Origin of the sequence: Variovorax sp. JS1663 (genome assembly GCF_002157355.1) — a bacterium.
Classification (GTDB): domain Bacteria; phylum Pseudomonadota; class Gammaproteobacteria; order Burkholderiales; family Burkholderiaceae_C; genus Variovorax.
The window spans coordinates 1-55,018 of the sequence record NZ_LYMK01000022.1 but is presented as its reverse complement, the minus strand read 5'-3'; the positions used below and the strand labels follow the sequence as shown (position 1 = coordinate 55,018).

Genomic DNA, 55,018 nt, shown 5'->3' with positions numbered 1-55,018 from the left:
GCCAGATGCTTAGCGTGAGCCCGCTTCCGGGGCGCGCGCCCGCCACGCGGTCCTGGATCTCCGCGTGCGCCATCGGCGTGCTGCCATCGATGCCCACGATGACGTCCCCACTGCGCAGGCCCGCCGCAGCGGCCGGACTGCCGGGGTCGACCCGCACGATCAGGGCCCCCGATGCGGAGTCGAGTCCGAATGCGGGTGCCAGGTCCAGTGTCATGGCCTGCGTGCGTGCGCCAATCTGCCCCCTCGTCACATGCCCTGCCGATCGAAGCTCAGCCACGACGCGCATGGCGGTGTCGATCGGCAGGGCGAAGGAAAGGCCTCGGTATCCTCCATCTGGTGAATAGGCCATCGAATTCACCCCGACGACTTCGCCGCGCTCGTTGAACAGAGGGCTCCCGGAACTGCCGGGATTGAGCGCGACGTCGGTCTGAATAAGCGGTACGCCGCTGCCGCCCGGCAAGAACCGGGGATTGGCGCTGACCACGCCGGCGGTCAGACTCTGGTCGAAGCCGAACGGCGACCCCAGCGCTGCCACCCACTCGCCGGCACAGAGGCGCGCGCTGCTGCCGATCGCGGCGACGGGCAGATTTGCCGCGCCGATCTTCAAGACCGCGATGTCTGTGCGCCGATCCAGTCCGACCAGATCGGCCGGCAGGCGCCGCTGCCCGCCGAGTTCCACCGAGAGCGTCTGCGCTCCGGACACCACGTGCGCGCTGGTGAGAACCTGCCCCTCCGTGTCGATGATGAAGCCGGTGGCCGATGCGCGCCCCGAGTTCCAGGGAGACAAGGCCCATCTGTCGGCCGCATTGGCGTCCGAGCCTTCCGCCAGCACGGTCACCACCGCCGGCGCCTGGCGCACCACAGCCGTCACGAAGTCCGCGGCCTGCTTCGATACACCGGCCGGGTCGGCGCATGGGCGGTCGCGCGCCCATGAAGCACAGGCGCCGGCGAGCGCGAGCGCGAGCGCGCCCAGCAGGCTTGCCAGGGCGTTGTGCGCAATGCGCCCCGCAGCCATTCAACGCACCAGCAGGACGGGCACCTCGCATCGAGCCAGCACCTTGGTGGCCACCGATCCGAGCACGAGGTTCCTGAGCGCGCCGACGCCATGCGACCCCATGACGATCAGGTCGAACCGGCCGCCTTCGGCACGGGAGGCAATCTCGTCCGCAGGATGACCCACCTCGTGGACGTAGGTGGCCTCGATGGCCTGCTCGCTCAGGATCTTCCGGATCGGTTCCAGCACGACGCGCGCATCGTCATCGTAGTAGCTGCGCACCAGATCCGGCCCGGCAAAGGCTGCGGCGCGATGCGTGACGGGCAGGACGACGTAGAGCACCGTGTAGGAATGATTGGCGCCAAGGAGGTCCTTGTGCGTCGTGAGGTAGGAGAGCATGCGGCGCGTGTAGTCGCTGCCGTCGACGGCCAGGAGGACCTTCATGGCGTTGCCTTTCGAAGAGATCGGGATGTCCCATCTTCGTCTTCCCTCCAGGGCGAGACCTTGCGCCAGATCAAGCCCCACGGCATCACGTTGCCGATACTGGTCGCATCTCAACCGACGACAGGAGCATGCGATGTATCAACGAATTCTGGTCCCCATCGACGGCAGCACCACGTCCAAGCGAGGTCTGGAGGAAGCCATTGCGCTGGCCAAACTCACGCAGGGCCGGCTGCGTCTTTTCCACGTGATCGACGAGCTCTCGTTCGCCCTGTCGATGGACGCCTATGCGGGCCACGCCGGCGACTGGCTCAACATGCTGCGCGAGAACGGCAGGCGCCTTCTTGCCGACGGACGGGACGCGGCGCAGGCGGCTGGCGTCGAGGTCGAAGCTCAGCTCTGCGACACCTTCTCCAGCTCTGTCCACCAACTGGTGGTCGACGAGGCCACCAGGTGGCCCGCGGAATTGATCGTCCTCGGCACGCACGGGCGCCGCGGCGTCGGCCGCGTCATCATGGGCAGCAGCGCCGAACAGATCCTCAGGTACTCACCCGTGCCGGTGTTGCTGGTGCGCGCGCCCGAGGCGGAAAAGAAGACGGCACCGGACGAAGCGAAGCGGGTCAGCCTGCCGGTCGGTGCGCTCGCCTACGAGTGAGCGTGGACGATGCGCGGGCGCCCGGCGCATCGGCTCAGCGCTGCCGTCCCAGCCAGCGGGTGGCAAGCAAGCTCACGTCCACCGGCTGATCCGTGGCCACTTCGAGCGTGAAGGCGCGCTCGTCCTGTGCCAGGGGCTCGTGGGTCGCGAGTTGACGCTCCAGCACGGCCACGGTCGCCTCCGAGGCATCGTTGCCGTGCAGGGCACGCGCCGCCACCCGGCGCCGCAGCTGCGCTTCCGTGGCACGGCAGGACAGGATCGCGAAAGAAACGCGCAGTTCGGCCGCCAGTGCATGGAACGCCATCCGCTCCTCGCGCCGCAGGAACGCGGCATCGACGATCACCGGGTAGCCTGCGTACAGGGCCAGGCGGGCGCACTGCGCCACGCGCGCGAAGGTGCGTTGCGTCGCGTCCTCTGAGTAGACCTCGGCATTCCGATCGCCCGAACGCTCGAGTGCCGACAGTCCGAAGAGCCGCTTGCGCTCGACGTCAGAGCGGATGCGAATCGATCCCGTCGCCGCCACGAGCGAAGCAGCCACCGTCGATTTGCCGGAACCCGAAAGCCCGTGCGTGATCAGGAGGCGCGGGGCACCGTCCGTGTCTTGCGCCAGGCGGCTCGCGAGCGTCAGGTGATCGGGCTCGCCCGGCGGCGACGCCTCCACCGGGGCCGCTGCCGCGCGCAGGCGGGAAACCAGCGCGCGCACCAAGGCCCTGTACACCTCGTAGAAGCGCAGAACCGGCAGCCCCGCGTAGTCGCCCCCCTGCTGCAGGTATGCGTCCAGGAAGCGCCAGGCGAGGTCTGGCCGGCCGTGCGCCTTCAGGTCCATCGTGAGGAAGGCGACATCGCTCATCACGTCGATCCAGCGCAGGGCGGGATCGAACTCGATGCAGTCGAAAGCGGTCAGGCTTCCGTCGAGCAGCACGAGGTTCGACAGATGAAGATCACCGTGACACTCGCGCACGCGGCCGTCGCGCTTGCGAGCCGCCCACGCCGTGCGCAACGCCCGCTCCTGCTCGAACACCCACGCCTGCAATGTCGCCGGCACCCGTGCGCCACCCGACATTCGAAGGCGCGCCAACGCGTCGATGGCCGGATGTCCCGCCAGGCGAGGGTCGCCGAATGCGCTCTCCTGGGCGGCCACAGCCGCGTGCTCATGGAACATCGCCAATCCGTGGCCGAACTGTTCGATCAGGCGTTCGCCCGGCCGGTCTGCCGCCAGCAGACGACTCAGCAGCGCTTCTTCGGGAAAGCGGCGCATGCAGACGGCGAAATCGACCGGCACGCCGCCGCCCCCCAGGCGCGGCGCCTCGTTCGTGCCGCGAACGGGCAGCACACCCTCGTAGAGCATCGGCGCAAGCCGCCGGTTCAGCCGCACCTCCTCCTCGCAGAATCGTCTGCGCGCATCCAGGGCTCTGAAGTCGACGAAGCCCAGCGAGACCGGCTTCTTCAGCTTGTACGCCGTCCGCTGCGTCAACAGCACCCAGGAGATATGGGTTTCGATCAGCGTGACCGGCTCGCCGGTGTCGCAGCGCAAACGCTCTCGCAGCGCCTCGACGCGGCGGCGGCCCAGCTCGACTTCCGGCGATGGCTGCAGGTTCATGTCGACAGGGTCTCAACCGGTCATCGGGGACCGGGTCGATCGTGGTTCTCGTTGGTCGTCTCGGCGCGGCAGTTCGCCGCCCACGGTCCGGAGGCCGTCGAGGAGTTCCTCGACCACGGCACGGTCCGCGTCCGGCAGCAAGCTGGCGCGCAAGCGCTGCTCGCGATCGCACTGGTGCATGCGCCACTCCAGTTCGTCGATCAGGACCATGATGTCCGCACGGAGCCGCGGGTCGCCGCTCGCGGCGAACTCGGCCAGCAGGCGCTCGGGGTCGTGCGCATCCAGGCCGGTGCTGGAGAACGAGGACTGGATGCGCTGCATGCGCCGCACCCCCGCTTCGAGCACCTTGTGCAGCCCCGGCGCGGCGAGCGCCATCTTCGCTTCGAGCCAGGCGCGTTGCTCCTGGAACCGCTGCAACGTGCCTGCCAGCCGCTCGATGCGCGGCAACGCATGCACCAACGGCACCGCCGTGGCGGGTGCCGGAAGCGCGTCCGCTGCGGCACACGCCGCGGCCGACACCGCGGCGAGCACAGGCGCACTGAATTCGCCGGGAACGAGCTGACTGGCCATCCGCGCACGCGCCAACGGCGACGAATCGGTCTCCACCAGCGCCATCAACCACTCCGCGACCGCGAGGATCTGGCCGTCCAGGGTGAACGCCGCTCCGGCAATGCCGCGCGGGTATCCGAAGCCATCCAGCCGCTCGTGATGAAGCAGCACGGCGTCCGCGACAGCCTCGCCCGCACCTGCCATGTCGCGCAGGACCCGATGCCCCACCAGCGGATGCGTCACGATGTGGCGCCATGCCTGCGCGTCAAGGCGCTTGTCCCGGCGCAGGTACGCGGGGTCGATATACAGCTCGCCCACATCGTGCAACAGCCCTGCCACCGCGAGCTGGCGGTGCCGCTCGCCTTCGTCGGGCCGCAGCCGGCGCGCCAGTGACATGGCGAGCATCGCGACACCCACCGCGTGGTCGAGCCTGTCGTTCTGGATCTGCACGAAGATCGTCAACAAGGATCGGACCTGCACCGACAGCGCGAGGGCCGCGAGCGCTTCCGGTGCCGGCCGCGCGGAACCCGATGCGCAAAGCGCCCGCAGCAAGGGGTACCTCTCGAGCAAGGCCTCGCCGATCGCGCCGAGCCGCTTCGGATCGACCCCGTCGGCAATCTGCAGGCAGCCTTCGAGCGGTCTGCGCAGCTTGTGCTGAAGCAGCCGCTCACGCACGGCGGCATCGACGCGGGAGCCCTTGACCAGCAGCATGGTGCCGCCGCTGGAGATGATGTCATCCGCCGTTTCGACTTCATGCCCGCGGGCCGCTGCCACCACCACGTGTTCGAGGTAGTGAGGATTGACGCTGGCGGGCGAGTTGGCGTTCATGATTCCTTGGGGGGTGTCATCGTTCGAGACCGGGAGACGCCATCGTATGGGCCTTGCCCTGGCCTGCTCGCAGCGCAGCGAGCGGCCGAGCCGGAATCGCACGATTCCTTGATGCAGATCAAATCGCTGTTGCCTCGAAACGACTACGCAGCCCTGGATGGAAGCGGCGCCAGCATTTTTCCACCTCGACCGCCGCGAAGACCAGGGCAGCGCACGCCATGCAGATGCCGAGCTCACCGATGGCCAACGCCTCGGTATGAAACACCGCCTGCAGCGCCGGAACATAGATCACCGACAGCTGCAGCCCGAGAGTCGAGAGCACGGCACCCGCCATGGGCAGGTTGCTTCGCCATCCCAGCCTGAACAGCGATTCGGTGTCCGACCGGATGGCCAGGACGTAGGCCATCTGCGAGAGTGTGAGGACCGTGAACACCATGGTCTGCCAGTGCATCCCGGCCGCCGTGGCCCAGGCCTGCACGGCGAGGCAGAGCGCGGCGATCAGCAGCCCGACCCACAGCACGTGCTGCCACACGCCACCGGCGAACAAGCTCTCGCCCGGTGGCCTCGGCGGCCGCTGCATCACGCCTGCCTCCGCCGGCTCCGCCGCCAGGGCCAGTCCGGGCAAACCGTCGGTGACCAGGTTCACCCAGAGGATGTGCAAGGGAAGAAGGGGGATCGGCATGCCCACGAGCGGCGCGAGCACAAGGGTCAGGATCTCCGCGGAATTGCCGGTGACCGCGTAGCGGACGAATTTGCGGATGTTGTCGAAGATGCGGCGGCCTTCACGTACCGCCCCGACGATGCTGGCGAAGTTGTCGTCGAGCAGCACCAGGCTCGCCGCCTCGCGGGCGACGTCGGTGCCGCTCCGCCCCATGGCCACACCGATGTCGGCCTGCTTCAGCGCGGGCGCATCGTTGACGCCGTCTCCGGTCATGGCAACGAAGCGGCCTTCGGCCTGCAAGGCCCGCACGATACGGATCTTCTGCGCCGGGTCGACCCGTGCATAGACGTGCACGTCGTCCGCCTGGCGCCGAAGCGACATGTCGTCCAGCGCGGCCAGTTGCGGACCCGTCAAGACGGCCGCCCCTTCCCCCGCGATGCCGAGCTCCCGGGCGATGGCGAGGGCTGTCGCCGGGTGGTCGCCGGTGATCATCACCGGACGGATTCCCGCCGCCAGGCATTCGGCCACAGCCGCCTTGGCCTCGGGCCGGGGCGGATCGGCCAGGCCGACGAGGCCGAGCAGGACCAGGTCGTTCTCGATCTCCTCCGCCGACTGGGCGCGTGGGTCCGCCGTGCACGAGCGCCGCGCCACCGCCAGCACGCGCAGTCCCTGCGCGGCCATGCCCGCCGCCCTCGCGAGCGCGGCCGCCCGGTCCCACGCAGCCGATGGCGCGCAGCGCGGCAACAGCGTCTCCGGCGCACCCTTGACCATCACGGCCCAGTCCTGGCCTTCGCGATGCAGCGTGCCCATCCGCTTGCGGCCCGAATCGAAGGGCCACTCGTGCAAGCGGGGCTGCGCGGCGCGCAGGGCGAGCACGTCCAACCCCTCGCGGGCGGCCGCTTCGATCAACGCGGTCTCCGTCGGGTCACCCACCCACGCGCCCGCGGTGTCGGGGCTGGCGTCGTTGCACAGCACGGCGGCCGCCCACAGCGCCTGCGGCGAGCCTCCCAGGCCGTCGACGGCCCGCACCTGCATGCGGTTCTGCGTCAGCGTTCCGGTCTTGTCCGAGCAGATCACGCTGACCGATCCCAGCGTTTCGACCGAAGCCAATCGCCGCACGAGCACGTTCGACTTCACCATGCGTCGGGCGCCGAGGGCCAGCAACACGGTCACCACGGCGGGCAGCGCCTCGGGAATGGCCGCCACGGCCAGACTGATGGCCGTGAGGGCCATCAGGATCACCGGCTCGCCGCGCAGCACGCCGGCGGCGAACAGCAGTCCGCAGATGCACAGCGCGAGCAGCGACAGCCGCTTGCCGAAATCGGCCAGCCGCAGCTGCAAGGGCGTGCTCCGGGTGCCGGTGTCGCGCAACAGCTCCGCGATGCGGCCGAGCTCGGTGCCCACGCCCGTCGCCACCACCAGGCCCTCCGCACGGCCGTGGGTGACCAGGGTCCCCTTGAAGGCCATGTTGTGCCGGTCGCCCAGCGCGTGCTCGCCCGGCGGCAGGCGGTCGGCGTGCTTCTGCGCCGTGACCGACTCGCCGGTGAGCGTCGATTCGTCGATCTGCAACTGCACGGCCTGATGCAGCCGCAGGTCGGCCGGCACGAGGTTGCCCGCCTCCAGCAGCACCACGTCGCCCGGGACCAGCTGCGCCGCGTCGATGGCCGCCGCGCCGCCATCGCGCCGCACCGTGGCGTATGGACTGGCCAGGCGCTTCAACGCGTCGAGCGCACGCTCCGCCCGCCATTCCTGCATCAGCCCGATGCCCGCGTTGAGCAGCACGATGACCACGATCGCAACGGTGTCGGCCAGGTCGCCGATGAAGCCCGACAGCAGCGCGGCCGCGATCAGCACCAGCACCATGAAATCGCGCAGCTGATCGACGATCCGTCGCAGCCAGCCGCGCGGCGCCGGCTCCGCCAGACGGTTCTCGCCGTGGAGGGCCCTGCGCCGATGCGCCTGGTCCGCCGTCAAGCCGATCTGCGGGTCGACCCCGAGCCGCGCGGCCAGCGTGTGCGCCGGGTGCAGGTGCGCGTCACGCCGCCATGCGTCCTGGGTCTCGGCGTCCGCAGAAGAGACCTGGCTCACGCGTCTGCTGCGACGGACATCGCGGCCGCCGCGCCGGCTTCTTTCTTCCCTTCGGATGCCGCCCTGACCAGCAGCACGGGCACCGGCGCCATGCGCAGCACCTGCTCGGCATCGCTGCCCAGGAGCGCACGCGTGACACCATGGCGGCCGTGCGTGCCGATCACGATCAGGTCGGCATGCCAGGACTTCGCCTGCTCGACCACCAGCTCCGAGACACGGCCGGCGACGGAGGTGAACAGCACGCTTTCGGCCTGGATGCCGGCATGCCGGGCGCGCTCCCGGCCCTGCTCCAGCACCTTCGACCCCGCTTCGGTCATCAGCGGAACGATGTCTGCGCTGTAGGCCGCGAAGGTTTCGAAGCCGGTCACGTATTTCAGCTCGTCGACGACGTGGATCAGGCGGATCGTTGCACCGGTGAGCCTGGCGAGGCGCATGGCCTCGTCCAGTCCGCGCATCGAGGGCGTGCTGCCGTCGATGGGAACAAGGATGCGTTGGTACATGGCGGGAGCTCCTTCGAAGGATGCCAGATGGGGTCCGGCCAGTGTCTGCGCCTCCAGCTGCACGGGACTTGATCCTGATCAAGCCCAATGGCCACGGTACGGGCTCGCGTTGATCCAGCGCAAGGAAGCTTGCCCCTCGATGGAGGAGCATGTGATGGACCCGATGCAAGGAGATCGAAATGAGCAAAGTCCTGGTGGTCGTCTATTCGTACACGAGCACCGCCCGCCGGGCGGCGCAGCTGCTGAGCCAGCAGCAGGGCTGGGAGCTGGCCGAGATCGAGGAAGCGCGGCCGCGAAGCGGCGTGCTGGGCATTCTTCGCTGCATCCTCGATTCCATCTTCCGGCGCTGCCCGGAGATCCGGTACGACGGCCCTCTGCCCCGGAAATTCGACGCCGTCGTGCTGGTGTCGCCGATCTGGGCCGGGCGGCTCGCCGGGCCGATGCGCACCTTCGTGACCCACCGGCGCGATCACCTGCCCGAAGTGGCCGTGGTGTCGGTCATGGGTGGGCGTGGCGCGCCGAACGCAGTGGCAGAGATCGGCCGCATCATCGGGCGCGCGCCTTTCCTGAGCGCCGCGTTCACGGCGCGCGAGGTGGACGACGGCAGCTTTGCCGGCAGGCTGCGGGCGTTCGGGTCAGCCGTCGCGGGTGTGAAAGATTCAAGTGCCGTCGTCCGGCCGGTCGCCCTCTCGCCGCAGGTTGCCTGAGGCCCAGGCCGCATGCGCGGCGCACCAGGTCCTTCCTTTTGCGCTGGCGCAAGGCCCGCGCGGGCGGGGCGGCGCATGCTGACGATCCTTTCGACTTTGCAAGGAAAGCGCCATGAAGCCCGTCACCCTCCTTCTCATGCTGGCCATGATCTTCAGCAGCCCGGGCTTCGCGGCGGAGTACACGCAGCCCGGCCAGCTCAGCCCTCCGCCGGGACCCGCGAAGAAGCTCGGTGACGCCTCGCGCAAGGCCGCGCAGGAGGCGGAAGCCGCTGCACGCCAGGCCGCTGCCGATGCGAAGAAAGCGCTGGAGCGCAGCGAAGAGACCGCGGGCAGGGTGTCCAAGGCGATCGCCGAAGGGATCCGCCGCGCGGCACGCAAGGCAGCCGAGTCCGCCACGCGCTTCGAAGCAAAAGCCGACGCTTCGGCGGCCAAGGCAATCGATGCCAGCCGCGATGCGGCCCGCGCCGCCGCGGACGGAAGCAAGCGAGCCGCAGCAGCCGCACGCGAGGCGCTGGCGAAGGCGGAAGAGGCCTCCCGGCGCGCCGTCTCGTCGAGCATGGAAGAGGCCGGCAAGGCGGCGGAGGCGACGCGCTCCGCACTCAGGCAGGCGGAAGAGGCGACGCGTTCCGCCGCGGAGGCCGCCCGGGAAGCCGCTCGGCGCACCCGCGACGCGCTGCGGCCAGCAGCCCCGCCAAGCCCCGGCAAGTGAGGCGAGGATGGCTGGCCAAAGCCTCGCGGTTCCCGGCGCACCGGCGATGCACGCCATGGTGCTGTCAGGCGCCGGGCAGCCGCTGCGGATGGAGCGGCGCCCGCTCCCCGAGCCCGCCGCCGGCGAAGTGCGGCTGCGCGTTCTGGCCTGCGCCGTTTGCCGCACCGACCTGCACATCGTGGATGGCGACCTCCCGCTGCCCGTGCTTCCCATCGTGCCGGGCCACGAGATCGTCGGCGAGGTGGAGGCACTCGGTCCGGACGTGCTCGGGCATCGCCTTGGCGATCGCGTCGGCGTGCCCTGGCTGGGCCACAGCTGCGGCCACTGCGCCTACTGCGCACAGGACGCCGAGAACCTGTGCGACGCGCCGCGCTTCACCGGCTACCACCGCGACGGCGGCTTCGCCAGCCACGTCGTCGCCGAGGCCGACTATTGCCTGCCGCTCGGCCTGGCCAAGCCGCCTGCGGAAGTCGCGCCGCTGATGTGCGCGGGCCTGATCGGCTGGCGCTGCCTCAAGGCCGCCGGCGGGCGCGCGATGCGCCTGGGTCTGTATGGATTCGGCGCGGCCGCGCACCTGATCGCACAGGTCGCGAACGCCCAGGGGCGGCAGGTGCACGCCTTCACGCGGCCGGGCGACAAGGCCGGTCAGGACTTCGCGCGAAGCCTGGGCGCCGCCTGGGCCGGTGGCGCCGACGAACTGCCGCCCGCGCCGCTCGATGCCGCGATCATCTTCGCGCCTTCCGGCGAGCTGGTGCCGGCCGCGCTGAAAGCGGTCCGGAAGGGCGGACGGGTGGTGTGCGGCGGCATCCACATGAGCGACATTCCCGCATTCGCCTACCGCCTGCTGTGGGAAGAGCGCCAGCTCGTCTCCGTGGCCAACCTGACGCGCCGCGACGCGCGCGAATTCCTGGAGGTCGCGCAGGTGCACCCGCCGCAGGTCCACGTGACCGCGTATCCGCTCGCTCGCGCCAACGAGGCGCTGGCGGATCTGCGCGGGGGGCGGCTCAACGGCGCGGCCGTGCTGCTGCCCTGAGCGCCGGCCGAGATCGGGAGGACGCTACCCCTGCGCTTGCCATGCGACATCGATGCCGGCATGTCGATCCCGGTTTCGCCGCACCACATCCTCGAGCTGGCGCCTCATCCCGTCGAAGGCGTCGCGAAGCGCGACGTGAATGTCTTCGTTGTCCACCCGGCTGATGGTCAGCTCCTGGCCCGGCACGGTGACCTGGATCCTCACGGCAAACCTGCGGCCCTGGTGCTGGTGCTTGTGCGCCAGTTCGATGCCGATCCTGCAGGCGATGATGTCGCCGCAGAAGCGTTCCAGCTTCATGGCCTTTTCGCGAGCGGCCGCCTCGACGGCGGGCGAAGCCTCGGTGCCGAGGAACCTGATCTCGACGGCTTGTCTCATGGATGATCTCCTTCCTATCTGCGCGGAGACCGCACGCGCGGCCCGGAGCAAAGATTCGCGCATGCGCGCCGCCGCGTCCTTGATCCAGCGCAAGGTCCGATGGGCCCATCGTCTCAACAATCGCCAGCAACGACCCTGCGCGAGGAACCGCCATGAACATCATTGCACCCATTCTTCTTGCGGCCGGCCTCGCGGCGCTGCAGCCTGCCGCATCGGGAGCCCCCTTCGTCGATGCACCCGTCCTGGCGCCCGGCACGCACGCCAGCGGCGGCATCAGCGAGGAGGACCGCGAAGAGATGCGGCAGAAGCAAGGGCTCTACACCCTGCACCTGGCCTTTGCCGAAGCACGCAGCGGCGCCTACCTGGCCGGCATCACCCTCCTGATCGAGCCGCTGGACCGCGGGGCGCCCCTGGGCCCCTACGCCGATTGCGGTCCGCTCTTCAACGTGGCCCTGCGGCCGGGCGCCTACCGCGTCACGGCCATCTACCAGGGCGCCACGCGCACGAAGACCGTCCGCGTCGGAAAGGCGGCGACACAGGCCACGCTCTATTGGCCGGAGCCCGGTGATTCCTGACCGCCGGTTTCGGACGATCCCACCCACCACGCCGATTTGATTGGAGAACAGCATATGAACGACCTTCGCGCCCCGCGGGGCGTGCCGAACGGCAAGCCGGACGAACAGGCATCCACTCGGCACCCGGCCGCGCCGTCACAGCCGCTGCAGTTCTTGTCGCCGCTTCGCAACGGCTACGTGAAGACGGCACTGGAGTTCCAGCGCGCCCTCATCGAGTCGCAAATGCAGATGCAGCGCAACCAGTTTCAGATCTACACCCAATGGCTGCGCTCCGTCGGCGCGATGAACCAGGATGCGTGGGATCAGTGGGCATGCCGCTTCGGCGGCGGTGTGCCGCTGGACGGTTGAGCTACCGTGCCGTCGCGGATTCCGCTGCGGACACCCGGCCTGGCCGCCAGCAGATCGCCGGGACGGCCGCCCGTTCAGCGAAGATCGGCGGCCACATATCGGCGCGGAGACCGGCGCGGGGGGAGGCGGGATCCGGAAAGCGGTAGAACTCTTCGTTGAGGTAGCGCGCGACGTCCACGACGTCATCGTCGCCCCACCCGAGCGCTGCATCCGACTGCCAGCGCCAGACTTGTGCCTTGAGGCTCGGCCAGTCCGTGGCGAGCCGCCTCTGCCGCCAGTGCACCTGGTCCGTGTGGCAGGCGATGCAGTGCGTCTCATAGAGCAGCGCACCGCGCGATTGAGCTTGGACGGCTGTTGATTGCACCATCGTGGCGAGCGCCATCGTTGCAGTCCAGGAAATCAAGACTCGACCCATGGAAATCTCCTGCATTCGGCGCGCGACGAGTGCGCTGAGGGGAATCGTAGGCAACGCTTCCAGGGATACGGTTGATCTGCGTCAAGGTCGGCCGAGACGAAGGTTGATCCGGCGCAAACGTGCGCAGCGCGACCCGCTCCAACATGCAGACCTCTTTTGCTGAAGGAGCGCATCATGATCCGCAACCTTGGAACTCTCGACAGGACCCTCCGTATCGTTGCCGGAGGCGCGCTGGCCACGCTGGCATGGGCCGACACGATCGGCCCCTGGGGCTATCTCGGCGTGGTCCCATTGCTGACCGGCGTCGTCGGCATGTGTCCGGTGTACACGCTGTTCGGCTTGAACACCTGCAGCGCGAAGGTGTGAGTGCCGCCATGCCGAAGCTCGCGGTCATCCTGGCTTCGCTGGCGCTGGCGGGCGCCGCCCTCCTGTGGCTTGGTTTCAAGGTATTGATCTTCCTGGTCACGCGCGACTAGTTCGCTCGAAGCCGCCCAATGCATCGGACTTGCGCAAGATCAAGCAACCGCCGGGCATTGCTGCCTACATTGACACAGCGCGGCCCTTCTTTCGCGCTTTCATCCACCCATCCATCGAGGAACCACCATGAGCAACCTGAGACTGTTGGACCCCATGTTCGGCCACGACTTCGACACCGCGCTGCGCCGCTTCTTCTCTCCCTCGGTGTTCGAGGGCGAGGCCGCGCCACCGAAGATGCGCATCGACGTTACCGAAAACGACAAGACCTTCACCGTCAAGGCCGACATCCCCGGCGTGAAGAAGGAGGACATCAACATCAGCGTCGACGGCAATGTCGTCAGCATCAACGCCGAGACCCGGAGCGAGAAGGAAACCAAGGACAGCGGCGACAAGGTCCTGAGGAGCGAGCGCTACTACGGCTCCGTCTCGCGCACCTTCAGCCTCGGCCAGGACGTCGACGACACGAAGGTGGACGCCAAGTATGCCGACGGCGTGTTGACGCTGGACCTTCCCAAGAAGGCGCCCACGCCGGCTTCGAAGATCGTCGTCCAGTAAGGTGCCGTGCCGTTCGCCGAAGCCAGCGCACCCGTCCTCAGCGGCCGGTCGCTGTGCAAGACCTACGGCAGCGGCGAGGCGGCAGTCCACGCCTTGCGCGACGTCGACATCGACGTCGCCCGGGGCGAATTCATCGTGCTGCTGGGAGCTTCCGGCAGCGGCAAATCCACGCTGCTCAACATCCTGGGCGGCCTGGACCTTCCGACTTCCGGCGAGGTCACTTTCCAGGGCCAGCGCCTCACGCATGCGAGCGAAGACGAGCTGACGCGCTACCGGCGCGAGCACGTCGGCTTCGTGTTCCAGTTCTACAACCTGATCCCGAGCCTCACGGTCGCCGAGAACGTGGCGCTGGTGACCGACATCGTGCCGCACCCGATGCCCGTGGACGAAGCGGTGGCCCTGGTCGGACTGTCGCCGCGCCACGACCACTTTCCTTCGCAGCTCTCCGGCGGCGAGCAGCAGCGCGTGGCCATCGCCCGCGCCATCGCCAAGCGCCCGTCCCTGCTGCTGTGCGACGAACCCACCGGGGCGCTGGACTACCCCACCGGCAAGCTGGTGCTCGACGTCATCGCGCGCATCAACCGCGAGTTCGGCACCACGGCGGTGGTCATCACCCACAACGCCGCGATCGCGGGCATGGCCGATCGCGTCATCCGGCTCTCGGACGGCCGGGTGGCGAGCATCGAGCGGCCTGCCCGCAGGCTCACTCCCGCGGAACTGTCGTGGTGATGCCATGAAGGCGCTGAAAGCGATCGACCGCAAGGCCGTGCGCGATCTTCGCGTGCTGTGGAGCCAGGCTCTGACCATCGCCCTGGTCGTCGCATCGGGCGTCGGCGCCTTTCTGGCCACGCTCTCGGCCGTCGACTCGCTGGCCTCGGCGCGGGACCGCTTCTACGTGACAGGGCGCTTCGCCGACGTGTTCGTCACCGCGAAGCGCGCACCGCAGGAAGTCGCCCGGCGCCTGCGCGAAATCCCGGGCGTGCTGGACGTCCAGACGACGGTGGAGGCGCCCGCGCGCGTGACGGTGTCCGGCAGCACCGACCCGGTGATCGGCCAGCTCGTGGGCGTCGGCGCACGCGAGCCGCGCCGCCTGAACCGCCTGGTGCTGCGCAGCGGACGCTGGCCCGAGCCCGGCACCCATGCCGGCGGCGAGCTGCAGGTGCTGGCATCGGAGAGCTTCGCCAAGGCCCACGCCCTGCATGCGGGGGACGCCGTGACCGCGCTCGTGAACGCCAGGCAGCGCACGCTTCGCATCACGGGCACCGCGCTGTCGCCGGAGCACATCTTCGGAGGGCTCATGGGCGTGCCCGACCTGCGCGCCTTCGGCGTCTTCTGGCTCGACGAGGACGAGCTGTCGGCCGCGGTCGACATGGAGGGCGCATTCAGCCATGCATCGCTCAAGCTGGCGCCCGGCGCCTCCGAGCCCATGGTGATCGACGCGGCCACACGGCTGCTCGCGCGCTTCGGCGGCGCGCCGGCGCACGGCCGCGACTCGCAACCCTCGCACGCCATGCTGGACAACGAGATCCGCGAGCAGCACGTGCTCGGCAGCGTGGTGCCGTCGATCTTCCTGGCCGTGGCAGGCTTCCTGCTGCACGTGGTGACCGCCCGGCTCGTGGCCGCGCAGCGCGAGCAGGTCGCCGCCCTGAAGGCCCTGGGCTACGCCAACCGGGCCATCGCGCTGCACTACGTCAAGCTCGTGCTGCCGATGGTCATCGGCGGGTACCTGGCCGGCCTGCTGCTGGGCAGCGTCATGGGTGCCGGCATCATGCGCCTCTACACGGACTTCTTCCGCTTCCCCGAATTCGATCACCACATTCCGCCGGGCCTCGCCCTGGCCGCGCTCGGCATCGTGCTGCTCACGGCCCTGCTCGGCACGCTCAGCGCCATTGCCGCGACGGTGCGCCTGTCGCCGGCGGAGGCGATGCGGCCGCCCGCGCCGGGGCGGTATCGGCGCGCGCTGCTGGAGCGCATTCCGGTGCGGGTCGGCACGTCGGTGCGCATGATCGCGCGCAACATCGAGCGCCGCCCGCTGCGCGCCGCGGTCACCACCGGCGGCATCGCCGCCGCCGTGGCGATCGTGATCATGGGCAACTTCTTCCGCGATGCCATCGACGCCATCGTGCACACGCAGTTCGACCTGGCGCTGCGCGGCGACGTCGTGGTGTGGAACGTGGACGTCGTCGATGCAGGCGCGGCGCGCGAGCTGGCCCGGCTGCCGGGCGTGCTGCAGGTCGAGGCCGGCCGGCGCATCGCGGTGCGCTTCCGCCACGGGTGGCGCGCGGAAGACGGCCTGATCGACGGGCGCGCGGCGCAGCCGCTGCTGCAGCGGGTGATCGACGTGGACGGCCGGCACGTCCCCGCCGGCACGCACGGCATCGTCATGACCGATCGCCTCGCGGACAAGCTCGGCCTGCGGCCCGGGGACACCGTGGACGTGGAGGTGCGCGAGGGGCGGCGTGCGGTCGTCCGCGTCGTGGTCGAGCGCACGGTGCGGGACATGATGGGCCTGAACGCGTTCATGCGGCGCGAATCGCTCAACCGCCTGCTCGCCGAAGGCAACGTGGCCAACAACTTCGCGTTGCGCGTCGAGCGCGGAATGCTCGCGCGCGTGCTGGAGTCCACGCAGGCATTGCCGAAGGTGGCGGGCGCCTTCAGCAAGGCGACCATGCTGCGCAACATGAACGAGGTGAGCGCGCGCAACATCCTGATCATGAGCGCCGTGCTCACCGCGTTCGCGGTCGTGATCGCGGTGGGCGTGGTCTACAACAACGCGCGCATCGCGCTGGCCGAGCGGACCTGGGAGCTGGCCAGCCTGCGCGTGCTGGGCTTCACGCGCACCGAGGTGTCGATGCTGCTGCTGGGCGAGCTCGCGCTGGTGATCGCCGTCGCGCTTCCCCTCGGGATGATGCTGGGCTGGGGCCTCACGAACGCCATCGCCCAAATGCTGCGCTCCGACCAGTTCCTGTTCCCGGTCGTGATCCGGCCGCCCACCTATGCCTGGGCGGCCATCGCGGTCGTCGCCGCGGGGCTGGCGAGCGCGCTGGTGGTACGGCGCCGCATCGATCGCCTGGACATGGTCGCCGCACTCAAGACGAGGGAATGATGATGAAGCGAGGTCTCGTGATCACCGCCGTTGCCGCCGCCGCGGTCATCGGCGCCATCGGCTGGGCCTTCGCCCCGCGCCCGCTGGAGGTCGAAACGGCCAGGGTGTGGCGCGGGCGCTTCGAGCAGTCCATCGAGGAAGACGGCCGCACGCGCCTGCGCGAGCGCTACACCATCTCGGCGCCGGCGGCGGCCCGCCTGGCGCGCATCCGGCTGCGCGAGGGCGATCCCGTCCACGCGGGCGACGTGGTCGCGCAGTTGACGCCGGTCATGCCGTCGATGGTGGACGAACGCAGCCTGCGCGAGGCGAACGCGCGGCTCAAGGCGGCCGAGGCGGCGGTGACGGGCGCCACCGCGCGCGTGGACCGTGCCCGCATCAGCCAGGAGGAAGCCCGTTTCGAGCTGCAGCGCACCGAGAAGCTCGCGCGCGACGGCTTCGTGTCGGCGTCGCGCTTCGACAGCGCACGGCTGGCCCTCGATGGCACGCGCCGCGAACTCGAGGCGTCATTGGCGGCGCGCGAGGTCGCGGCCCAGGAGCGCGCGCAGGCGGCCGCCATGGTGCAGCCCGCCGCACGCAACGATCCCGGGACGCCCCTGCCGCTGCGCGCGCCGGTGTCGGGGGTCGTGCTGCGCGTGCCGATCCTGAGCGAGGCGACCGTCGCGGCCGGCACGGCCCTGCTCGAGGTGGGCGACCCGTCGCAGTTGGAGGTCGTCGTCGAGATGCTCACCCAGGACGCCGTGCTCGCCAAGCCGGGCACGCGCGTCGTGGTCGAACGCTGGGGCGGGCCGTCCGTGGAAGGACGCGTGCGCCGCGTCGAGCCCGCGGCATTCACCAAGGTGTCCGCCCTGGGCGTCGAGGAGCAGCGCGTGAACGTGATCGTCGACCTGTCGCAATCGCCTGAAGCCTGGGCCGCCGTGGGAGACGGCTTCCGCGTGACGGCACGCGTGATCACCGCCACCGCCGACGATGCGGTGCAGGTCCCGGTGGGCGCGCTCTTCCCGGCGGAGGACGGGGTGATGGCCGCCTTTGCCGTCGAAGCAGGCCGCGCGGTGCTGCGGCCGCTGGAGCTGTCGGGCCGCGGCAACACGATGGCCTGGGTGCGCGCCGGGCTGCAGCCGGGGGAACTGGTGATCGTCTACCCGCCGCCGGGCGTGGCGGACGGCCGTCGCGTGCGCGCCCGGCAGAATCCGTGAAAGCTTCTTGAACCGGGCTCCAGGGCTCATGCGCCGCTGGACGAGAAGAGAGGCGCCAGCCGGCCATTGCAGGCGGCCTCGCGCCCAGATCAAGGTGCCGGGCTGCGCCCGCCGTCCTGTCCGATGCGCACCAGCGGCAACTGGGAACGCACGAAGCTGAGGGCGTACTGCAGCGCACCCGCGCTCTCGGCATGCAGCGTGTACAGGGGTTGTCCGAGTTCCACGCGGTCGCCCAGCCGCACGTGCATCGTCGCTCCGGCTGCCGGATCGCGCGGCGCACCGGCGAGCTTGGCCGCGCGCGCGACCAGGCGCGTGTCGATGGCGCGGACGGTCCCCGCCGCCGGCGCCGTGACCGGCTGCGTGTGGGCCGCCCTGGGCGGCTGCCTGGCGCCGCCCTGGGCTTCGCGGATCGCCGCGAATTTGGCGAGCGCACGGCCGTCGGCAAGGACTTCGCGGGCCAGCGCCTCCCCCGCGCCGGCCGCGCTGCGCCCCGCCATCTCGAGGACGCCCGCGGCGATCTGCAGCGCCCGCTCGCGCAGGTCGGCCGGCGCATCCGGCTGCCGTTCGAGCACCGCCATCACGTCCATGGCCTCGAGGGCCGGACCGATGCCCCGTCCGACCGGCTGGGTGCCGTCCGTGCGCTGGACGCGCACCTGGATGCCGAGCGCGGCGCCGACGGCCACCAGGCTGCGCGAAAGCTGTTCGGCCGCCGCCGCGCTGCGGACCTTGGTCAGCGGGCCGACCGGCAGGTCGATGAGCACGCGCTGCGACCCCGCCGCGACCTTCTTCGACAGGATCGACGCCACCAGCAGCCCTTCGCTGTCGAGGCTGAGCGGGCGCTCGACGCGGATCAGCATGTCGTCGGCCGGGCTGATGCGGGTCGTGCCGCCCCACGCGATGCAGCCGCCCTCGCGCTCGACCACGCGCCGCATGGTCGCGAGGTCCAGGTCCACGGGCGCCAGCGTCTCCATGGCGTCGGCCGTGCCGGCGGCGGACGTGATCGCACGCGAGGACGTCTTGGGCATCAGCACGCCGCAGGCCGCGACGATCGGGACCACGAGCAGCGTCGTCCGGTTGCCGGGCAGCCCGCCGATGCAGTGCTTGTCCATGACGGGCGACACGCCCCAGTCGATGCGCTCTCCGACGTCGACCATGGCCCGCGTGAGCGCCACGGTCTCGTCGAAATCCAGGCCGCCGCCGGCGCACACGGTCACCAGCGAGGCCAGGTGGATGTCGGAGAGACGGCCATGGCTGACGTCCTCCATGAGCAGGCGCAGCGCGGTGTAGTCGAAGCGCGTGCCATGGACCTTGGCGCGCAGCGGCGCGAGCGAATCCTGCACCGGCGGATGCCGGACGTCGACCTCCGCGCCATCGGCCGCGCCGAGCAGGCTCCAGGCCGCCTCGGAGAACGCGATCTCGTCATGCCGCAGCCAGTCGCCTTGCACCTGGTGCAGCAGCGCGAGCACGTGGCGGCCGTTGCCGATGACCTCCACCTGGGCCTGGGACTGGAATCCCTCCGCCCGGCACACGGGGCAATCGCCGCGCAGGTACACCACCGGCTGCTGGTAGGTGTCGATGCCGGCGCGGCGGGCCCGCAACGGCCTGGTAGCGCTGAGCACCGTGTCGATCACAGCCGATGGGCCTCGCGGTAGGCGGGGACGGTCGCCGGCCACCCGTGACGTTCCTCGATCGCCAATCGCAGCGCGTCGGCCGCCACCGGCTCCCCGTGCGTGACGAAGACCCGCCGCGGAGCGCGCAGCGCACCGATCCAGGTCAGCAGCTGCTCGCGGTCGGCATGGGCCGACAGCGTGTCGAGGTGCGCCACCTCGGCGCGCACCGGCACGTAGGCGCCATGGATCTTGACCGCCTCCGCGCCGGCCAGCAGCGCCGCGCCGCGTGTGGCCGCGGCCTGGAAGCCGGCGAACAGAATGGTGTTCTTCGCATCGGGGGCGTAGGCTTTCAGGTGGTGCAGCACGCGCCCGCCGGTCGCCATGCCGCTGGCCGACACGATGATGGACGGAAAGCCGAGGCTGTTGAGACGCTTCGATTCCTCCACGGTGTTGACGATGGTGACCTCCCTGCCGATGGCGGCGCACTGCTCTGCGCTCAAACGGTGTTCGTCGAGGTGGCGGCGGTAGATCCGCGTCACGTCGGCCGCCATCGGGCTGTTGAGGTACACCGGCATCTGCGGGATGCGGTGGGCGCCGCGCAGCAGCTGGATGCAATGCAGGAGGGTCTGGGCGCGCCCGACCGCGAAGGAGGGGATCACGACGATGCCGCCGCGCGCGGCGGTCCGGCTGATGATGTCCGCGAGCGCGCCCAGCGTGTCGGCGTCGCGATGCCGGCGGTCGCCATAGGTGGACTCGATCACGACATAGTCCGCCTGTTCCGGCGCCTCGGGCGGCCGCATCAGCAGATCGTCGCTGCGCCCGAGATCGCCCGAGAACAGGATGCTTCCACCGTCCCAGCCGATGCGCACGCTGGCGGCGCCGAGGATGTGGCCGGCGCGCCGCAGGCGCCAGGACCAGCCCGGCCAGGGCGCGTGCTCCTGGTCGAACGCAAGTGTCTCGAAATGCTTCAGGGCTCTTCGCGCGTCTTCCTCCGTGTACAGAGGCAGTGCCGGCTTGTGCTTCGAGTGGCCATGGCGATTCGCGAACTCCGCCTCTTCCTCCTGGATCCTGCCCGAGTCCGGCAACAGCAGCTCGCACAGCTCGCGCGTCGCCTGCGTGCAATAGACCGGCCCCTGGAACCCGAGCTTCATGAGCCGGGGCACGAAGCCGCTGTGGTCGATGTGGGCGTGAGTGAGAAGCACCGCATCGATGCGGTCCGCATGGATCGGCGGGCCCTCCCAATTGCGCAGGCGCAGCTGCTTGAGGCCCTGGAACAGGCCGCAGTCCACCAGCAGCCGCCGCCCTTCGTGCTCCAGCAGGTACTTGGAGCCGGTCACCGTGTCGGTCGCGCCGAGAAATTCGATCCGCATCGGGGGTCCTTCCATCGAGCCGCGTGGCCGCACGCGGCGGCAACGGGCGAATCCATCATGCCGGTCGATCGCCGCTCGCTCTTGATCCAGCGCAATGCAGCGGCGCCAGCCGCCTCCTAAAGTCAGTCTGCGGCCCGTGTGGCTGCCCCGCCAACTCTTCAAAGGAAGTGACAGATGAAATCCGACACACAACTGCGAACCGACGTCCTGGCCGAACTGGACTGGGACCCCGCCATCCACGCAGCTGCGGTCGGCGTGACCGTGAAGGACGGTGTCGTCACACTGACCGGCCACCTCGGCAGCCATGCGGAGAAGGTGGCCGCCGAACACGCGGCGCAGCGTGTGAACGGCGTGAAAGCGCTCGCCGTCGAGCTCTCGGTGAAGCTGCCCGCCGGCGAGGAACGAACCGATGCGGACATTGCAAGAGCAGTCGAGCATGCGCTGACCTGGAGCGTGTGGGTCCCGAACGGCAAGGTCTCAGCCATGGTCGAGGGCGGCTGGGTCACGCTGAGCGGGGCGGTGGAATGGGAATTCCAGCGCCGTGCGGCGGAGCACGCGGTGCGTCCGCTGATGGGCGTCACCGGCGTATCGAACATGATCACGATCGCTCCACGCCTGAAGGCGGCCGACATCGAGAAGTCGCTGCACGAGGCGCTGGCGCGCCAGGCAAGGCGCGAGAGCGATCGCATCGACATTTCGGTCGCCGGGTCGCAGGTCACATTGCGGGGGCAGGTCCACTCCTATGCCGAATACGATGCGGTCCGCAATGCGGCCTGGTCCGTGCCAGGCGTCGCGTCGGTCATCAACGACCTGCAGGTTCGGGACTGAATGCCGTGCTGGGCCTGGACACCATGTTCGATGCATGCAGCGGGACGACGGACGGCGTGATGTTCACCCGCAGCAGATGCATGGAGATCGACGAGTTCCTGCAGGATCATGAAGAGTGGACCCGGATCCTTGATGGCGGGGTTCTGAATCCTCATTGAAGAAAGGGGCGCATCCCGCCCCTTGTCCCCCGGCTCAGGCGCCTACCTTGAGTTCGTTGATCACGCTGGTCACGCCGGGTGCCGACCATGCGGCCCCCTGCGCCGCGGCGCGCTCGGCCCAGGAGTGCACCGTGCCTTTCAAGGTGGCGGTCGCACCGCTGACCTGGACCTCGATGCGATCGGCTTCTCGCTCTGCATGGCGCGCCAGCGCTTCCCGGATGCGGGTCGTCACGTTGGACGACATCACCCTCGGCTTGATGACGATCTCATTGGTGAAGCCCAGAACGCCGGTCAGCGAGCGGATCGCCTGGGCGGCCGCGTTGCGCTGGTATTCCCAGTCGACATCACCCCGCAGCGTGACCCACCCTCCCTCGACCTTGACCGTGAGGCGCTCGTCCGGCACCAGCGTGTGCCACGTGAGCGCCGCCTCGGCGGCCTGGGCAAGCTCGGAATCGTTGCGCTTGTGCCCTGGCGCCAGCTTGACGTCCAGTTCCACGGCGAGCGCCTTGACACCCTGGACGCGTTGCACGGCGCGTTCCACCAGGTATTTCTCGCCGTAGGTTTCGAGGTGGCCGCTGAGCGTCACCACGCCCTTGTCGACCGCGACGCCGACATGGCTCGCGTTCACCGCGGGATCCCACTCGAGCTCCTGCTCCACCTCATGCTTCAGTTGAGCATCGGTTTTCATGATCTGCCTTTCAATTTGTCAATCAATGGGTCACCATCTGCGTGAATCGACGCAGCTTTGCGGGCAACCTGACGTCGCTGCGCCCGCGGAGCCATCGTGCATCCGGCGCCGGTTCACCTTCTTGCGCCAGCGCAAGCTCAGGTGCTGCCGAGGACGGCGCCAGGCTTGATCTCGATCAAACGCACTGCGGCGCGGCCTCACTAGGATGGGCTGCACCTTCACTCACTGCGAAAGAAGCTCCCATGAACGACACCCTGCAAGCGGAATCCGTCAATTCGGCACCCGTATCCGGCGATCACCAAGCATGCATGGCCAGTTCGCGCATGGGCGACACGCGCGCCCGGCTGGAAGACGCGCTGCGCGGCATGCGCACACACTTCGGCGACATCCAGGACACCACGGTGCACCGGGCGCGCGACGCGCTCCGTTCGGCCGACACGGCCGTGCATCAGCATCCCTACGGCGTGCTGGCGGCCATTGCCGTGACGGGGCTCCTGGTCGGCTACCTGACCGGCCGCCGCTGACCTGCCCGGCGTGGCCTTGGCGCCTGTGTGCGCCGGCCCCGGGAACGACCATGTCACTGTTCGAGCCCTGGCTGTCCTGGACAACCGCGATGGACGTGGCGGCCGCCGCAGCGTCCGGCCGCGAGGCCGTGGCACGCTGGCGACAGCGCAGGCTGGCTGATCTTCTCGATGCCGCGGCTCGACGCTCGCCTTTCTACCGCCGGCTCCTCGCCGGACGGGATACGCACGCTGCGGACCTGGCTCGCCTGCCCGTCATGAACAAGAGGACGCTGATGGCGCGCTTCGACGAGTGGGTGACCGATCCCGCCCTGCGCCTGGAAGACCTGCGACGCTTCGTGTGCGACTCCGACGCCATAGGTGCTGCCTACCTGGGACGCTACACCGTCTGGGAAAGCTCCGGCAGCAGCGGCGAGCCTTGCATCTTCGTGCAGGACGCGCGCGCCATGGCGGTCTACGACGCGCTGGAGGCGCTCCGGCGGCCGCCCCTGACACCCCTGCGGCGCTGGCTGGATCCGTGCTTCCAGGGCGAGCGCATCGCCTTCGTCGGCGCCACGAACGGGCACTTCGCCAGCACCGTCTCGATGGAACGTCTCAAGCGCCTGAACCCCTGGCTGTCGGCGCATCTGCACAGCGTCTCCTTTCTGCAGCCGACGCCGGCGCTGGTCGACGAACTCCATCGGCTTCAGCCCACCATCCTGTCCACGTACCCGAGCGCGGCCGTCCTGCTGGCCGAAGAACGCCTCGCCGGACGCCTGTCGCTCGACATCCGCGAGGTCTGGACCGGCGGAGAGGACCTGTCGGAACGCGCGCGGGCCCTGGTGCGCTCGGCCTTCCACTGCCCTGTTGCGAACAGCTACGGCGCTTCCGAGTTTCTCACCCTGGCCTTCGAGTGCCGGCACGGGCACCTCCACTTGAACGACGACTGGGCCATCCTGGAATCGGTCGATCGGGAAGGCCGCGCGGTTCCGAACGGCAGCACGGGCGCGACCGTCCTCCTGACCAACCTCGCCAACCACGTTCAGCCCTTGATCCGCTATGACCTGGGCGACCGGGTGACGCTGGATGCACGGGCCTGCCCTTGCGGTTCTCACTTTCCGACCCTCGAAGTACAGGGCCGCTGCGACGACACCCTCAGACTGGGGCGCCGGCGCCAGGTGTCGGTGCTTCCTCTTGCGCTCAGTACCGTGCTCGAATCCGAGGCGGCGCTGTTCGACTTCCAGCTGCTGCAGGAAGGCCCTTGCGAACTGCTGTTGCGCTCGGGCTCGCGCGACGCCGGCGACACCGCCGCGCTGGAGCGCGGCCGGCGCGCGCTCGAGGCCTTCTTGCAGGGCCAGGGGGCCGGCGAGGTACAGATTCGATGTGACAGCGCGCCACTGGGCCCGTGCGGCCGCAGCGGCAAGCGCCAGCGTGTGATTGCCGCGCCGCTCGCCTGAAGCGCCGCCCGCCGTTCCCGTTCAGTGGGACAGCAGCAGGGGGATCCGGGACCGCGCCAGCATGTCGTGCGTGACGCCGCCGAGGAGCACTTCCCGCAGCGGACCCTGGGCATAGCCTCCCATGACGATCAGGTCCGCGTCCATGCCGGCGGCGCAGGACTGAAGTCCCCGCGCGATGTTGCCGATGGCCAGGTACTGCTCGGCCTCGGCATGCACGCCGTGGCGCCCCAGCCAGTCGACCATCTCGCGCGCGCTCACCTGAGCCTCCTCGAAACGTTCCGACCTGCTGAGGGTGACCAGCGACACCTGCCCCGCCTTGCGCAGGAACGGCAGGGCGTCCCGCGCCGCCAGCGCCGATTCGCGCGAAGCGTTCCAGGCCACGAGGATGCGCTCGCCGATGGTGTGCAGCGGGCCCGCGGAGGGCACGATCAGCACGGGCCGGGCGGCTCGCATCAACAACTGGTCGGCGAGGTCGCGCGCGGCGGCTGCGAGCGGCCGCTCGCCGCTTTGCGGGTCCGGGTCTGCCTGGCCCAGCACCATCAGGTCGCACGTTCCCGCCACCTTGACGAGGGCCTCGATCGGCGGCCCGTCCACCGTCCGATGCTCGAACGACGGCGGCGGGTACCTGCGGACGAAGTCGCCGAAGAGATGCGCGACGGCCTGGGCACGCAGGGCGAGCAGGTCGTCGTGCCCGCCACGGACCGACGGCTCGCCGTCTCCCGGGGCAGGCGGCGCACCGCCGGCCGGAAGCCCGGTGGGCACGACGCCGATCAGATGGCCGTGATGCGCCCTTGCGAGGCGCGCGGCGACCTCGACGCGCCGCTCGCAGGCGGCGCTGTGGTCCAGATGCACTGCAATCGTCTTGATGTCCATGGGGTCGTCTCGCCAAGTGGGGCAAGCTGATCTTGAGGCACGCCGAGCGGACGCGGCTTGATGTCGATCAAGCTCGAGCACCGTCCACGTCCAGTGGATGGGTGCCGGACGCGATCCGGCCGCGCCTTGAGCCATATCAAGGAAGCCGCACGCCGCGGGCCGCAGCATGCCTCTCACGTTCGCCCCAGGGGATTCTCTTGACTGTCCGCCATCTCGACCGCCTGCTGTGCCCCGCTTCGATCGCGTTGTTCGGAGCGTCGTCGCGCCCAGGAAGTGTCGGCGCCGCCGTCTGGCGAAACCTGCGCGCCGGACAATTCGCCGGCCCGATCTATCCGGTGAACCCCAAGCATTCGCTGCTCGACGGCGAGCCGGTGTTCGCCTCCGCCGCCCAGTTGCCCACCGCACCGGACCTCGCGGTGATCTGCACCCCGGCGGCGACCATCCCCCGGATCGTCGCCGAGCTGGGCGAGCGGGGCACCCGCGCCGCCATCGTCGTCACAGCGGGCATGAGCGCACTGCAGAAGCAGGCAGCGCTCGATGCGGCACGACCCCATGTGCTGAGGCTGCTCGGACCCAACTGCATCGGCCTGCTGAGCCCGCACCTGGGCTTGAACGCGAGTTTCGCCCATACGGACGCACTGCCCGGCGACATCGCCTTCGTCTCGCAGTCGGGCGCCCTGGTCACGGCCGTGCTGGACTGGACGCGCAGCCGCGGCATCGGCCTGTCGCACATGATCTCGCTGGGCGACCACTGCGACGTCGACTTCGGCGACCTGCTCGATCATCTGGCCAGCGATGCCCGCACCCGTTCGATCCTGCTCTACATCGAGTCCGTGGAGTCGCCGCGCAAGTTCATGTCGGCCGCGCGCGCCGCGGCGCGCAACAAGCCGGTCATCGTCGTGAAGGCTGGCCGTGCCGGCGGCGGGCTGCTGGCGGCTGCTTCGCACACAGGCGCGCTGGCCGGATCGGACCTGGTGTACGACGCAGCCATCCGGCGCGCCGGCATGCTTCGCGTCGACACCCTGCACGAACTCTTCATCGCCGCCGAGACGCTGGCCCGGTTCCGCGCCAACCACAGCGAGGTGCTGACGATCATGACCAACGGCGGCGGGGCAGGCGTGATGGCGGCGGACGCGGCGGCGCGCGCCGGCATCGCGCTGGCCGAACCGGGCAAGGCGCTGCTCGACCAGCTCGATGCGGTGCTGCCCGGGCATTGGTGTCGCGCCAACCCGATCGACATCGTCGGCGACGCACCCGTGGAGCGCTACACCGCCACCCTTTCCGCCCTGCTGGCCGACCCGGCGGCCGGCGCGATCCTGTTCGTGCACGCGCCGACGGCCATGGTGCGCAGCGACGACATCGCCAAGGCCTGCCTGCCGGTGCTGCGAACCGCGACGCCACGCGTCCTGGGCTGCTGGCTCGGCGACGCGTCGGTGGCCCAGGCCAGGCAGCTTTTCGAGCAGGCCGGCGTGCCCGACTACCCCACACCCGAGGATGCTGTGCGGGCATTCGAGATGCTGCAGACCTACAGGCGCAACCAGGCGCTCCTGACGGAGACGCCAGCTTCGTGCGAACGGCCAGCGCCGGAACTCGCCAAGGTGCGAAGGACGCTGGAGGAAGCGCTGTCCGCCGGCCGTGAATGGCTGGACGAGGTCGAAGCCAAATCATTGCTGCAGGCCTACGGCATACCGACGGTGCGCACCATGCGGGTCGACGCATCGGCCCAGGCCGTCGTCGAGGCCGCCGAGCAGCTGGGCTATCCCGTCGCTCTCAAGATCGTGTCGGACGCGATCACGCACAAGTCCGACGTGGGCGGCGTGCGGCTGGACCTCCGCGATGCCACGATGCTCTCAAGGGCGGTGGACGACATGCTCCGGTCGGTTGCTGCCGCGCGTCCCGACGCACCGATCGATGGCCTCAGCGTCCAGGCGATGGCCTGCCGGCCGCATGCGCAGGAGGTAATCGTCGGAGCAAAGGTCGACAACGTCTTCGGCCCGGTCGTGCTGTGCGGCCAGGGGGGCACCGCGGTGGAGGTGTTCGCCGACACAGCGGTCGCGCTGCCGCCGCTCAACCGCAGCCTGGCGCGTGAGCTGGTCGCCCGCACGCGGATGGCGCGCCTGCTCGCCGGCTATCGCAACCATCCGCCGGCGCGCATGGACGCGTTGTACGACGTCCTGATCGCGGTGTCGGAGATGCTGGCCGATCTGCCCGCACTGGCCGAGCTGGACATCAATCCGCTGTGGGTCGACGAACAGGGCGCTCTGGCCCTGGATGCGCGCGTCCGGCTCGCCAGCGTACCTGCGTGCGGCACCGATCGCTTCTCCATCCTGCCCTACCCGCAACAGTGGGTGCGCCACCTCGCGTGGGAAGGGCGCAGCATCACCGTGCGGCCGATCCGGCCCGAAGACGAGGCACAGCACGATCGCTTCCTGCGCAGCCTCGACCCGGAGGACATGCGGCTGCGCTTCTTCCAGATGCGCCGCGATCTGCCGCACAGCGAGCTCGCGCGCCTGACCCAGATCGACTACGACCGCGAAATGGCCTTCATCGCCGAAAGTCTCGATGTCCAGGGCCAACCGGAGACCCTGGGCGTGGCGCGCACCGTGTGCGACCCGGACAAGGCGGACGCGGAGTACGCCATCCTCGTGCGCTCCGACCTGAAGGGGCACGGCCTCGGCCGGATCCTTTTCGAGCAGTTGATCGAACATGCGCAATCGCGCGGCATCGGCCGGCTGGTGGGCATCGTGCTCCGGGAGAACACCCGCATGCTGCGGCTCGCACGGGCCCTGGGCTTCCACGAGGACGTCGCCGCGGCGCCGGATCCCACGACGCGGCGCATGGTCAAGCCCCTGTGTGCGGCAGCGACCGAATGCACGCCTTCCAGCCTCGCGCCCGCGGAATGAACCCGGAGGCTGCGCGCGGCATCGTCAATGCGCGATCAGCACCGGCACCGTCATCTGCGCCAGCACTTCCCGCGTCACGCCGCCCAGCACCATCTCGCGCAGGCGAGAGTGCCCATACCCGCCCATGACCACCAGGTCGCTTGCCAGGTCGGAGACACGGGACAGAAGCGCGTCCGCGATGCCGATCTCGACGACGTTCTCTTCGACCGCCGCCTGCACGCCATGGCGCCCCAGCCAGCGGACGGTCTCCGGGATCAGCAGACTCTTCTCCTGCATCGCCCCGGGCGCGTGGAAACTCGCCAGCTTCACTTTGCAGTCGCTCGCCAGCAAGGGCAGGGCTTCGCGCATCGCGACTGCGGCGGGGCGCGAGCCGTCCCAGGCCATCAGAACGTTCTTGCCGACCTGGTCGAACCGGCCCGCGTAAGGGACGACCAGCACGGGCCTCCCCGCTTCGAGCATCACATGAGCCACCAGGCCGCGCACCGGGATGTCCGACGGGCTCGCGGGATCGTCCTGGCCCAGCACCACGAGATCGCTCGTCCGCGCATGGGCGATCAGCTCGTCCAGCGTCGTCCCCTCGACTTCCCTTAGTTCGTGGGGCACCGGGGGACAGTCTCGCAGTTGCGCCCTGAATGCCTCGCCGATGCCCTCCGCACGCTGGCGCAGGTACTTGGCGGATTGGGCGATGTAGTCGGTCATGCCGGAGGGCAGCGCGCCGGCGGGGATCGTGCCGTCCAGCAGGCCGTTCGGCAGCAGGCCGACAAGATGAGCCCCCTGGCTGATCGCAATCTGCGCGGCGAGCGCGACGCGTGCTTGGCACCTCGGCGTGTGGTCCAGGTGCACGAGGATGGTCTTGATGGTCATGCGCGTTCCTTGGTCGATGCTTCACCCATCTTCGGCGCAGGCAAGCGCTCCCGGATTGATTTGCGTCAAGGCCGCGCACGGTCTCCAGCGGCGTGGCTCGTGCGAGAACGCCGCATCGGCCTTGATCCACCGCAAGGGAATGGGCGGCGGCCTTCCCTAGACTGGCGCCACGCTTGGGGAGCCGCACCTTGAACGACTTTCGATCGATCCTCGTCCATCTCGACGGCAGCGTGCACGCCCAGAGCCGCCTGCACGTTGCGCATCGCATCGCAGCACATCACCACGCGATGCTCACCGTCATGTTCGCCGTGACACCCCAGTACCTGCCGCTGCACCTGCTGCAAGGCCATTCGTTCAGCAGCCGAATGCCGAGGAAGGTCGACGCGGGTCATCGCTCCCGCGCGCTGGCCCTGTTCGAACAGGCCCGCTCGGCAGGCGGCTGCACGGTGACCTGGCAGGAACTCGATGGCGAACCGGTCGTGGAGCGCCTGGCCCGGCGGGCGCTTGCCTCGGACCTTCTGGTGCTCGGGCAGCGCGACCCGCTCGACGCGTCCGGCTTCGACGTACCGGGCGACCTGACCGAAGCGACCATCATCGCGAGCGGGCGCCCCTCGCTCGTCGTGCCTTTCGCCGGCACCGCCGCCCCGATTCCGCAGGTCGCCCTGGTGGCCTGGAAGTCCACCCCGGAGTGCGCACGCGCGCTGGCCGCCTCGCTGCCCTTTCTTCGGAAGGCTACGCAAGTGCACCTCGTCTGCGCATCCGATGCGCTCGACGAAAGCGACCCGGCGCCCGTGCATCTGCCTGCCTACCTGCGCCTGCACGGGATCGACCAGGTGCACGAGCATCGCCCGCTCGCGGACCACGAGGCGGGCCATGCCATCCTGTCGCTGGCCGCGCAGACACGAGCCGACCTGATCGTCATGGGCTGCTATGGGCACAGCCGCGCACGCGAACTGGTCCTCGGCGGCGCGTCGCGCCGGATCCTCGAGTCGGCCCAGGTCCCGGTACTGATGTCGCATTGATGCAGCGCAAACCTGCCTGGCCGCACGCCGTCAAGAATGAAGCGCTCGCACGAAGGCCGGTGGCGAGCCATTCCCACCACCCGGCAGCGAAGGAAAGCGCGATGTACCGAAAGATCCTGGTTCCCCTCGACAAGCTTCTCGCCACCGCTTCCTGAGATGAACCTCCGCACCGGCCGGCGCCTGCCATGGGCTGCGGTTCTCGCCTGCGCCTGCTCGCTCTGTGCGTGCAGCATTGCCCCGTCGCTGTCCTCCGCACGGCAAGGGCGACCGGAACCGCACGGTGGACCGGATTTCCCGGGTCTCGTCGCCAGCCGAAGCGCGACAGTGGTGGACATCAGCACGCTGCGCGTGGGACGCGACGAGAGCGAGGGCGAGATGAACCTGGAGTTCGCGCCCGAGAACGACTTCGCCGACCGCCTCGCCTGGCCGCTGCCCGCCCGATTGCAACTCAGCGAGATCCGGGACATCGCCTCGGGTGTGATTCTCTCCAGCGACGGGTACATCCTGACGAGCGCCCACGTGGTCAGCCAGATCGACGAGGCGCAGGTGCGCCTGGACGATGGGCGCCGCTTCATGGCGCGGCTCGTGGGCAGCGATCGGCAGACGGACGTCGCACTCTTGAAGATCGATGCCGACGGCCTGCCCGTCGCCACCATCGGCGACTCGTCTGCGCTGTCGCCGGGCGACTGGGTCGCGGCGATCGGCGCCCCATTCGGGTTTCACGGAAGCATCACCACGGGGGTCGTGAGCGCGAAGGACCGTTTCATCGCCGGCGCCGGCGAAATTCCCTTCATCCAGACGGATGCCGCCATCAATCCGGGCAGTTCCGGCAGCCCGCTGTTCAACCATCGCGGCGAAGTGGTGGCGATCAACTCCATGATCTACAGCGGCAGTGGAGGCTATATGGGTCTGTCGTTCGCGGTTCCCATCAATCTCGCGATGCAGGTGGCGGCCCAGCTGCGGGCGACGGGAAAAGTCCGGCGGGCGAGGATCGGCGCCGAGTTCCAGGAGATGACGCCGCTGCTGGCGCAGTCCTTCGCGCTGGCGCATGGCGGGGGCGCGCTGGTCGCCAAGGTGGAGCCGGGCAGCCCGGCCGAGCGCGCGGGCCTGCGCGTGGGCGACATCGTGACGGCGATCGACGGCAACGTCCTGCCGCGGCATGCCGAAGTGCTGCAGCGCATCGGCAGTGGAACACCCGGAACGCGCATCGAGCTGGCGGTCTGGCGCGACGGCACGGCCCGCACGGTCCGCGCCATCCTGGCCGAAGCGCCGCAAGCGCCGCTGCCGGCGCCCGCGGCGGCGATCGAATGGAAGCACGGCCTGGGCCTCGTTCTCGGCGAGCTTTCGCGGGCGCAGCGGCTGCAGCTCGGCATCGAGGGCGGCCTGATGGTGCGCGAGTCGTCGGGCGCAGCCCGCAGCGAGGGCATCCGCAGCGGCGACGTGATCCTCGCCGTCAACGCACAGCGCCTGAGCACCATCGAGGAGTTCCGGCAAGCCGTGTCGCGCACGCCTTCCAGCCAGGCCATCGCCTTGCTGGTCATGCGCGAGCGGCGCGCGGCGTACGTGCCGATCCGGCTCGCCATCCCGGCTTTTCCACCCTAGAGAAAGAACGAAAGGCCGCTGATGAGCCTACCCATCGACGAACTCGACCGCACTTTCCATGCCGCCATCGCACAATGGACGCGAGGCCTGTCGCCCGCGGCCTTGATGCTGGCCTGGTCCGACTGGGCAGTTCACATGGCCGCGCAGCCGGTGCGCAGTGCCGAGGTAACTGTGGCAGGGCTGCTCCGCCCCCCACCGCATGGACCGACCACCCCCGATCCGACCGAGCTGGACCGTCGGCTCGCCCATCCGGCATGGGCGCGCTGGCCATTCAGCATGTACCGGGACGCCTTCCGCGACGTCGAGCAGTTCGTGCGCAATCTCACCAGCGATGTGCCCGGTGTCGAACGCCATCACGGCGAGATTGTCTCTTTCGCGGCACGCCAGCTGCTGGGCATGTGCTCGCCGGCGAACTTCTGCGCCACCAACCCGGTGGTGAGCGAGCGCACGAGATCGACCTGGGGATGGAACCTGGTCCGGGGTGCGCTCGAATGGAGCGAAGACTTCCGGCGTGTCGTGTCGGATCAACCTCCGCAGGGCGTCGAGGCCTTTGTGCCGGGAAAGGACGTCGCCTGCTCGCCCGGCAAGGTCGTGCTGCGCACCCGGCTGATGGAGCTCATCCAGTACGAGCCGACCACCGCGACCGTCCATCCCGAGCCGATCCTGGTCATGAGCGCCTGGATCATGAAGTACTACATCCTCGACCTGTCCCCTGACAACTCGCTGATCCGCTACTTGGTCGGCCAGGGCCACACGGTGTTCGCGATCTCCTGGAAGAATCCGGATGCCGCCGATGCAGACCTGGGCATCGAAGACTACCTGCGGCTCGGGCTCATGGCGAGCCTCGAAGCCATTCACGCCATCGTGCCGCGCCGCAGGATCCACGCGCTGGGCTACTGCCTTGGCGGGACCCTGCTGGCCATCGGCGCCGCAGCGCTGGCCCGCGACGGCGACGACCGCCTTGCCACGCTGACACTGCTCGCCGCGCAGACAGACTTCACCGAGCCCGGTGAGCTCGGCCTGTTCATCGACCAGAGCCAGCTCAGCTTCCTCGAAGACCTGATGGCGCGCCAGGGCTACTTGAATGCATGGCAGATGGCGGGCGCCTTCCATCTGCTGCGCGCGATGGATCTGATATGGACACCCTGGGTCCAGAACTATCTGCTGGGAGAGCGTGCACCGATGACCGACCTGATGGCCTGGAATGCCGACGGCACGCGCATGCCGTACCGCATGCACGCCGATTATCTGCGTCGGCTGTTCCTCGAGAACGACCTGGCAGAGGGGCGCTTCCCGGTCGACGGGCGTCCCGTGTCGCTGGGCGACCTCCGTTTGCCGATCTTCGCCGTGGGCACTCGCACCGATCACGTGGCGCCTTGGCGATCCGTCTACAAGCTCAACCTGCTGTGCAATACCGACATCCGCTTCGTGCTGACGGAAGGCGGCCACAACGCAGGCATCGTGAGCGAGCCTGGGCATCACGGCCGCTCCTACCGGATCCATGACAGGCGTCACGACCACCCGTACGTACCGCCGGACACCTACGTGGCACAAGCGATGCGCGTCGAGGGATCGTGGTGGCCGGCATTGGACGAATGGCTGTCCACCCATTCATCCGCGCGAGTCAAGCCGCCGGCCATGGGCCATGCGAAGGCGGGCTATCTTCCCTTGTGCGATGCGCCTGGGCAGTACGTGGCAATGCGCTGATGCGGCCGGACGACGCGATGCCTTGATCTGGCGCAAGGTGCGCGGCGCCAACCTCTCCCAGAATGCTCCTGCCGACACCGACTTCACAGCGCCGGCAACCATCCAAGGAAGGAGATCCGATGAAATCCGATGCGATGATTCGAAGTGACGTGGTGGCCGAGTTGAACTTCGATCCCGCGATCACGGCGACCGACGTGGGTGTGATCGTGAAGGACGGTGTGGTGACACTGACCGGCCATCCTGCCAGCCACGCGGAGAAGCACGCCATCGAGCGCGCGGTGCAACGCGTCAAGGGCGTCAAGGCGATCGCGATCGAGATGAATGTGCGCCTGGCGGCAGGCTACGAACGTACCGACGCCGACATCGCGATGGCGGTGGAGCGCGCACTGGAATGGAACGTGCTGGTGCCCGACGGCAGGATCCGGCCCATGGTCGAGAACGGCTGGGTCAGCCTCATCGGCGAGGTCGAGTGGGCCTACCAGCGCCAAGCCGCCGAGTTTGCCGTCAGGAATCTGCTGGGCGTCACCGGTGTCACCAACCGCGTGCTGGTCAAGCCGAAGTTCACTCCGACCGACATCGAGCAGAACATCCGCGACGCATTGCAGCGCCAGGCCGATCGCGACGCCAGCCAGATCAAGGTGACGGTCGAAGGTGGGCAGGTCTCCCTCTCCGGCACGGTCCGCTCCTGGGCCGAGCGGAAGGCAGCCCAGGGCGCTGCATCGGCGGCGCCAGGCGTCGCGAGCGTGGTCAATCACCTGCTGGTGGAGCCCTGAGCATGCGCGTTGCGCTCGTGACAGGCGGCACCGCCGGCATCGGGGCGGCGGTAGCGCAGGCATTGCTCGCCGCGGGATACCGGGTGGCCGTCAACTATGGGACGCATGCGCAGGCCGCACAGGACTTCGCCGGCCGCACCGGCATTCCAGCCTTCGCCTGGAACGTGGCCGACGCGGCTGCATGCAGCGAAGGCGTCCTGCGCGTCGAAGGCGAGATCGGGCCCATCGATGTCCTGGTGAACAACGCCGGCATCACCCGCGACGCGATGCTGCACAAGATGACACACGAGCAATGGCGCGAGGTGCTGGACGTCAACCTGGGCGGCTGCTTCCACATGTGCCGCGCGGTCATCGAAGGCATGCGGGAGCGCCGCTTCGGGCGCATCGTCAACGTCGGTTCAGTCAACGGCCTGTCAGGCCAGATCGGCCAATGCAACTATGCCGCCAGCAAAGCGGGCATGGTGGGCTTGACGAAGTCGCTTGCGCTCGAAAGCGCGTCACGCAACATCACCGTGAACCTCATCGCCCCCGGCTACACGGAAACGGCCATGGTCGACACTGTCGCACCAGAGATCATGGCGCAGGTCCTGAAGACCATTCCTGTGGGCCGGCTCGCCTCGCCAGCCGAGATCGCGAACGGTGTCGTCTTCCTCGCCTCCGACGAGGCCTCGTACATCACGGGCACCACGCTGTCCATCAACGGCGGCAAGTACATGGCCTGAGCGCCTCTTGCTTCCCCTTCGTTCACATTCCAAGGCACCCCGATGACCACAATGAAAGCTGCCGTCGTCCGTGAATTCGGCCAACCCCTGCGCATCGAGGACATGCCCGTGCCCGAGGTGGGCCCAGGCCAGGTGCTGGTCAAGGTCGCCGCGTCCGGCGTGTGTCACACCGACCTGCACGCCGCCAGCGGCGACTGGCCGGTCAAGCCACGCCTGCCGTTCATTCCCGGCCACGAAGGCGTCGGCCATGTGGCTGCCGTAGGCGCCGGCGTGAAGGCTGTGCGCGAGGGCGACCGCGTCGGCGTGCCCTGGCTGCACACCGCCTGCGGCCATTGCGAGCATTGCCTGACCGGCTGGGAAACGCTCTGTGACGAACAGCAAATGACCGGCTATACCGTCAACGGCGGCTACGCGGAATACGTGCTCGCGGATCCAGGCTACGTGGGACATCTTCCCGGCAATGTCGGATTTACCGAGATCGCGCCAATCCTCTGCGCGGGCGTGACCGTGTACAAGGGCCTGAAGGTGCTGGACTGCAAGCCGGGCGACTGGGTCGCCATCTCCGGCGTGGGCGGGCTGGGCCACGTCGCGGTGCAATACGCGAAGGCGATGGGCTTGCACGTCGCGGCGGTGGACGTCGAGGACGAAAAGCTGGAGCTGGCTCGCGAGGTCGGCGCCGACATGGTGGTCAACGCGGCGAAGACGGACCCGGTAAGGGAGCTGCAGCGGTCCCTGCGCGGCGCCCATGGCGTGCTGGTGACTGCCGTCTCGCGCGATGCATTCGCGCAGGGACTGGGCATGCTCCACAAGCGCGGCACCATGTCCATGGTCGGCCTGCCGCCAGGCGATTTCCCCCTGCCGATCTTCGACATGGTGCTGAACGCCAAGACGGTGCGCGGCTCGATCGTCGGCACCCGCAAGGACTTGCAGGAGGCCTTGGCCTTCGCCGGAGAAGGCAAGGTCCGCGCGGTCTGCGCAGAGGATCGTCTCGACAACATCAACCTCATCTTCGACGACATGCGACGCGGCAGGATCGAAGGCCGGGTGGTGATGCGGTTGAGTGACGAAGCTTGAGGCCCATCATGGAACGCCTGTCCCCGTCCGACCGACACCTCCTCTCCGATCGCCTCGAACAAATGCGCCAGCAGGTGCTGGAGGAATTGCGGTGCACCGCATCCACAGCAGGGCTCGACGCGTCCTTGCAGCCCCAGGATGTTCGCAACCATGCCGAAGAAGCCGAGACGCACCGTATCGACGACGTGCGATTCGCGGAGATGGAGATCGACCGCAGCAGGCTGCGCGGCATCGAGCAGGCGCAGCAGCGCATGGCGGAAGGCCGCTACGGCACCTGCGCCGACTGCGGTGAAGAGATTGCCTTGGAGCGGCTGATGACGCAGCCCATCGCCGTGCGTTGCGCGGCCTGCCAGACCACCTGGGAGGTACGCCGGCGCCGCGGGCCCAGCGGCCCGTCGCCCGTCTGAGCCGCCAGCGGCTCGGCTTCCGTCCTGGTAGCCGCCGAAGCCCTCTTCGGGAGCAGACGCGCGCGGCTTAAGGCGTTGTTCATCTACATCCTCGAACATGTCCGCATCCCCCGTTGGCGGGGACTGTCACAGCAGACGTGTTCATGCACCCTTCCCTTACGACATCTTTTGATCCGAGGCCACCATCGAGCCCTCGCGGCCGCCAGCCCGGCGCGTTCGCCATCCACGTCGCCGACGACCCGGGGCGGCACGAGGTCGAGGACTTCATCTGCCGCGTCTACGCCAATCGGTACGGCGCGCAGATTGTCGAGTTCGCACCGGTCCTGGTAAGCCTGCGAGATCCGGCAGGCACGATGGTGGCCGCCGCCGGCTACCGCGCCGCGGCGCAGGCGCCCCTGTTCCTCGAGCGCTACCTCGAAGCCCCGATCGAGACGATCTTGGGGGGGCACGTCGACGAACACCCGTCACGGGACTGCATCGTCGAAGTCGGCCACCTGGCCGCCACGCGTGCCGGAGAGGGCCGTCGCCTGATCCACTTCCTGGGCGCGCATCTGGCTGCCCAAGGTTTCCAATGGGTGGTGGGCACGCTGACGCGGGAACTCAGGCATCTCTTCCTGCGCATCGGCGTCACGCCCGTGGAACTCGGCCGCGCGGATCCGGGAGTGCTCGGGGAGCAAGCCGCGTCGTGGGGCAGCTACTACGAGCACGGGCCGGCCGTGCTGGCGGGTCATCTCCCCCAGGCGATCAGACGCCTGACACGAGAGACACGCCGCGCGGAGCTGGATCGATGAGCGCTCCCGTCATCGATGACGGCCGGCATCAATGGAGCGCCGGCGACGTGAGCGCCGCCGCGCAGAGCCTGGCCGACCAGCTCACGGCGCAGGGAACGCGCGTGCTCGCCTCCTGGTTGAACAACAGTCCTGCATGGGTCGTGATCGACCTCGCCTGTGCTCGGGCGAAGGTCGTTCACGTCCCGCTGCCGCTCTTCTTCACAACTGCACAGGTGTCCCACGCGCTGGCTGCTGCCGGCGTCGACACCCTGGTGACGACCCCGGCGCTGACCACGGGCTGGCGAGACCACCCATCGCAGGCGCGCGACATCGCCGGTGAAACGCTGTCCCTGATCCGTCTTCCGTTTCAAGCGGTGCCGATGCCCGCCGGCACGTCCAAGATCACGTTCACGTCGGGCACCACGGGGACACCGAAGGGCGTGTGCCTCGGCGCCGAGAGCATGCGGACCGTCGCCGATGCGCTGGTGCGGGCCCTGGAGCCTCTGGACATCCGGCGCCACCTGAACGCGCTGCCGTTTGCGGTGCTGCTCGAGAACATCGCCGGACTCATGGCGCCGCTGGCGCGCGGAGCGACCTGCGTGGTCCTGCCGCTGCAGGAGATCGGGCTCAAGGGTTCGTCGAGCTTCGATCCCGCCGCGTTCCAGGAGGCCGTGCAGCGCCACACGCCGCACAGCATCATCCTGCTGCCGCAGATGCTCCGGGCCTGGGTGGGCCACCTCATGCAGTCCGGCGTGCGCGCGCCCGACTCGCTCAGGATGGTCGCCGTCGGCGGGGCCGCCGTTGGCCCCAAGGTGCTCACCGCGGCGCGCGCCCTTGGCATACCCGCCTACGAGGGTTACGGCTTGTCCGAAGGCGCGTCGGTGCAGACGCTGAACCTGCCCGATGCGCAGCGTGTCGGCAGCGCCGGCCGCGCACTGCCCCACGCGCGGCTTCGCGTGGCGGCCGACGGCGAGATCGAAGTGGCCGGCAGCCTGTTTTCCGGCTACCTCGGCGACCCGGCGCCTGCGCCGCCCTGGTGGCCGACGGGCGATCTGGGGTGGATCGATGCGGAAGGTTTTCTCCACGTGCAGGGCCGCAAGAAGCTGTTGCTCATCACCTCCTTCGGGCGCAACGTGTCGCCAGAGTGGGTCGAGACCACGCTGCGCGACGAAGCCGCCATCATGCAGGCCGTCGTCTTCGGCGACGGCGAGCCCGCACTCAGCGCGGTGCTGTGGCCCGTGCAGCCCGGCGCATCCGACCACGTACTGCAGGCAGCCGTCGACGCCGCCAACGGTGCACTGCCCGATTACGCGCACATCGGCCACTGGACACGCGGCCGCGCGCCGTTCGATGCCGAATCTGGCATGGCGACGCCCAACGGCCGCCCCCAGCGCGCTGCCATCCTGGCGCGACATGCAGACGCCCTGGGCATCAGCGCTTCCAACCGGATTTCAACGGACCTGCCATGAGCTTCAACAACCGACTGATCGATCAGACCGCCGATGCGCGTGCCAATCTCCTGGCCGCCCCGATCATCCAGGGCTGCCTGCGCGGCGAGGTATCGCTGCCGAGCTATCTGGCCTTCCTGACCGAGGCCTATCACCACGTGCGGCACACGGTCCCGCTGCTTCGCGCCTGCAAGGCGGCCCTCCCCGCACGCCACGCCTGGCTGCATGCACCGCTCGACGAATATGTCGAAGAGGAACAGGGCCACGACGAGTGGATCCTGGACGACATCCGCGCCTGCGGCGGCAACGCGGACCTTGTTCGCCATGGAGCGCCCGGCCACGCTGCGGAAGTGATGGTGGCCTATGCATACGACATGATTGCGCGGCGCAATCCACTCGGCTTCTTCGGCATGGTGCACGTGCTCGAAGGCACGAGCGTCTCACTGGCCTTGATTGCCGCCGACCAGATCCAGAAGCCGCTCCAACTGCCCGACCGCGCCTTCAGCTATCTGCGCTCGCACGGCACGCTGGACCAGGACCACACGGCGCACTTCGCCATGCTGATGGACCGCATCGACGATGCCAGCGACCAGGCCGACATCGTGCACGCCGCCTGCGCGTTCTACCGGCTCTATGGCGACGTGTTTCGCAGCCTGCCCCTGCCGCAGATCGATGCTGGAGGTGCCCGATGAGGGCGGCCGAAGCACGCGTGCTCCTGACTGGCGCCTATGGCGGCATCGGCGAAGCCAGCGCGGCCGCTCTGATGCGTGCCGGCGCATCGCTGCTGCTCACGGGGAGATCGCCCGCCAGGCTGGCAGCCCAGGCCCGGACGCTGATGGCCGGCCGAACGGGGGATCCGCGGCGCATCGAATGGCATTCCGGCGACCTGGCCAATCCCGCCGACATGACCTCGCTGTGCGAGGCCGCGATGGCGTGGGAATGCAACGTGATCATTCATGCAGCGGGCGTCGCCGGCTTCGGCCGACTCGAGGCCGCGCAAGACGGGGAGATGGCGCGTCTGCTCCAGGTCAACCTGTTGGCCCCGATGCTTTTGACGCAGAAGATGCTGCCGCATCTGCGCAGCGTTCCGAAGGCGCAGGTGATCTGCATCGGTTCCGTGCTGGGATGCATCGGGCTGCCTGGCTTCAGCGTCTACAGCGCCAGCAAATTCGGCCTGCGCGGCTTCGCCGAGGCGCTGCGCCGCGAGACAGCGGACACCTCCGTGCGCGTGCAGTACCTCGGCCCGCGCAGCACGCGCACACGATTCAACAGCCGCGAGGTGGAAGCCTACAACCGCGCGACAGGCACGGCCATGGACGATCCGGAGACGGTCGCCCGCGCCGTGGTGCAGATGCTCGAGTCGGTGCCGGCGGAGCGCTTGCTCGGCTTCCCGGAAAAGATCGCCGCCCGCATCAACGGCCTGGCGCCGGCCATGCTGGATGGCGCATTCGCAAAGCACCGACGCAGCCTGCCTGCGCCGCCGGACCTGTCGGCGCAGCCTGCAGCCGACACGCAGACGCGCGCATCGGCGACTGCCGATTCACATTCCATCACCCCGTTGCCCTGAGGACCTTTTCCCATGAGAAGCCTGATCGATCACGTACCTGCCTTCATGCTCCCGCGCCGCCGATGGGTGGGCGTGCTGCTGGCCGCGGTCTTGACGCACGGGTTGGTGCAACCCGCCAGAGCGGCGAGCCTGCAGGACTCCATCGTCCAGCTTCAGGGCGACTGGGAGCAGATCCGCTACAAGACGCCACCGGCGGAACGCGAGAGGCGCTTCGAGGCGCTGGCCGCTCAGGCACGCAAGGTCAGCGAGGCCAACCCGGGCCGCAGCGAGCCGCTGGTGTGGGAAGGCATCATCGTCAGCTCATGGGCAGGCGAGAAAGGCGGCCTGGGCGCGCTCGGCCTCGTCAAGCAGGCCAAGGCGCTCTATGAGGAAGCGATCCGCATCGATGGCGATGTGCTCGACGGCTCTGCCTACAACAGCCTCGGCGTCCTCTACTACAAGGTGCCGGGATGGCCGGTCGGCTTCGGCGACAAGGCGAAAGCCAGGGAGTTGCTGGGGAAGGCCTTGACCCTCAATCCCAAGGGCATCGACCCGAACTTCTTCTATGGCGAGTATCTGCTGGAGAGCAAGCAGCCCGAGCAGGCCATGATCTACCTGGAGCGCGCCTTGCAGGCGCCGCCGCGACCGGGCCGGCAGATCGCGGACGAAGGCCGTCGGGAAGAGGCGCGCACGCTACTCGAGCAGGCTCGCAAGGGACGCTGAGCGCGCGCGGGCCTGCCAGCGCCGCTCAGCGAGACCTCGCGGCGAAGCGCACGACGACGCGCACGCCCTGCCCCGATTCGTTCCTTTCGAACACCAGCTCGAGCCCATGCAGGTCGGCGATGCGCCGGACGATCGACACGCCCAGCCCGCTGCCGCTCTCCGGCTGGCCCTCGGGGCGATAGAAGCGCTCCCCGAGACGTGCCAATTGCTCGCCCGACAGCGGCTGCCCCTCGTTCTCCACCTCGATCTGCTCCCCGCCGATGCGTAGCGTCACGGTGCTTCCGGGCGGCGAATAGCGCACCGCGTTGTCCAGCAGATTGCGCAGCAGGACGGTCAGCAGATGGGGATCGCCCAGCAGGGGCATCGGATGCCGGTGCCGCGGCGGCCATTCGCAGACGAGCTCGATCCTGCGTCGCTCGGACAGCAGCAGGCAATCGCTGATCGCTTCCTCGACGATGGATGGCCATTGCACTTCGACCTTCATGGCGGCAATGTCGCTGGTCTCCAGGCGCGAGAGCGCCAGCAGTTGCGCGACCAGTCGCCCCATGCGCTCCATGCCCGCGGTGAATTTCGACTCCGCCGCCATGCGCTCCCCGCCTCGGGCGGCGCGGCGCACCACGTCCCATTGCGCGCTCAGGGCTGCCAACGGGGTGCGCAGCTCGTGTGCCGCATCTGCGGTGAAGCGGCGTTCACGCTGAATCATCGCATCGATGCGCGCGAACAGGCCGTTCATGGCGTTCACCATCGGCTTCAGCTCCCTGGGTGTCGCGTGCATCGGCACCGGCTCCAGGTCGTCAGGCCCGCGCCGCTGCAGATCGGTCGTGAGCTGATGAAGAGGCGACAGCGCACGGCGCACGGCCCACGCCATGGTCAGCAGCAGCACCGGAAGCACGAGCAGCCACGGCACGATCTGGCTCGCAGTCAGGCCGAACACGATCTCGTCGCGCTCGTAGGTCTTCTGGCCGACGGCGACGAGCCACGCGCCATCGGAAGAGCGCAGGTAATACACACGCCATGCCTGGCCGTTGAGTGTCTCGTCCGAGAAGCCCGAGCGCTCGGGGCGATACGGCATCTGGGCGATATCGCGGTCGGCCAGCACCAGGCGGCCTCGCGCATCCCATGCGGCGATGGCAAGATCCCGCAAGTCGGAATCTCCCGCCTCCTTGCTGCCCTCGTGCGGCGCAGTGGGAAGCGGGATGGCCCGGGCCGCGGACGGATCGCCCATCGTGCGCAGCGCCTGGCGTGCGAGGAGGATCAACTCGGTATCGAAGAGCTCGTTGACCTCATGGCGCGCGCGGTGGACGGACACCAGCAATGCGACGGACCACACGAGCGGCGCGCACAGCGCCAGATAGATCAGCAGCCGCCTTTGAAGGCTGGGCGAACGGCGGCCCGCACCCGTGCTCATACCGATGCTTCGCCGGACCCGAGCGCATAACCTACCCCCCGCACCGTGCGAACGATGGCGGGATCGATCTTGCGCCGCAGTCGATGAATATGCACCTCCAGCGAATTGCTCTCGGGCTCGTCGCCGCTCCAGTCATAGAGCTTCTGCTGAAGATGTGCCTTGGACAACACGCGCGGCGAATTTGCGAACAGGGCTTCGAGCAGGGTCATCTCGCGGCCCGTCAGTTCGACCGGCACGCCCTTCCATCGCACCAGCCTGGCCGCAGGTTCGTACTCGAGTGCACCTTTGCGCCACACCGGCTGGGTCTGGCCGGACGCGCGCCGTGCCAGGGCCCGCAGACGTGCGGAGAGTTCGTCGATCGTGATGGGCTTGACCAGGTAGTCGTCCGCGCCTGCATCGAGGCCGGCGATGCGCTGCTCGACGGCATCTCTGGCGGTCAGGATCAGCACCGGCACGTTCAGCCCGCGGTCGCGCCAGCGGACGAGCCAGTGCATACCATCTTTCCCCGGCAGCCCGAGATCCAGCACGATGGCATCGAAGTTCGCGCCGGACAGGGCTGCATCCGCCAATGCCCCGGTGTTGAACCAGTCGACCGCCTGTCCCAGCTGGCGCAATCCAGCCGTCAGCGCCTCGCCCAACGGCGCGTCGTCTTCAACGATGAGAATGCGCATGGTCGTTCACTCGCAATGCGATGCACCCGATTATGCGGACGCCTCCGGGGCGTCGGCGAGCAACGATGCCATGCGCATCGAAGCTCGCTTGCACGCACACCAGCTCAGGAGGCAGCGCCCAACCCAAGCGGTGCCGGCACGACGTTCACGATGCGTGTGAACAGCTGCCTGTATTCCTCATCGGGTTCGAACCCGGTCAGCGGATCACGGTTCGCGCCGAACGCCTCGTCGAGGTCGGCCCAGTCCTCCTGCGTCAGCACCCGCTCGGCCAGCGGGAGGATCTCGCGCTCTTCCATCGCCATGTGCGAGAGGTAGAAGTCGACGTACTGCCCGAGAGCTTTCTCGAAGGCCTCCCGCCTGGCCTCTCCCATCATCTCGAAGCCGAGGAGAGCGTGCTCCACGTTCCGGATGCGGCGTTCTCCCAGCGCATGATCTTCGTCGAGCCGGTCCAGCAATTCGCGCGACAGGGGCGTGCGTGCGCGCAGCTTGGGAAACAGGAGTTCGGATTCCTTCCGGTGATGCCGCTTCTCCGGGAACTCGTCGACGTAGAACAGCATGGCCCGCAGCACGCCGAAATCCGGCAGCGTTTCCTGCCGGCGATGCTGGGCCAGCAGAAGCACGATCGAGCGCAGCATGGCCGAAAGCGCCCCGTGCTCCTCGCGGATGATCCTGGTGGTGGTGTGTGTCATCGGAGACTCCATGGAAGATGCTCCGAGGCTCTCATGCGGATGTTCAAAGGACCTTGCTGCAGATCAAGGAACAGGCTGCAGGATGCGTTCGGGCGGTCCATGGCTGGATGTCACCTGCCGTGCCGAGTCGGCCTGGTCGACGCCCGTGTTGCGCAGGTGCAAGGCGAGTGCGGCATCCAGCGTCTGCACGTGGTGCACGAACCAGCTCCCGAGTTGCCGGGCCATCTCCCGGACCTGGAGGAGGCGTCCCTCCCCCGCCTGGAGAAGGCCCTCGCGCATCACTTCGAGCACGACGTGGTGCTTGCTGCGATGGCTCGCGGCGCCGGCATGGCCGGTGGCCTGCATCCACTCATCTTCCGCGCCGAACACCTCGGCCGCATGCTCGACGAGCGCGCGCCATGCCGGTTCGAGGTGCTCGTTGTCGGCGTCCTGCACCCGAGCCAGCCGTTGGACGAATTCCCGGTGCATCCTGTCCAGGACAGGCACGCCGAGGGTCAGCGAGTCGGACCAGCTCAGTGTCATCATTCAGGTCTCCTGCAGATCATGACGCCACGTTATCCCTGCGGAAGATGCAGCACATTGACATGGCGCAACATCGGCCACGACGAAAGGAATCCGCCTGGATGGCAACACGAAGTGCCGGCCTGCTGATGTACCGCCGCAACAGCGGCCTGCTCGAAGTCCTGCTGGTGCACCCGGGAGGGCCTTTGTGGGCCAGACGGGATGAAGGCGCGTGGACCTTTCCGAAGGGCGAGTACGACGCCGAGGCCGAGGATGCCGTCGACGCGGCCAAGCGGGAGTTCACCGAGGAGACCGGATTCGCACCCGGGAGCGGCCACGCAAGCCTCGGAGAAGCGCGCCAGCGCAGCGGCAAGCTCGTCTGCGCCTGGGCATTCGAGGGCGATTGCGATCCTGCGGCGCTTTCCTCGAACAGCTTCGAACTGGAGTGGCCGCCGCGATCGGGCCGTATCAGAAGCTACCCGGAGGCGGATCGCGCAGCCTGGTTCACTCCAGCAGAGGCACGAGTGCGGATTCTTCCGGGACTCGTGACATTCATCGATCGGCTCGAAGCGTCTCTTCGAGCGTAGCGTCGCAGGACGGGCCGCTGCATCCCATTGCGAATCGCCCAGCCCAAATCCCCTTGCGCCGGATCGGCGCCTCAATGCGCTTCCGACAGCTGATCCAGGATGGCCGGATTCTCCAGCGTCGACGTGTCCTGCGTGATGGCTTCTCCCTTGGCGACCGAACGCAGCAGGCGCCGCATGATCTTGCCGCTGCGCGTCTTCGGGAGGTTGTCGGCAAAGCGGATGTCCTTGGGCTTGGCGATCGGACCGATCTCCTTGCCGATCCAGCTGCGCAGCTCGGCGGCGAGCTTGCCGGCCTCTTCCCCCGTCGGTCGCGAGCGCTTGAGGACGACGAATGCACAGATCGCCTCGCCGCTCGTCTCGTCCGGCCGGCCGACGACCGCCGCCTCTGCGACCAGGTCGGTGCACGCCACCAGCGCGGACTCGATCTCCATCGTACCCATGCGATGTCCGCTGACGTTGAGCACGTCGTCGATGCGGCCGCCGATCGTGAAGTAGCCGGTCTGCGCGTCGCGCGCCGCACCGTCACCCGCGAGGTAATAGCCGCGAAGCTCCGCCGGGTAGTAGCTCGTGCGGTAGCGCGCGTCGTCTCCCCAGATGGTACGGATCATTCCGGGCCATGGCTTCTTGATGACCAGGATGCCGCTCTCGCCATGGGGCAGGTCCTCGCCGGTCTCGTCGACGATGGCGGCCGCGATGCCGGGGAAGGGTAGCGTGCACGACCCCGGTACGAGGTCGGTGGCACCAGGCAGCGGCGTGATCATCTGTGCACCGGTCTCCGTCTGCCACCAGGTGTCGACGATCGGGCAGCGGCCACCGCCCACGTGCTCGTGGTACCACTCCCATGCAGCCGGATTGATCGGCTCACCGACGGATCCGAGAATGCGCAGACTGGTCAGATCGAAGCGCCGCGGGTGGACTGCCTCGTTGCTTTCAGCCGCCTTGATCAAGGACCGGATGGCGGTAGGGGCCGTGTAGAAAACCGTGACCTTGTGGCGCTCGATCATGCGCCAGAAGCGCGCCGCGTCGGGATAGGTCGGAACACCTTCGAACACCACCTCGGTCGCCCCGACGGCGAGCGGACCGTAGGCGATGTAGGTGTGGCCCGTCACCCAGCCGACGTCGGCAGTGCACCAGAACACGTCATCGTCATGGAGATCGAAGGTCCACTTGGCGGTCACTGCGGCCTGCACCAGGTAGCCACCGCTGCTGTGCTGCACGCCTTTGGGTTTGCCGGTGGAGCCGGAGGTGTAGAGCAGGAACAGCGGGTGCTCCGCCTCCACCCATTCGGGCGCGCAGACCTCCGGCTGCACCTGCATCAGTTCGTGCATCCAATGGTCGCGCTGCTGCCACGCAATCGGGTTGCCGGTGCGACGGTACACGACGACGGTGCGCACCGCCTCGCAGCCGCCCATGGCGAGCGCTTCATCGACCAACGCCTTCAAGGGCAGAGTCTTGCCGCCCCTCACCTGCTCATCGGCAGTGATGATGGCGATGGCACCGGTGTCCGCGATCCGGTCCCGCAGCGAATGCGCGGAGAAACCACCGAACACGACCGAGTGCACCGCGCCGAGGCGCGCACATGCCTGCATGGCCACGACGGCCTCGACCGACATCGACATGTAGATGACGACGCGGTCTCCTTTGCCGATGCCCCGCGCCTTCAGCGCATTGGCCATCCGGCAGGTCTGCGCGAGCAGTTGCGCGTAGGTGGTCTGCGTCACCTTGCCGTCGTCGGCTTCGAAGACGATCGCGATCTTGTCGCCCCTGCCGGCCGCGACATGGCGGTCCAGGCAGTTGTACGACACGTTCAGGGTGCCATCTCCGAACCACCTGTACATGGGCGCCTGGCCGGTATCCAGCACGGTCTTGAACGGGGTCTTCCATTCCACGAACTCACGGGCGATCCGCGCCCAGTAGCCCTCGTAGTCCGCCTCGGCCTCGGCAACCAGCGCGTCGTATGCGGCGCGGCCGGCCACATGGGCGCGGCGCGCGAGCGCGGCCGGTGGAGGGTAGTGCCCAGAGGTTCGCTTTTCGTCCGATGAGGTCATGCCTTTGCTCCTGTTTGCACGGCAATCGTCGTCGACCCCGCTTCGGGAAACCTTGCGCTAGAGCAAACCTCCGGTGCAGAAAGGAAGCTTGTTTCAGATCAAGGAATATCCATCGGACTCACTGTAGGCTGGAACCGCAGCGCTGAGTGCGCGGGGCACCAGAGCGGAAGGAGACGACGATGTGTGCAATGCGAGACGCCATGGAACCCGGGCTCTCGGAGCTTCCGAAGCCGCATCCGGAGTTCTGCACCGAGGAGGAAGTGAGCCGCCTGGTCCACGCCTTCTACTCGAAGGTGCGCCGCGATGCGGTACTCGGCCCCATCTTCGAGTCGCACGTCCCGGAATGGGACCGCCATCTGGCCAAGCTGGTCGATTTCTGGTCATCCGCCCTGCGGGGCACCGCCCGGTACCGAGGATCCCCAATGCCCAGGCATGCCGCCCTGCCCGGACTCACACCCTGTCTTTTCCACCGCTGGCTCGCCCTGTTTCGCGAGACCACGGCGAGCCTGGACAATCCGGCCCTGCAGGCACGTGCGGACGACCTGGCACATCGAATCGCGGGCAGCCTGTGGTACGGCTATCAATCCAGACACGGCGGGCCCGGCGCCAAGTAGAAGGACGCCGAACGGGTCAGGACGCGCCGGGGGCGGGAGCGACCGGCGCTTCGTCCCGTGTCAGCAAGTGCTCCAGCAGTTCCCGCACACCGCGGATCTGCTCGCCGAACGGCAAGGCGCCGACACCGCGGAAGAACAGTCCCTTCTTCACGTCGCCGCGCAGGGCCGCGGCCAGCTGGGTGTCGATGCAGAACTGGCCCCAGGCGGCCAATCCGTCTCGCAAACCGCATTGTGCGAGGCAATCGAAGGCCAGCGTGCAGCGCGGCTTCACGTGTGACACGCTTTGCAGCTTCTCCTCCGCCTTCAGGTAGGCCTTGAGCCAGTGGGTCGCCACGGCACGCGCCGGCAGCCCCGCCACGCTGGTGAACTCGACCAGGTCTGCGTCGCGCGCCTGTGCGAGCACGCGCTTGAACTCGGGGTGTGCATCGCACTCCCGCGTGACGGCGAAAGGAGTGCCCAGCTGCACGCCGGCAGCTCCCAGCCGCTGAACACGCGCGATATCCCCGAACCTGCGGATGCCGCCCGCCGCGATCAACGGGATCTCCTTCTCGATACCGGCACTGCGCAGAAAGCCGATCGACTGCGGGATCACGTTCTCGAAATCGAAGCGAGGGTCTGCCAGGTCCGCGATCTTCGCGGCGCCGAGGTGGCCACCCGCAAGCTGCGGGTGCTCGATCACGATGGCATCGGGCAGACGCTTCCTGCGCTCCCACTTGCGCACGAGCAGCTGCACGCCTCGTGCGTCCGACAGGATGGGCACGAGAAGCGCGGCCGGATGGTCCTGCGCCAGCTCAGGCAGGTCCAGCGGCAGCCCGGCGCCGACCACGACGGCATCGATTCCGCATTCGAGCGCACGCGTCACCGACGGTGCGTACTCGCCCACCGCACGCATCACGTTGATGGCCAGCAGACCGCGCCCGCCCGAAATGCGGCGTGCTGCCTGGATCTCTCGCGCCAGCGCCTCCAGGTTGGCCGCATTGATGTCTTCCTTGGCGCGTCGTGTTGCAACATCGCCCGGTGCAAGGTCACGCGTCCGCTCCATCAGGTCCGGGTGGTGGCGGCGCAGGTCGACCGAAGAGATCGTCCCCATCGCACCCAGCGCCGCGACGCTGCCGGCCAGGCGGTGCGCCGAGACGCCTACGCCCATGCCGCCCTGGACAATCGGCAGAAGCGCCCGCCCGCCCAGGCGCAGCGGGGCAAGGCCGCTCGCGCAACTCAGCGTCATCAAGGATTCAGGGTCGGACGCCGTCTCGGGCGGCGATTCGATGTGGTCGGCAAGCATCATTGGGGCGGCGCCAGGCACCTGCGCGCCATCGGTTGGAACTCCTCCCACGTTAATGCCTCGTCTCAGCCGACATGTTGACAAAGGTCAAGCTTGGAGCTTGCCAGACAGGTCGCAAGGCCTTCCTGGCCCCGGGATGCTCATCGGAACAGCCGTTGACACACGCCGTTGACACAGTGTTTCCCAGTGATGCGCCACGTTCAACGCCCGGTCAAGGGTCGCGCCTAGATTGAAGCCACGCCAGCGACATGCCGGATTCCCCTCACCAGGAAGTCGGGGCGCCACGAAGGAGACAGCGATGAACGCAACGACACATGGCTACGAGCTGCGCTTCCACGCCCTGTTCGAGGGCCGCCGCAACTATGCATTCCCGTGCGACGCGCTTGGGCACGTCGACATGGATGCACTCAGCGACAAGGCGCGAATCAACTACCTCTATGCACGCGCCGTCATGGGCATCGATCTCACATCGCCCGAAGTGCGCCCCAGCCTGTCACATTGAGCAGGCGGGTCGCCGGCCGATGCGTGTCGCACCGGTGCCTGCTTGCATTCGAGGCCGTTGCGTCTGCGCAGCGCAAGAACTGTGCGTCGCGCTGAGCGCACGCCCAAAGACTGCCCCGCTACGCTGCAGGCTCTCAATCTTGCATAAATTGGATGATGTTCAAACGCATTCTCGTCGCCGCAGATGGGGTCACCCTCTCCGACGAGTGGGCCGCCGCGGCGCACAACTTCGCCGACCCTCGACTGGGTCAGAGAGGGAGGCAAGCGAATGTTCAGAAGCAAGAAAGCCCTTGACCAACGCCATAGCGTCGTACTGCGCAGTGCCCAGCGCTCACGCATGCGCGTGAGGGCGGCAAGCGCGGTGAGCTTCTCCAGCATCAGCTGGTTGAGAACGAATTCATCGGGGGTCTGCACCTCGATGCCGAATGGGTCAAGGACCTCCTTGGGAAAATCCTTCTCGTTCCATGTGACGATCGCATAAGCGAGGGTCTTCTGGCAGCACCGCCGGGCGAATGAAAATGAATTACAGGCCCAGGCCGAACAGGACTACGCCACCGAGCGTCAGCGCCGCTGCCGAGAGCTGGCCGCGCCTCTCTGTGGGTCCCAGCCGAACCGCTACGCGCCCGGCCATCGCGTCTCTACTTGCACTGTTCGTGCATTGCCTGCATTCGCTGACGCATCTCTGGTGTCATCGATTTCATGTGCTCTTGCATCATCGCCTGCTGCTCTGCGGACGGCTTGCCGCTCATCATCTTCTTGTGCATGTCGCACATGGACTTCATCTCCATCGTGTCCATGTTCCCGTGAGCATGGGCCTCGCCTTTTTCCGGAGCTGCAGCACAGGCGGCTAGTCCCAGGGCGAGGAAAGCCGCTGCAGCCAGAGAAACTGTTCGTGAGATGACATTCATGGGACTTCCTTTACGGTTAACTGTGGAGCATCGAGCACCGCAACTCCACACTACGGGCGTGGCCGGTCCAGCCAGTTGACATGCATCAACCCGGGCTGAACAAGTCGCGCTCTATTTCGCAGCCTCGATGGCCGTGACGAAATACGAGCCGTCCTTCTTGTCGGCGGTGAATCGCACCTTGTCGCCTTGCTTCAGGCCTTCCAGGAGCTTCGGGTCTGCTGCCGTGAAAACCATCGTCATCGCCGGCATGTCGAGGTTGGCAAGCGGCCCATGCCGGAGCGTGACCTTCCCTTGTTCGAGGTCCACCTTGCGCACTTCTCCTTCGGACTGAGGTGCGGCTGCCGCGGCGCCAGGCGGGTGGTGCGAGGAGTGCTCTCCACCTTGAGGTGCTTGCTGTGCTCCGACGGAGGACGCGAGCAGGACAGCTGCAAGGGCCAATGGGTGCAATGTTTTCATATGAATCTCCGTTAGGTCTTGGGATAGGTGGCGAACACACTGGAGCGGCCCGCCTTGTCGATGAGAAGCACCTGGAACGGGTCCTTGCGGGAACCCACTCCATGCCCGGAGAACCCACGGGCATTCCAGGGACGCTCAGGCCAGCGGCGTTTGCCTCCTGTGCGAGCAGGCGTTTGACGTCTGCGGCAGGAACGTGGCCTTCCAGGGCGTAGCCGCCAACAATGGCCGTGTGGCAACTGCCGAACTGGTCCGGTATTCCGTGGCGCTTGCGAACGGCGCTGGTCATCTGCTTGGAACGCTTGCTCCCGCATTTGCGTGCTCTCGAATTCATCTGAATCGCCGACGCGAAGGCCGACCGATGCCCGTGCTGACGCACGAGCGCCATGAGGCCTCGCGCGGAGGCCTCAATGGGTCAGATGGTTCGGGGTGGACGCTCCTGACCGTCCGAGACAAAGCTCGCGGGAGGCGCGTAAAGGTCTGGGAACACCGTGAAGACGGGCTGAGGCGCGGCAATGGCCACAGTGGCGCTGATGAGGCCGGTCACGGAGCAGAACGCAGAACAGAGATTGCACTTATCCGCAGCGCTGCCGGCCAGGTCCGGGGCGCCGCTGCCGGCGTGGTCATGGCCGGCGCCATGGTCCTGCGCAGTGACCTCGTGTTGCTGGTGTTCATGTCCGACCGCGCTCGCTTCATGGCCATGCGTGTGTTGGGTCAGTTGAACCTCGGTCTGGAGGCCAAAGCCGCCCACCGGACACAGCAGGCCCGCAGCCAGTGCGCCCCGAATCGGGAGCAGTACGGCCACCAGAAGCATGAGCCAGCGGCGAAACGTCTTCACAGCAGTTAGGTTAGCACGGGCAGGAAAGTTCAATCTGTGTAGCTCGGCTATTCGCCGCGCCACCCTCGGCACTATGAACCCTGCTCCCGGGGGAAGGTCAAGCCGCAAGAAAAGTCTTGACCCTGACACGATGGGAGGGTTGACAGTTGCTTCACCAACACCGAAAGGACAAGCAATGGTCACCTTCCAGGTCAGCGACATGACGTGCGGGCACTGCGCGACCACCATCACAAAGGCCGTCATCGCAGTGGACAAGTCCGCGCACATTAAGGTCGACACCCCACGAAAGTTGGTTCGCGTCAGCGGCGCAGTGCCGGTGGCGGCTTTGGCCGCTGCCATCCGGGACGCCGGCTACACGCCGCAAGAGGTTCAGGCAGCACCTGCCTCGGCCGCCGCGGCGCCGCGAACCGCAACCGGCTGCGGGTGCGGCTGTGGAACCCGGAAGGCAGCGCCATTTGACGCACGTCAAGGAGCCGCGCCGGCTGCTGGCTCATGCTGCCACTAGTACAGGAGCCCACCATGGACCAGCAGCACGCCCGCCCGTCTTTCTGGAAGACGCCCTTCGGAGTCATCTCGACGATAGTCGCCGTAATGGCGAGCATCTACCTATGGGTCGCACACAAGGACCACGTGCTGGCGCTGCTGCCCTTTGCATTCCTGGCCGCATGTCCGCTGATGATCGAGCCGCTCGACGCGATTGCGGCTTCAAGCAGAGACGAAAACGGGAGCAAGCATGCAGCAGGAACACCTTTCGCATGGGGGGCATGAACACCATGACCATGGGCAGCCCGTAGCTACTGCGGCTTCGGGCGGTGCATACACCTGTCCGATGCACCCCGAAGTGCGCCAGGTAGGGCCAGGCAAATGCCCGAAGTGCGGGATGTTCCTCGAGCCCGTGGCCGCGCCGTCGGCCCATGCCGCGAAAGCGGGCGATCCACACGGGCATCAGCATCACCACCCTGTAGCCACCGCAGCACCGCCCGCCCCGGCAGCGAAAGGTGGCAGGGAAGTGGAATACACGTGTCCGATGCATCCACAGATTCGCCAGATGGGGCCTGGAAACTGCCCCATCTGCGGCATGGCGCTGGAACCGGCCATCGCAACCAGCGAGACCGGCGAAAGCCCGGAACTGCGGGACATGACCCGCCGCTTCTGGATCGGATTGGCGCTGACCTTGCCCGTCTTCTTCCTGGAAATGGGAGGGCACCTGTTCGACATCGGCCATCTGGTCAGGGCGCAGACTTCCAACTGGATTCAGATGCTGTTCGGGACCCCCGTTGTCCTGTGGGCCGGTTGGCCGTTCTTCGCCCGCGGATGGTCTTCGCTGCAAAACCGCAGCCTGAACATGTTCACGCTCATCGCCCTCGGCACCGGAGCGGCATGGGTGTACAGCATGGTTGGCACATTGGCACCCAGCCTGTTTCCTCAAGCCTTGCGGGGCCACGGTGGAGCAGTCGCGGTGTACTTCGAGGCTGCGGCGGTCATCACGGTCCTCGTGCTGCTGGGCCAGGTGTTGGAGCTTCGCGCTCGCGAGAAAACATCCGGTGCCATCAAAGCGCTTCTCGACCTGGCCCCAAAAACAGCGATCCGTGTGCGAGAAGACGGTTCAGACGAAACAGTGCAGATCGACACCATCCAACCCAGTGAGCTGCTGCGCGTGCGTCCCGGAGAGAAGGTCCCCGTCGATGGCGAGCTTGTCGAGGGCAACGGCACAGTGGACGAATCCATGGTCACAGGCGAGCCGATGCCTGTATCGAAGGCTGCGGGCTCCAAGGTGACGGCCGGAACCATCAACCAAACAGGTAGCTTCGTCATGCGCGCGGAAAAGGTCGGCGCCGACACCCTGCTCTCTCAAATCGTTCACATGGTCGCAGCCGCCCAGCGCAGCCGAGCTCCGATCCAGCGCATGGCAGACCAAGTGGCCGCGTGGTTCGTGCCTGCGGTTCTTCTCGTCGCAGCGCTTACGTTCGTCGCTTGGCTTGTGTGGGCCCCAAGCCCGGCGGTTTCCTACGCGCTCATCGCGGCAGTGGCCGTTCTCATCATTGCGTGTCCCTGCGCGCTCGGCCTCGCTACGCCGATGTCCATCATGGTGGGAGTCGGGCGCGGCGCGCAGCATGGCGTTCTCATTCGCGATGCGGAGGCACTCGAGCGCATGGAGAAGGTCGACACTGTCGTCGTCGACAAGACGGGTACCCTCACAGAAGGCCGACCCAAGGTCGTCCACGTTGAGCCTGCAAGTGGGTTCGGGGCCGACGACGTCCTGCAGAAGCTGGCCAGCGTCGAGCGGGCCAGCGAGCACCCCTTGGCGATGGCCGTCGTCGCGGCGGCTCAGGAACGCCATCTGCAACTCGCGGACGTGACGGACTTTGACTCACCTGTGGGCAAGGGAGTACTCGGAAACGTGGCCGGGGTGAACGTGGTGAGCGGTGCGGCCAAGTTTCTCGCGGAGCACCACATCGACGTGTTGCCTCTCAATGCTGCGGCCGAACTGCAGAGAGCCAGGTCGGCCACAGTCATATTCGTAGCACTAGGCGGGAAGCTCGCCGGCTTCGTCGCCATCGCGGACCCGATCAAGCAAACTACGCCCGCGGCTCTCAAGGGTTTGCGAGACGCGGGCGTGCGCATCGTCATGCTCACTGGCGACGGCAAGACGACTGCGGAGGCCGTCGCCAAAGAGCTCGGCATCGACGAAGTGGTCGCCGAGGTGTTTCCCGAAGACAAGGCAACCATCGTTGCGCGGCTGCGCAAGGAAGGTGGCGTGGTCGCGATGGCCGGCGACGGCGTGAACGATGCCCCGGCGCTCGCCGCAGCGGATGTCGGGATCGCGATGGGAACCGGAACGGACGTGGCGATGGAAAGCGCGGGCATCACCCTGCTGAAGGGGGACCTGATGGGTATCGTCAAGGCGCGCAAGCTGTCGCACATGACGATGCGCAACATCCGGCAGAACCTATTCCTGAGCTTCGCGTACAACGTCGCGGGGATCCCAATCGCTGCAGGCGTTCTCTATCCCTTCTTAGGTCTACTTCTATCGCCCGTAGTGGCGGCTGCAGCGATGGCGTTGTCCTCCGTGAGCGTGATAGCGAATGCTCTGCGCCTGCGTTCTGCGACAGTCGACTGAGAGCTTGTTGGCTTTTGACTAGTTCAGCATCCGAGGCTTTTCGCGAAGTAATTCAGTTGTCCCCAAATGCCTCAGTGAAATCGGCGAATTCTGGGAGCTAGATCCGCATCAAACCTCGACGGGCGAGTAGGTGCAGCCCAAGGCCAATGACGAACGCGATCTCGACGTTCCAGATGCACATCGCCGCCGTGACCAACGCGACGACGCGAGTTGTGCGGCAGCGCTGCGCCCATCGCCAGCTGTGCGCCGGACAGTGCCAGGATGACACCCAGTACAGACGGCGGGAACATTGCGAAGATGGTCGAGACGGAGCCGCTGAAGAACACCGCGAGTACGACAAGTACCAATCCCAGGATAACGGTCGCGCCGCCAGTCCGGGCACCGAAAGCAACATGGGCCGCCATGCCACCCGCGCCATTGCACATCGGAACGCCCCCTCCCCGACGCCGCCACATTCATCAGCCCTGTGACCTGCCCCCTTCAGCCGTGCCAGTGTTGAGTTAGCGAGTCCAAGGTTTTGGAGACTACTTGATCTCCGGTGAT

At 68.0% G+C, this 55,018-nt stretch carries 57 protein-coding genes and 1 pseudogene (1 of these 58 cut by a window edge); 34 read left to right on the top strand and 24 right to left on the bottom strand.

Annotated features, from left to right (window positions below; all coding sequences use genetic code 11):
• Both A8M77_RS18955 and A8M77_RS18950 read right to left on the bottom strand, forming a co-directional pair.
• Nucleotides 1-1,015 carry the 5' portion of a trypsin-like peptidase domain-containing protein gene (locus A8M77_RS18955; protein ID WP_086923053.1) on the bottom strand. Its footprint begins 371 nt before the window's first position, so the window shows 1,015 of its 1,386 coding nt (coding positions 1-1,015); the start codon lies at nt 1,013-1,015; the stop codon falls past the left edge of the window.
• Complete coding sequence (locus A8M77_RS18950; RefSeq protein ID WP_086923052.1) at nt 1,016-1,438, bottom strand: universal stress protein; 423 nt, start codon at nt 1,436-1,438, stop codon at nt 1,016-1,018.
• A gap of 133 nt (nt 1,439-1,571) precedes the next feature.
• On the opposite strand from A8M77_RS18950, the gene A8M77_RS18945 reads away from it, so the two are divergent.
• Nucleotides 1,572-2,090, top strand: coding sequence for a universal stress protein (locus A8M77_RS18945; protein WP_086923051.1), 519 nt, complete (start codon nt 1,572-1,574; stop codon nt 2,088-2,090).
• 34 nt (nt 2,091-2,124) lie between these two features.
• On the opposite strand, the gene A8M77_RS18940 is transcribed toward A8M77_RS18945, so the two are convergent.
• From A8M77_RS18940 to A8M77_RS18925, 4 genes are all read right to left on the bottom strand, one after another.
• Entirely contained in the window at nt 2,125-3,690 is a 1,566-nt protein-coding gene (locus A8M77_RS18940) for a bifunctional aminoglycoside phosphotransferase/ATP-binding protein (RefSeq protein ID WP_086923050.1), read from the bottom strand.
• A 12-nt stretch (nt 3,691-3,702) separates the two neighbouring features.
• On the bottom strand, nt 3,703-5,067 hold the full coding sequence (locus A8M77_RS18935) for an HD-GYP domain-containing protein (RefSeq protein ID WP_086923049.1): 1,365 nt from the start codon (nt 5,065-5,067) through the stop codon (nt 3,703-3,705).
• 118 nt (nt 5,068-5,185) lie between these two features.
• On the bottom strand, nt 5,186-7,816 hold the full coding sequence (locus A8M77_RS18930; protein ID WP_192871636.1) for a cation-translocating P-type ATPase: 2,631 nt from the start codon (nt 7,814-7,816) through the stop codon (nt 5,186-5,188).
• Nucleotides 7,813-8,316: a universal stress protein gene (locus tag A8M77_RS18925; RefSeq protein ID WP_086923048.1), complete on the bottom strand. Its 504-nt coding sequence runs from the start codon at nt 8,314-8,316 to the stop codon at nt 7,813-7,815. The genes A8M77_RS18930 and A8M77_RS18925 overlap by 4 nt, the downstream gene beginning before the upstream one ends.
• A gap of 179 nt (nt 8,317-8,495) precedes the next feature.
• Here A8M77_RS18925 and A8M77_RS18920 point away from each other — a divergent pair, with 179 nt between their 5' ends.
• The 3 genes from A8M77_RS18920 (at nt 8,496) to A8M77_RS18910 (ending at nt 10,765) form a co-directional block, all read left to right on the top strand.
• Entirely contained in the window at nt 8,496-9,023 is a 528-nt protein-coding gene (locus A8M77_RS18920) for a flavodoxin family protein (protein WP_086923047.1), read from the top strand.
• Between the two features lie 112 nt (nt 9,024-9,135).
• The gene (locus tag A8M77_RS18915; RefSeq protein WP_086923046.1) at nt 9,136-9,732 is read left to right on the top strand and encodes a hypothetical protein; all 597 of its coding nucleotides are present in this window, start codon (nt 9,136-9,138) and stop codon (nt 9,730-9,732) included.
• 46 nt (nt 9,733-9,778) lie between these two features.
• Nucleotides 9,779-10,765 (top strand): zinc-dependent alcohol dehydrogenase family protein, encoded by a 987-nt coding sequence (locus A8M77_RS18910; RefSeq protein ID WP_086923103.1) that lies wholly within the window; start codon nt 9,779-9,781, stop codon nt 10,763-10,765.
• Between the two features lie 24 nt (nt 10,766-10,789).
• On the opposite strand, the gene A8M77_RS18905 is transcribed toward A8M77_RS18910, so the two are convergent.
• Nucleotides 10,790-11,233, bottom strand: a complete 444-nt coding sequence (locus tag A8M77_RS18905) for an HPF/RaiA family ribosome-associated protein (protein WP_238136880.1) — start codon at nt 11,231-11,233, stop codon at nt 10,790-10,792.
• 59 nt (nt 11,234-11,292) lie between these two features.
• Between A8M77_RS18905 and A8M77_RS18900 the strand changes: the two genes are divergently transcribed.
• Both A8M77_RS18900 and A8M77_RS18895 read left to right on the top strand, forming a co-directional pair.
• Nucleotides 11,293-11,715: a hypothetical protein gene (locus tag A8M77_RS18900; RefSeq protein ID WP_086923044.1), complete on the top strand. Its 423-nt coding sequence runs from the start codon at nt 11,293-11,295 to the stop codon at nt 11,713-11,715.
• A gap of 54 nt (nt 11,716-11,769) precedes the next feature.
• Nucleotides 11,770-12,063 (top strand): hypothetical protein, encoded by a 294-nt coding sequence (locus tag A8M77_RS18895; RefSeq protein WP_086923043.1) that lies wholly within the window; start codon nt 11,770-11,772, stop codon nt 12,061-12,063.
• 1 nt (nt 12,064) lies between these two features.
• Here A8M77_RS18895 and A8M77_RS18890 read toward each other — a convergent pair whose 3' ends face one another.
• Nucleotides 12,065-12,493: a hypothetical protein gene (locus A8M77_RS18890; RefSeq protein WP_158100951.1), complete on the bottom strand. Its 429-nt coding sequence runs from the start codon at nt 12,491-12,493 to the stop codon at nt 12,065-12,067.
• Between the two features lie 159 nt (nt 12,494-12,652).
• Here A8M77_RS18890 and A8M77_RS18885 point away from each other — a divergent pair, with 159 nt between their 5' ends.
• The 5 genes from A8M77_RS18885 (at nt 12,653) to A8M77_RS18865 (ending at nt 17,809) form a co-directional block, all read left to right on the top strand.
• Nucleotides 12,653-12,844 carry a YgaP family membrane protein gene (locus tag A8M77_RS18885; protein WP_086923102.1) on the top strand — a complete coding sequence of 64 codons (192 nt, stop codon included), beginning with the start codon at nt 12,653-12,655 and terminating at the stop codon, nt 12,842-12,844.
• Nucleotides 12,845-13,081: 237 nt separating this feature from the next.
• The gene (locus A8M77_RS18880) at nt 13,082-13,510 is read left to right on the top strand and encodes an Hsp20/alpha crystallin family protein (protein WP_086923041.1); all 429 of its coding nucleotides are present in this window, start codon (nt 13,082-13,084) and stop codon (nt 13,508-13,510) included.
• Nucleotides 13,511-13,516: 6 nt separating this feature from the next.
• Complete coding sequence (locus A8M77_RS18875; protein ID WP_086923040.1) at nt 13,517-14,239, top strand: ABC transporter ATP-binding protein; 723 nt, start codon at nt 13,517-13,519, stop codon at nt 14,237-14,239.
• Between the two features lie 4 nt (nt 14,240-14,243).
• On the top strand, nt 14,244-16,616 hold the full coding sequence (locus tag A8M77_RS18870) for an ABC transporter permease (RefSeq protein ID WP_238136879.1): 2,373 nt from the start codon (nt 14,244-14,246) through the stop codon (nt 16,614-16,616).
• A gap of 2 nt (nt 16,617-16,618) precedes the next feature.
• Nucleotides 16,619-17,809: an efflux RND transporter periplasmic adaptor subunit gene (locus tag A8M77_RS18865; RefSeq protein ID WP_086923100.1), complete on the top strand. Its 1,191-nt coding sequence runs from the start codon at nt 16,619-16,621 to the stop codon at nt 17,807-17,809.
• Nucleotides 17,810-17,898: 89 nt separating this feature from the next.
• On the opposite strand, the gene A8M77_RS18860 is transcribed toward A8M77_RS18865, so the two are convergent.
• Together A8M77_RS18860 and A8M77_RS18855 are read right to left on the bottom strand one after the other, a co-directional pair.
• Nucleotides 17,899-19,440 (bottom strand): thymidine phosphorylase family protein, encoded by a 1,542-nt coding sequence (locus A8M77_RS18860; protein ID WP_086923039.1) that lies wholly within the window; start codon nt 19,438-19,440, stop codon nt 17,899-17,901.
• Nucleotides 19,437-20,789, bottom strand: coding sequence for an MBL fold metallo-hydrolase RNA specificity domain-containing protein (locus A8M77_RS18855; protein WP_086923038.1), 1,353 nt, complete (start codon nt 20,787-20,789; stop codon nt 19,437-19,439). The genes A8M77_RS18860 and A8M77_RS18855 overlap by 4 nt, the downstream gene beginning before the upstream one ends.
• Nucleotides 20,790-20,963: 174 nt before the next feature.
• Between A8M77_RS18855 and A8M77_RS18850 the strand changes: the two genes are divergently transcribed.
• Nucleotides 20,964-21,617, top strand: coding sequence for a BON domain-containing protein (locus A8M77_RS18850; protein WP_086923037.1), 654 nt, complete (start codon nt 20,964-20,966; stop codon nt 21,615-21,617).
• Nucleotides 21,618-21,622: 5 nt separating this feature from the next.
• Nucleotides 21,623-21,775: a hypothetical protein gene (locus A8M77_RS36105; RefSeq protein WP_158100950.1), complete on the top strand. Its 153-nt coding sequence runs from the start codon at nt 21,623-21,625 to the stop codon at nt 21,773-21,775.
• Between the two features lie 34 nt (nt 21,776-21,809).
• Here A8M77_RS36105 and A8M77_RS18845 read toward each other — a convergent pair whose 3' ends face one another.
• A complete protein-coding gene (locus tag A8M77_RS18845) occupies nt 21,810-22,463 on the bottom strand; it encodes a BON domain-containing protein (protein WP_086923036.1) in 654 nt (217 codons plus the stop codon).
• A gap of 242 nt (nt 22,464-22,705) precedes the next feature.
• Between A8M77_RS18845 and A8M77_RS18840 the strand changes: the two genes are divergently transcribed.
• The gene (locus tag A8M77_RS18840) at nt 22,706-22,987 is read left to right on the top strand and encodes a DUF883 family protein (RefSeq protein WP_086923035.1); all 282 of its coding nucleotides are present in this window, start codon (nt 22,706-22,708) and stop codon (nt 22,985-22,987) included.
• Between the two features lie 50 nt (nt 22,988-23,037).
• Nucleotides 23,038-24,420 carry a phenylacetate--CoA ligase family protein gene (locus tag A8M77_RS18835; protein WP_086923034.1) on the top strand — a complete coding sequence of 461 codons (1,383 nt, stop codon included), beginning with the start codon at nt 23,038-23,040 and terminating at the stop codon, nt 24,418-24,420.
• 21 nt (nt 24,421-24,441) lie between these two features.
• Here A8M77_RS18835 and A8M77_RS18830 read toward each other — a convergent pair whose 3' ends face one another.
• Nucleotides 24,442-25,293 (bottom strand): universal stress protein, encoded by an 852-nt coding sequence (locus tag A8M77_RS18830; protein WP_158100949.1) that lies wholly within the window; start codon nt 25,291-25,293, stop codon nt 24,442-24,444.
• 197 nt (nt 25,294-25,490) lie between these two features.
• On the opposite strand from A8M77_RS18830, the gene A8M77_RS18825 reads away from it, so the two are divergent.
• Entirely contained in the window at nt 25,491-28,196 is a 2,706-nt protein-coding gene (locus tag A8M77_RS18825) for a bifunctional acetate--CoA ligase family protein/GNAT family N-acetyltransferase (RefSeq protein WP_086923032.1), read from the top strand.
• 24 nt (nt 28,197-28,220) lie between these two features.
• Here the strand turns inward: A8M77_RS18825 and A8M77_RS18820 are convergent, their stop codons facing one another.
• Nucleotides 28,221-29,060, bottom strand: coding sequence for a universal stress protein (locus tag A8M77_RS18820; RefSeq protein WP_086923031.1), 840 nt, complete (start codon nt 29,058-29,060; stop codon nt 28,221-28,223).
• Between the two features lie 188 nt (nt 29,061-29,248).
• Here A8M77_RS18820 and A8M77_RS18815 point away from each other — a divergent pair, with 188 nt between their 5' ends.
• From A8M77_RS18815 to A8M77_RS18760, 12 genes are all read left to right on the top strand, one after another.
• Nucleotides 29,249-30,082 (top strand): universal stress protein, encoded by an 834-nt coding sequence (locus A8M77_RS18815; RefSeq protein WP_086923030.1) that lies wholly within the window; start codon nt 29,249-29,251, stop codon nt 30,080-30,082.
• A 327-nt stretch (nt 30,083-30,409) separates the two neighbouring features.
• On the top strand, nt 30,410-31,684 hold the full coding sequence (locus A8M77_RS18810) for a trypsin-like peptidase domain-containing protein (protein ID WP_238136878.1): 1,275 nt from the start codon (nt 30,410-30,412) through the stop codon (nt 31,682-31,684).
• Nucleotides 31,685-31,705: 21 nt separating this feature from the next.
• Nucleotides 31,706-33,391 carry a PHA/PHB synthase family protein gene (locus A8M77_RS18805; RefSeq protein ID WP_086923028.1) on the top strand — a complete coding sequence of 562 codons (1,686 nt, stop codon included), beginning with the start codon at nt 31,706-31,708 and terminating at the stop codon, nt 33,389-33,391.
• A 119-nt stretch (nt 33,392-33,510) separates the two neighbouring features.
• Nucleotides 33,511-34,164, top strand: a complete 654-nt coding sequence (locus tag A8M77_RS18800; protein ID WP_086923027.1) for a BON domain-containing protein — start codon at nt 33,511-33,513, stop codon at nt 34,162-34,164.
• 2 nt (nt 34,165-34,166) lie between these two features.
• Nucleotides 34,167-34,886, top strand: coding sequence for an acetoacetyl-CoA reductase (gene phbB, locus A8M77_RS18795; protein WP_086923026.1), 720 nt, complete (start codon nt 34,167-34,169; stop codon nt 34,884-34,886).
• A gap of 42 nt (nt 34,887-34,928) precedes the next feature.
• A complete protein-coding gene (gene adhP, locus A8M77_RS18790) occupies nt 34,929-35,960 on the top strand; it encodes an alcohol dehydrogenase AdhP (protein ID WP_086923025.1) in 1,032 nt (343 codons plus the stop codon).
• 8 nt (nt 35,961-35,968) lie between these two features.
• Nucleotides 35,969-36,367: a TraR/DksA family transcriptional regulator gene (locus tag A8M77_RS18785; RefSeq protein ID WP_086923024.1), complete on the top strand. Its 399-nt coding sequence runs from the start codon at nt 35,969-35,971 to the stop codon at nt 36,365-36,367.
• Nucleotides 36,368-36,510: 143 nt separating this feature from the next.
• On the top strand, nt 36,511-37,158 hold the full coding sequence (locus A8M77_RS18780; RefSeq protein WP_086923023.1) for a thermostable hemolysin: 648 nt from the start codon (nt 36,511-36,513) through the stop codon (nt 37,156-37,158).
• Nucleotides 37,155-38,606: an AMP-binding protein gene (locus A8M77_RS18775; protein ID WP_086923022.1), complete on the top strand. Its 1,452-nt coding sequence runs from the start codon at nt 37,155-37,157 to the stop codon at nt 38,604-38,606. The genes A8M77_RS18780 and A8M77_RS18775 overlap by 4 nt, the downstream gene beginning before the upstream one ends.
• Nucleotides 38,603-39,277, top strand: a complete 675-nt coding sequence (locus A8M77_RS18770) for a TenA family transcriptional regulator (protein WP_086923021.1) — start codon at nt 38,603-38,605, stop codon at nt 39,275-39,277. The genes A8M77_RS18775 and A8M77_RS18770 overlap by 4 nt, the downstream gene beginning before the upstream one ends.
• The gene (locus A8M77_RS18765) at nt 39,274-40,152 is read left to right on the top strand and encodes an SDR family oxidoreductase (RefSeq protein WP_086923020.1); all 879 of its coding nucleotides are present in this window, start codon (nt 39,274-39,276) and stop codon (nt 40,150-40,152) included. Before A8M77_RS18770 ends, A8M77_RS18765 begins: the two co-directional genes overlap by 4 nt.
• 12 nt (nt 40,153-40,164) lie before the next feature.
• Nucleotides 40,165-40,854 (top strand): hypothetical protein, encoded by a 690-nt coding sequence (locus A8M77_RS18760; RefSeq protein WP_238136877.1) that lies wholly within the window; start codon nt 40,165-40,167, stop codon nt 40,852-40,854.
• A gap of 25 nt (nt 40,855-40,879) precedes the next feature.
• Here the strand turns inward: A8M77_RS18760 and A8M77_RS18755 are convergent, their stop codons facing one another.
• The 4 genes from A8M77_RS18755 to A8M77_RS18740 all read right to left on the bottom strand — a co-directional run bounded on the left by A8M77_RS18755 (nt 40,880) and on the right by A8M77_RS18740 (nt 44,147).
• A complete protein-coding gene (locus A8M77_RS18755) occupies nt 40,880-42,262 on the bottom strand; it encodes an ATP-binding protein (protein ID WP_086923019.1) in 1,383 nt (460 codons plus the stop codon).
• A complete protein-coding gene (locus A8M77_RS18750; RefSeq protein WP_086923018.1) occupies nt 42,259-42,933 on the bottom strand; it encodes a response regulator in 675 nt (224 codons plus the stop codon). Before A8M77_RS18750 ends, A8M77_RS18755 begins: the two co-directional genes overlap by 4 nt.
• 104 nt (nt 42,934-43,037) lie before the next feature.
• The gene (locus tag A8M77_RS18745; protein WP_086923017.1) at nt 43,038-43,622 is read right to left on the bottom strand and encodes a hemerythrin domain-containing protein; all 585 of its coding nucleotides are present in this window, start codon (nt 43,620-43,622) and stop codon (nt 43,038-43,040) included.
• 63 nt (nt 43,623-43,685) lie between these two features.
• Nucleotides 43,686-44,147: a bacteriohemerythrin gene (locus A8M77_RS18740; protein WP_086923016.1), complete on the bottom strand. Its 462-nt coding sequence runs from the start codon at nt 44,145-44,147 to the stop codon at nt 43,686-43,688.
• A 59-nt stretch (nt 44,148-44,206) separates the two neighbouring features.
• Here A8M77_RS18740 and A8M77_RS18735 point away from each other — a divergent pair, with 59 nt between their 5' ends.
• Nucleotides 44,207-44,710: an NUDIX domain-containing protein gene (locus A8M77_RS18735; RefSeq protein WP_238136876.1), complete on the top strand. Its 504-nt coding sequence runs from the start codon at nt 44,207-44,209 to the stop codon at nt 44,708-44,710.
• A gap of 71 nt (nt 44,711-44,781) precedes the next feature.
• On the opposite strand, the gene acs is transcribed toward A8M77_RS18735, so the two are convergent.
• Nucleotides 44,782-46,758: an acetate--CoA ligase gene (gene acs / locus A8M77_RS18730; RefSeq protein ID WP_086923014.1), complete on the bottom strand. Its 1,977-nt coding sequence runs from the start codon at nt 46,756-46,758 to the stop codon at nt 44,782-44,784.
• A 200-nt stretch (nt 46,759-46,958) separates the two neighbouring features.
• Between acs and A8M77_RS18725 the strand changes: the two genes are divergently transcribed.
• The gene (locus A8M77_RS18725; RefSeq protein ID WP_086923013.1) at nt 46,959-47,372 is read left to right on the top strand and encodes a group III truncated hemoglobin; all 414 of its coding nucleotides are present in this window, start codon (nt 46,959-46,961) and stop codon (nt 47,370-47,372) included.
• Nucleotides 47,373-47,388: 16 nt separating this feature from the next.
• Here the strand turns inward: A8M77_RS18725 and A8M77_RS18720 are convergent, their stop codons facing one another.
• Complete coding sequence (locus tag A8M77_RS18720; protein ID WP_086923098.1) at nt 47,389-48,597, bottom strand: NAD(P)H-dependent flavin oxidoreductase; 1,209 nt, start codon at nt 48,595-48,597, stop codon at nt 47,389-47,391.
• A 355-nt stretch (nt 48,598-48,952) separates the two neighbouring features.
• On the opposite strand from A8M77_RS18720, the gene A8M77_RS18715 reads away from it, so the two are divergent.
• A complete protein-coding gene (locus A8M77_RS18715) occupies nt 48,953-49,156 on the top strand; it encodes a hypothetical protein (protein ID WP_086923012.1) in 204 nt (67 codons plus the stop codon).
• Nucleotides 49,157-49,793: 637 nt separating this feature from the next.
• Here the strand turns inward: A8M77_RS18715 and A8M77_RS35305 are convergent.
• The 4 genes and pseudogenes from A8M77_RS35305 to A8M77_RS35300 all read right to left on the bottom strand — a co-directional run bounded on the left by A8M77_RS35305 (nt 49,794) and on the right by A8M77_RS35300 (nt 51,387).
• Nucleotides 49,794-50,063, bottom strand: a complete 270-nt coding sequence (locus A8M77_RS35305) for a hypothetical protein (RefSeq protein WP_143694656.1) — start codon at nt 50,061-50,063, stop codon at nt 49,794-49,796.
• Between the two features lie 111 nt (nt 50,064-50,174).
• The gene (locus A8M77_RS18705; protein ID WP_086923011.1) at nt 50,175-50,519 is read right to left on the bottom strand and encodes a copper-binding protein; all 345 of its coding nucleotides are present in this window, start codon (nt 50,517-50,519) and stop codon (nt 50,175-50,177) included.
• 11 nt (nt 50,520-50,530) lie between these two features.
• A pseudogene (locus tag A8M77_RS18700) lies at nt 50,531-50,799 on the bottom strand (DUF411 domain-containing protein); the annotation flags it as partial.
• 132 nt (nt 50,800-50,931) lie between these two features.
• Nucleotides 50,932-51,387 (bottom strand): DUF2946 family protein, encoded by a 456-nt coding sequence (locus A8M77_RS35300; protein WP_143694655.1) that lies wholly within the window; start codon nt 51,385-51,387, stop codon nt 50,932-50,934.
• On the opposite strand from A8M77_RS35300, the gene A8M77_RS37380 reads away from it, so the two are divergent.
• From A8M77_RS37380 to A8M77_RS18680, 3 genes are read left to right on the top strand one after another with little or no spacing between them, the layout of a single operon-like run.
• Nucleotides 51,329-51,859 (top strand): heavy-metal-associated domain-containing protein, encoded by a 531-nt coding sequence (locus A8M77_RS37380; RefSeq protein WP_337590022.1) that lies wholly within the window; start codon nt 51,329-51,331, stop codon nt 51,857-51,859. The two genes, A8M77_RS35300 and A8M77_RS37380, sit on opposite strands and share 59 nt — an antisense overlap.
• A 14-nt stretch (nt 51,860-51,873) precedes the next feature.
• On the top strand, nt 51,874-52,122 hold the full coding sequence (locus tag A8M77_RS18685) for a DUF2933 domain-containing protein (RefSeq protein ID WP_158100948.1): 249 nt from the start codon (nt 51,874-51,876) through the stop codon (nt 52,120-52,122).
• The gene (locus tag A8M77_RS18680; RefSeq protein WP_443271713.1) at nt 52,088-54,475 is read left to right on the top strand and encodes a copper-transporting P-type ATPase; all 2,388 of its coding nucleotides are present in this window, start codon (nt 52,088-52,090) and stop codon (nt 54,473-54,475) included. Before A8M77_RS18685 ends, A8M77_RS18680 begins: the two co-directional genes overlap by 35 nt.
• 71 nt (nt 54,476-54,546) lie before the next feature.
• On the opposite strand, the gene A8M77_RS18675 is transcribed toward A8M77_RS18680, so the two are convergent.
• Nucleotides 54,547-54,879 carry a putative sulfate/molybdate transporter gene (locus A8M77_RS18675; RefSeq protein ID WP_238136875.1) on the bottom strand — a complete coding sequence of 111 codons (333 nt, stop codon included), beginning with the start codon at nt 54,877-54,879 and terminating at the stop codon, nt 54,547-54,549.
• Between the last annotated feature and the right edge of the window lie 139 nt (nt 54,880-55,018).

Bases quoted from the DNA above. Each gene is read 5' to 3' on its own strand.
- A8M77_RS18950 (WP_086923052.1), bottom strand. From the start codon at position 1,438: ATGAAGGTCCTCCTGGCCGTCGACGGCAGCGACTACACGCGCCGCATG.
- A8M77_RS18945 (WP_086923051.1), top strand. From the start codon at position 1,572: ATGTATCAACGAATTCTGGTCCCCATCGACGGCAGCACCACGTCCAAG.
- A8M77_RS18940 (WP_086923050.1), bottom strand. From the start codon at position 3,690: ATGAACCTGCAGCCATCGCCGGAAGTCGAGCTGGGCCGCCGCCGCGTC.
- A8M77_RS18935 (WP_086923049.1), bottom strand. From the start codon at position 5,067: ATGAACGCCAACTCGCCCGCCAGCGTCAATCCTCACTACCTCGAACAC.
- A8M77_RS18925 (WP_086923048.1), bottom strand. From the start codon at position 8,316: ATGTACCAACGCATCCTTGTTCCCATCGACGGCAGCACGCCCTCGATG.
- A8M77_RS18920 (WP_086923047.1), top strand. From the start codon at position 8,496: ATGAGCAAAGTCCTGGTGGTCGTCTATTCGTACACGAGCACCGCCCGC.
- A8M77_RS18915 (WP_086923046.1), top strand. From the start codon at position 9,136: ATGAAGCCCGTCACCCTCCTTCTCATGCTGGCCATGATCTTCAGCAGC.
- A8M77_RS18910 (WP_086923103.1), top strand. From the start codon at position 9,779: ATGCACGCCATGGTGCTGTCAGGCGCCGGGCAGCCGCTGCGGATGGAG.
- A8M77_RS18900 (WP_086923044.1), top strand. From the start codon at position 11,293: ATGAACATCATTGCACCCATTCTTCTTGCGGCCGGCCTCGCGGCGCTG.
- A8M77_RS18895 (WP_086923043.1), top strand. From the start codon at position 11,770: ATGAACGACCTTCGCGCCCCGCGGGGCGTGCCGAACGGCAAGCCGGAC.
- A8M77_RS18890 (WP_158100951.1), bottom strand. From the start codon at position 12,493: ATGCAGGAGATTTCCATGGGTCGAGTCTTGATTTCCTGGACTGCAACG.
- A8M77_RS18885 (WP_086923102.1), top strand. From the start codon at position 12,653: ATGATCCGCAACCTTGGAACTCTCGACAGGACCCTCCGTATCGTTGCC.
- A8M77_RS18880 (WP_086923041.1), top strand. From the start codon at position 13,082: ATGAGCAACCTGAGACTGTTGGACCCCATGTTCGGCCACGACTTCGAC.
- A8M77_RS18870 (WP_238136879.1), top strand. From the start codon at position 14,244: ATGAAGGCGCTGAAAGCGATCGACCGCAAGGCCGTGCGCGATCTTCGC.
- A8M77_RS18865 (WP_086923100.1), top strand. From the start codon at position 16,619: ATGAAGCGAGGTCTCGTGATCACCGCCGTTGCCGCCGCCGCGGTCATC.
- A8M77_RS18855 (WP_086923038.1), bottom strand. From the start codon at position 20,789: ATGCGGATCGAATTTCTCGGCGCGACCGACACGGTGACCGGCTCCAAG.
- A8M77_RS18850 (WP_086923037.1), top strand. From the start codon at position 20,964: ATGAAATCCGACACACAACTGCGAACCGACGTCCTGGCCGAACTGGAC.
- A8M77_RS18845 (WP_086923036.1), bottom strand. From the start codon at position 22,463: ATGAAAACCGATGCTCAACTGAAGCATGAGGTGGAGCAGGAGCTCGAG.
- A8M77_RS18840 (WP_086923035.1), top strand. From the start codon at position 22,706: ATGAACGACACCCTGCAAGCGGAATCCGTCAATTCGGCACCCGTATCC.
- A8M77_RS18835 (WP_086923034.1), top strand. From the start codon at position 23,038: ATGTCACTGTTCGAGCCCTGGCTGTCCTGGACAACCGCGATGGACGTG.
- A8M77_RS18830 (WP_158100949.1), bottom strand. From the start codon at position 25,293: ATGGACATCAAGACGATTGCAGTGCATCTGGACCACAGCGCCGCCTGC.
- A8M77_RS18820 (WP_086923031.1), bottom strand. From the start codon at position 29,060: ATGACCATCAAGACCATCCTCGTGCACCTGGACCACACGCCGAGGTGC.
- A8M77_RS18805 (WP_086923028.1), top strand. From the start codon at position 31,706: ATGAGCCTACCCATCGACGAACTCGACCGCACTTTCCATGCCGCCATC.
- A8M77_RS18800 (WP_086923027.1), top strand. From the start codon at position 33,511: ATGAAATCCGATGCGATGATTCGAAGTGACGTGGTGGCCGAGTTGAAC.
- phbB (WP_086923026.1), top strand. From the start codon at position 34,167: ATGCGCGTTGCGCTCGTGACAGGCGGCACCGCCGGCATCGGGGCGGCG.
- adhP (WP_086923025.1), top strand. From the start codon at position 34,929: ATGACCACAATGAAAGCTGCCGTCGTCCGTGAATTCGGCCAACCCCTG.
- A8M77_RS18785 (WP_086923024.1), top strand. From the start codon at position 35,969: ATGGAACGCCTGTCCCCGTCCGACCGACACCTCCTCTCCGATCGCCTC.
- A8M77_RS18780 (WP_086923023.1), top strand. From the start codon at position 36,511: ATGCACCCTTCCCTTACGACATCTTTTGATCCGAGGCCACCATCGAGC.
- A8M77_RS18775 (WP_086923022.1), top strand. From the start codon at position 37,155: ATGAGCGCTCCCGTCATCGATGACGGCCGGCATCAATGGAGCGCCGGC.
- A8M77_RS18770 (WP_086923021.1), top strand. From the start codon at position 38,603: ATGAGCTTCAACAACCGACTGATCGATCAGACCGCCGATGCGCGTGCC.
- A8M77_RS18765 (WP_086923020.1), top strand. From the start codon at position 39,274: ATGAGGGCGGCCGAAGCACGCGTGCTCCTGACTGGCGCCTATGGCGGC.
- A8M77_RS18760 (WP_238136877.1), top strand. From the start codon at position 40,165: ATGAGAAGCCTGATCGATCACGTACCTGCCTTCATGCTCCCGCGCCGC.
- A8M77_RS18755 (WP_086923019.1), bottom strand. From the start codon at position 42,262: ATGAGCACGGGTGCGGGCCGCCGTTCGCCCAGCCTTCAAAGGCGGCTG.
- A8M77_RS18750 (WP_086923018.1), bottom strand. From the start codon at position 42,933: ATGCGCATTCTCATCGTTGAAGACGACGCGCCGTTGGGCGAGGCGCTG.
- A8M77_RS18745 (WP_086923017.1), bottom strand. From the start codon at position 43,622: ATGACACACACCACCACCAGGATCATCCGCGAGGAGCACGGGGCGCTT.
- A8M77_RS18740 (WP_086923016.1), bottom strand. From the start codon at position 44,147: ATGATGACACTGAGCTGGTCCGACTCGCTGACCCTCGGCGTGCCTGTC.
- A8M77_RS18735 (WP_238136876.1), top strand. From the start codon at position 44,207: ATGGCGCAACATCGGCCACGACGAAAGGAATCCGCCTGGATGGCAACA.
- acs (WP_086923014.1), bottom strand. From the start codon at position 46,758: ATGACCTCATCGGACGAAAAGCGAACCTCTGGGCACTACCCTCCACCG.
- A8M77_RS18725 (WP_086923013.1), top strand. From the start codon at position 46,959: ATGGAACCCGGGCTCTCGGAGCTTCCGAAGCCGCATCCGGAGTTCTGC.
- A8M77_RS18720 (WP_086923098.1), bottom strand. From the start codon at position 48,597: ATGACGCTGAGTTGCGCGAGCGGCCTTGCCCCGCTGCGCCTGGGCGGG.
- A8M77_RS18715 (WP_086923012.1), top strand. From the start codon at position 48,953: ATGAACGCAACGACACATGGCTACGAGCTGCGCTTCCACGCCCTGTTC.
- A8M77_RS35305 (WP_143694656.1), bottom strand. From the start codon at position 50,063: ATGAATGTCATCTCACGAACAGTTTCTCTGGCTGCAGCGGCTTTCCTC.
- A8M77_RS18705 (WP_086923011.1), bottom strand. From the start codon at position 50,519: ATGAAAACATTGCACCCATTGGCCCTTGCAGCTGTCCTGCTCGCGTCC.
- A8M77_RS37380 (WP_337590022.1), top strand. From the start codon at position 51,329: ATGAGCCAGCGGCGAAACGTCTTCACAGCAGTTAGGTTAGCACGGGCA.
- A8M77_RS18685 (WP_158100948.1), top strand. From the start codon at position 51,874: ATGGACCAGCAGCACGCCCGCCCGTCTTTCTGGAAGACGCCCTTCGGA.
- A8M77_RS18680 (WP_443271713.1), top strand. From the start codon at position 52,088: ATGCAGCAGGAACACCTTTCGCATGGGGGGCATGAACACCATGACCAT.
- A8M77_RS18675 (WP_238136875.1), bottom strand. From the start codon at position 54,879: ATGGCGGCCCATGTTGCTTTCGGTGCCCGGACTGGCGGCGCGACCGTT.